The sequence below is a fragment of the Mesorhizobium sp. NZP2077 genome (assembly GCF_013170805.1).
Classification (GTDB): Bacteria; Pseudomonadota; Alphaproteobacteria; order Rhizobiales; family Rhizobiaceae; genus Mesorhizobium.
The window spans coordinates 6644705-6702375 of sequence record NZ_CP051293.1 but is presented as its reverse complement, the minus strand read 5'-3'; the positions used below and the strand labels follow the sequence as shown (position 1 = coordinate 6702375).

Genomic DNA, 57671 nt, shown 5'->3' with positions numbered 1-57671 from the left:
AGCACAAAATTACCCTTGAAAGCATAATCCTTCTCTGGTCGCGCTCGTGAATAAGGGCATAATCCCCCTCGAAAAGCGAGAGAGATCCGCAGGCGAGGAGCGGACAGGGAGGTTGGCAGGCCGGAATCCGGCTTGTCGCGCACACATGTCGCGGCATGTGGCTGCAACACGCCCTTGTCATTCCTGGCCTGTCATTAAAATGAGATGAGGTGCGGCTGATGAGTTTCAAAATCGCTATCATCGGTGCGGGCAGCGTCGGATTCACCAAGAAACTGTTCACTGACATCCTGTGTGTGCCCGAATTTAGGGATGTCGAATTCGCGCTGACCGACCTCAGCGAGCATAATCTCGGAATGATCAAGGCGATCCTCGACAGGATCGTCGAGGCCAACGGATTGCCGACAAAAGTGACGGCGACAACCGATCGCCGCAAGGCGATCGAGGGCGCGCGCTATGTCATCAGCTGCGTGCGGGTCGGTGGTCTCGAAGCCTATGCCGACGACATCCGCATTCCGCTGAAATATGGCATCGACCAATGCGTCGGCGATACGATCTGCGCCGGCGGCATCCTCTATGGCCAGCGCAACATCCCGGTGATCCTCGACTTCTGCAAGGATATACGCGAGGTCGCTGACACGGGCGCCAAATTCCTCAACTATGCCAACCCGATGGCCATGAACACCTGGGCGGCGGTCGAGTATGGCAAGGTCGACACGGTCGGCCTCTGCCACGGCGTCCAGCATGGCGCCGAGCAGATCGCCGAGGTGCTGGGCGCGAAGTCCAGGCACGAACTCGACTATGTCTGTTCCGGCATCAACCACCAGACCTGGTTCATCGATTTGCGCCTGAACGGCCGCAAGATCGGCAAGGACGAGCTGATTGCCGCCTTCGAGGCGCATCCGGTCTATTCGCAGCAGGAGAAGCTGCGCATCGATGTCTTGAAACGCTTTGGCGTCTATTCGACCGAGAGCAACGGCCATCTCTCCGAATATCTGCCCTGGTACCGCAAGCGGCCCGACGAGATCACGCGCTGGATCGACATGTCGGACTGGATCCATGGTGAGACCGGCGGCTACCTCCGCTACTCCACCGAAACCCGCAACTGGTTCGAGACCGAGTATCCGCAATTTCTCGAAGCGGCGTCGAAGCCGATCGATCCGGCAAAGCGCTCCAACGAACATGCCAGCCACATCCTCGAGGCGCTGGAGACCAACCGCGTCTATCGCGGCCACTTCAACGTCAGGAATGACGGCGTGATCACCAATCTGCCGCAGGACGCCATCATCGAGTCGCCTGGCTTCGTCGACCGTTTCGGCATCAACATGGCCGCCGGCATTACGCTGCCGGAAGCCTGCGCGGCCACCTGCATCGCCTCGATCAACGTTCAGCGCATGTCGGTTCATGCCGCGATATCAGGCGACATCGATCTCTTGAAGCTCGCCGTGCTGCATGACCCGCTGGTCGGCGCGGTGTCGACGCCGGAGGAAGTCTGGCAGATGGTCGACGAAATGGTCGTCGCCCAGGCCGCCTGGCTGCCGCAATACGCGCATGCGGTTCCGGCCGCCAAGGAGCGGCTGTCGAAATCCGTGGTCAAGACCCGCGAATGGGCCGGTGCCGCGCGGCGAAACGTGCGCTCGATCGAGGAATTGCGCGCCGAAAAAGCCGCGCTGAAGCAGACCGGCTGAAACCCGGGCGCAGCGGCGGATCCACGGGAGGCAGGTCCACCGCAGCAGGCGTCCAGGCAGAAGACGAGCAGCAAACAACTGAACACGAGGGAGGAGTTAATGAGGAACCTACGCAGCTTTGGCATTGCCACCGGACTGGCGCTGAGCGTCTCCGTTGTGGCACTCAACGCTTTCGCTTCCGAACCGACGGTGCCGCCGACACCGGCGACATTTCCGGCCGAGGGCAAGATCAAGTACGTGGCGCGCGACTCCATCCTGGAGTTCAAGGCGCTGCCGGAATATCACGAGCCCGACTGGGTCACCGAGAAATACGTCAAGACCGGCAAGCTGCCGCCGGTGAAGGACAGGCTGCCGAAGGAGCCGCTGGTCTTCAAGACCGCCAACATGCCTGACGGCATCGGTGTCTATGGCGATACGTTGCGCCATGTCATCGGCGGGCGGCCGGAAGGCTGGAATTATGGCGCTGGCCAGACTCAAGGCTGGGGCGGCATCGATATCGGCCTCTCCGAGTGCCTGACGCGCACGGCGCCGCTGTTCCAGGTCGAAGCCAAGGACACCGAGCCGCTGCCGAACCTTGCCAAGAGCTGGGACTGGTCGAAGGACGGCCACAAGCTCACCATGCATCTGGTCGAGGGCGCCAAATGGTCCGATGGCGTGGCCTTCAACGCCGACGATGTCATGTTCTACTGGGATGACGAGGTCGTCGATCCGAACGTCTCACCGCTCAACGGCGCCACACAGGAAACCTTCGGCGTCGGCACGACGCTGAAGAAGATCGACGACTACACCGTCGAGTGGACCTTCAAGGACGCCTTCCCGAAACAGTACCTCTACGCCATGGCCTACGGCACCTTCTGCCCCGGCCCCGCGCACATATTGAAGCCGCAGCATCCGAAATATTCGAAGAACACCTACGACCAGTTCAAGAACGCCTTCCCGCCGGAATACATGAACATGCCGGTGATGGGCGCCTGGGTGCCGGTCGAGTATCGCGCGGACGACATCATCGTCATGCGCCGCAACCCCTACTATTGGAAGGTCGACGAGAAGGGCAACCAGCTGCCCTACCTCAACGAGCTGCAGTACAAGCTGTCGACCTGGGCCGACCGCGACGTCCAGGCGGTCGCCGGCTCGGCCGACTTCTCCAACCTCGAGCAGCCGGAAAACTTCGTCGCCTCGCTGAAGCGTGCGGCGGAGGCGAATGCGCCGGCACGGCTCGCCTTCGGCCCGCGCCTTATCGGCTACAATCTGCGCCTGAACTATTCCGCCAATGGTTGGGGCAACCCCGACGAGCGCAGCCAGGCGGTCCGCGAGCTGAACCGCAACGAGGACTTCCGCAAGGCCGTCACCATGGCGCTCGACCGCAAGGCGCTGGGCGACTCCCTGGTCAAGGGGCCGTTCACGGCTATCTATCCCGGCGGCTTCTCCTCGGGCACCAGCTTCTATGACCGCAAGTCGACCGTCTACTACCCCTTCGACCTCGCGGGCGCCAAGGCCGAACTCGGCAAGGCCGGCCTCAAGGATACGGACGGCGATGGTTTCGTGAACTTCCCGGCCGGCACCGCCGGCGGCAAGAACGTCGAGATCGTCATGCTGGTCAACAACGACTACGGCACCGACAAGAGCCTCGCCGAAGGCGTGGTCGCGCAAATGGAAAAGCTCGGGCTTCGGGTCGTGCTCAACGGTCTCAACGGCACCCAGCGCGATGCCTCGCAATATTCCGGCCGTTTCGACTGGCTGATCCGGCGCAACGACCAGGAACTGACCTCGGTCGTGCAGAACACCGAACAGCTCGCGCCCGTCGGCCCGAAGACCAGCTGGAACCACCGCGCGCCGGAAAGCGGCGAGGTCGACCTGATGCCTTTCGAAAAAGACCTCGTCGACATCGTCAACAAGTTCGTCGCGTCGGAGGACAACGACAAGCGCGCCAGCCTGATGAAAGAGTTCCAGAAGATCTCGACGGAACATGTCTACAATGTCGGCCTGACCGAATATCCCGGCGCGCTGATCGTCAACAAGCGCTTCTCGAACATTCCGCAGGGCACGCCGATCTTCATGTTCAACTGGGCCGAGGATTCGATCATCCGTGAACGCGTCTTCGTCGCGGCCGACAAGCAGGCGAAATACGAACTGTTCCCGCAGGAGCTGCCAGGCAAGCCTGGAGACAAGGGTCCGATGTAAGTTTACCTCCCCTGACCAAGAGAGACCCGGGGGGGCGGGGGGGGGGGGGGGGGGCCCCCCCCCCCCCCCCCCCCGCCCCCCCGGCGCGGCCCGGGACAGGCCAACCCTTCGAACGTCCCTCAATGGGAGCGTCCGGCGACATGAGGAAGCGGACCGTCCATGCTGCGATTCTTGGCTATGCGCATAGCGTCGGCAATCCCGGTCCTCGCAATCCTGAGCCTCGTCACCTTCGCCATCATCCAGGCGCCACCCGGCGATTATGCCGACTACATCCGCTCGCAGCTGATCAACCAGGGCGGCGCGTCCTTCGCCCAGGCCGATGCGCAGGCGCAGGCCTACCGCGTCGAACACGGCCTCGATAAGCCTCTGCCCGTCCAGTATCTCAACTGGATCGGCGGCATGATCACCCGCGGCGATTTCGGTTACAGCCTCTACTACAACAAGCCGGTAGCCGACGTGGTCGGCGAGCGCCTGCCGCGCACGCTCATCCTGGCGCTGGTCTGCCATATCCTCGCCTCGGTGCTCGGCATCACCTTCGGCATATGGGCGGCGACCCGGCAATACACCTGGATCGACACGACGCTGTCGGCCATTTCCTTCCTCGGCATGACGGTGCCGCGCTTCTTGATGGCGCTGATCATCGTCTATCTCCTGGTCTTCCAATTCAACGTGTCGGAGATCGGCTCATTCTTTTCGCCGCAATATGGCGGCGCGCCGTGGTCGTGGGCGAAGTTCGTCGACCTGGTCAAGCATGTCTGGCCGGTGGTGGCGATCGCCACGTTCGGCGGCCTCGCCTACAATATGCGCGTCATGCGCGGCAATCTGCTTGATACGCTCAACGCCCAATATGTCGAGACGGCGAGAGCCAAGGGCCTCACCGGCAGCGCCGTCGTCATGCGCCATGCCGTGCCCAATGCGCTGCACCCGCTGGTCATGTATCAGGGCGTGGTGCTGCCCTATATGCTCACCGGCGAGATCGAGACGGCGATCATCTTCGCGCTGCCGACCGTCGGCCCGGCGATCGTCGGCTCGATGGCGGTCGGCGACGTCTATGTCACCGCCACCTTCATGATGGTGCTGTCGGCGACGTTGATCGTCGGCAACATCATCGCCGACATGCTGCTCGTCCTGCTCGACCCACGCATTCGCCAGTACGGAGAGAGCTAGATGCTGGCGCGCGATCCATCACCGCCACCCTTGCCGGCCGAAGGCCCCATCGTGTCCAAACCGGCGCGCGGCAACGAGAGCTACATCGCGCTTGTCTGGCGCCGGCTGAAACGCTCCTGGACCGGCATGGCCGGGCTCTGGCTCGTCGTGCTGCTGCTGGTGATGGCCGTGTTCGCCGAGTTCCTGGCGCCGATGGACCCGAAGGCGACCGATGTCGGCTTCGCGCCGCCGCAGCTGCCGTCCTTCCACGACAAGGACGGCAACTTCGTCGCGCGGCCGCGGGTCTATGCACTGTCTGATTCGGCGGACCTCGATCCGGTCACCTTCCAGCCCATCGTCGGCCCCGACTACGACCATCCAAGGTTGCTTGGCTTCTTTGTCGAAGGCGCGCCCTACAAGCTCTTCGGGCTGATCCCGGCCGACCGGCATTTCTTCGCCTCGACAGACGGCCAGCCGGTGCATTTCCTCGGCACTGACAAGTTCGGCCGCGATGTGCTGTCGCGCGCCATCCATGGCTCGCGCGTGTCGCTGATGATCGCGCTGACGGTGGTCTTCATCATCACCGTCATCGGCACCACCGTCGGCATGGTCTCCGGCTATTTCGGCGGCAGGTTCGACGTCTGGATGCAGCGCTTCGTCGAACTGGTGCTCGCCTTCCCGCAACTGCCGCTCTATCTGGCGCTGACGACGCTGATCCCGGTCACCGCGCCGACAAATGTCTTCCTCGCCTTCGTCATCATCGTCATGTCGGCCCTGGGTTGGGCGCAGATGTCGCGTGAGGTTCGCGGCAAGACGCTGGCGCTGGCGCGCATCGAATATGTGCGCGCCGCCATGGCGGTCGGTGCCACCGACCGGCGTATCATCCTGCAGCATATCTTGCCCAATGTGATGAGCCATGTGATCGTCGCCGTGACGCTGGCGATCCCGACGGTGGTGCTGCTTGAATCCTTCCTCGGGTTCCTTGGCTTTGCGGTCAAGCCGCCGCTGATCTCGTGGGGGCTGATGCTGCAAGACACCGCGAACTATTCCGTCATCGGCACCTATCCCTGGATTCTGTCGCCGGTTGGTTTCGTGCTCGCCACCGTCTTTGCCTTCAACGCGCTGGGCGACGGCCTGCGCGACGCCGTCGACCCCTATTGAGGTGGCAGGATGACCGTCGTACTCGCCGAATCCTTCGCCCCCGCCGTTCGTCATGACCACGACGGACGTCAGGACCAACCCATCATCGATGCCCGCAACATCGAGGTCGCCTTCAAGGTCGAGCATGGCGTGGTCGAAGCGGTCAAGGACATCTCGTTCCAGCTCTATCGCGGCGAGACGATCGCGATCGTCGGCGAGTCTGGCTCGGGCAAGTCGGTGACGGCGCGCGCCGTCATGGGGCTCTTGTCCAGGCGAGCCACCATGTCGCCGAGATCGAGCATCTGTTATGACGGCCAGAACATCCTGAAATTCCCTGAGAGCGAGCGGCGCAAGCTGCGCGGCAACCGTATCTCGATGATCTTCCAGGAGCCGATGAGTTCGCTCAACCCGATCTATACGGTCGGCAGTCAGATCGTCGAGGCGATCAGGGTGCACCGCAAGGTGAGCCGCAAAGCGGCCTGGGCACGAGCGATCGAGCTGCTGCGGCACGTGCAGATCCCCGAGCCCGAGGCGCGGCTCAAGCAATACCCGCACCAGCTCTCGGGCGGTCAGCGCCAGCGCGTGATGATCGCCATGGCGCTCGCCAACAATCCCGATGTCTTGATCGCCGACGAGCCCACCACCGCGCTCGACGTCACCGTCCAGGCGCAGATCCTCAACCTTATCCGCAACCTTCAGAAAGAGCTGCGGATGGCGGTGATCCTGATCACCCACGACCTCACCGTGGTGCGCAAATTCTCCGACTACGTCTATGTCATGCAGCATGGCGAGATGTGCGAGCACAACGTCACCGAGAGGCTGTTCGCCGATCCGCAGCATCCCTACACGCAGCGGCTGCTTGCCTCCGAGCCGCGCGGCCGGCCGCAGCCACTGCCGGAGGGGAGCGGCACCATTCTTGAAGCGAATGGCGTGCGCGTCTGCTTCATGCTGCGCCATGGCAGCTTCCTGAAGCCGGACTGGCGCGAGCTGGTCGCGGTCGACGATCTCGGCCTCAAACTTTGCCGCCACGAGACGCTGGGGCTGGTCGGCGAGTCCGGTTCCGGCAAGACCACCTTCGGCCAGGCGCTGCTGAGATTGACCGACGCCAAGCGCGGCGAGATCCGTTTCGACGGCAAGCCGATCCACGGCCTGTCACGCAACGAGATGCGGCCGTTTCGCTCGCGCATGCAGATTGTCTTCCAGGACCCGTTCTCATCGCTCAACCCGCGCATGACGATCGGCCAGATCATCGAGGAAGGGCTGATCGTCAACAGCATCGGCGCGACGCGGGCCGAGCGGGTCGATCGGGTGCGCGAGGCGCTGGTCAGCGCCGGCATGCCGGGCGACATCCTTTCGCGGTTTCCGCACGAATTCTCCGGTGGCCAGCGCCAGCGCGTTGCCATTGCCCGCGCCATCGCGTTGGAGCCCGAGTTCATCCTGCTCGACGAGCCGACATCGGCGCTCGACCTTTCCGTTCAGGCGCAGATCATCGACCTCTTACGCAAGCTGCAAGACGAGCGCGGCCTGAGCTACCTCTTCATCTCGCATGACCTCAAGGTGGTGCGCGCGCTGTGCCACCGCGTCATCGTCATGCAGAACGGCAAGATCGTCGAGCAGGGCCCCGTCGACGAGGTCCTCACCAATCCCAAGACCGCCTACACCGAACGGCTCGTCAGGGCCGCTTTCGACGTGGCCTGAACATATGCCGGAGACCAGCATGGCAAGACATCCCAGGATCACTTTCATCGGCGCCGGCTCGACCGTGTTCATGAAGAACATCGTCGGCGATGTGCTGCAGCGGCCAGCCCTTTCGGGCGCGACGATCGCGCTGATGGACATCAACCCGCAGCGCCTCGAAGAGAGCGCCATCGTCGTCAACAAGCTGATCGCGACGCTCGGCGTCAAGGCAAAGGCCGAGACCTATTCCGACCAGCGCAAGGCGCTCGCCGGCGCCGACTTCGTCGTCGTCGCCTTCCAGATCGGCGGCTACGAGCCCTGCACGGTCACCGATTTCGAGGTACCGAAGAAGTATGGCCTGCGCCAGACCATCGCCGACACGCTCGGCGTCGGCGGCATCATGCGTGGCCTCAGAACCGTGCCGCATCTGTGGAAGATCTGCGAGGACATGCTCGTCGTCTGCCCCGAGGCTATCATGCTGCAATACGTCAACCCGATGGCGATCAACACCTGGGCGATATCGGAGAAATATCCTGAGATCAGGCAGGTCGGCCTCTGCCATTCGGTGCAGGGAACGGCGATGGAACTGGCGCACGATCTCGACCTTCCCTACGACGAGATCCGCTATCGCTCGGCCGGCATCAACCACATGGCCTTTTATCTGAAATTCGAACATCGCCAGCCCGACGGTTCCTACCGCGACCTCTATCCCGACCTCGTGCGCGCCTATCGCGAAGGCCGCGCGCCAAAACCCGGCTGGAATCCGCGCTGCCCCAACAAGGTGCGCTACGAGATGCTGACAAGGCTCGGCTATTTCGTCACCGAAAGCTCGGAGCATTTCGCCGAATATACGCCCTATTTCATCAAGGAAGGCCGCCCAGACCTGATCGAGAAATACGGCATTCCGCTCGACGAATATCCCAAGCGCTGCATCGAACAGATCGAGCGCTGGAAAGACCAGGCACAGGCCTATCGTTCGGCCCAGCGCATCGAGGTCGAGGAGTCCAGGGAGTATGCCTCCTCGATCATGAATTCGGTCTGGACGGGCGAACCCTCGGTGATCTACGGCAATGTCCGCAACAATGGCTGCATCACCTCGCTGCCCCGCGATTGCGCCGCCGAAGTGCCGTGCCTTATCGATGCCTCCGGTATCCAGCCGACCTATATAGGCGACCTGCCGCCACAACTGACAGCGCTGATCCGCACCAACATCAACGTCCAGGAACTGACGGTGCGGGCGTTGATGACGGAAAACCGCGAGCACATCTACCACGCGGCGATGATGGATCCGCACACGGCGGCAGAGCTCGATCTCGACCAGATCTGGTCGCTGGTTGACGAGCTTCTTGCCGCACATGGCGACTGGCTGCCGGCCTGGGCGCGGACGAGCCGCAAGACCCACGCGGCCTGACGAATGCATGTCGCCCAAGTGGTCCCGGTTTTGGGACAACGACATGCATAAAAATGAAGTCGGCCTTATTTCGGCTCGTCGGTGTCAGGTCCTTCCTCGTCGTCACGAGCCTTGATGACATAGGCGCCCTTCAGCCAGCGGTTGAGGTCGATGTCCTTGCAGCGCGTCGAGCAGAACGGAAAGGTGTCGCGCGCCGAGGCCTTGCCGCATTCGGGACAGGGGCGCTTTGGGCGCAGCGGCGTGACTTTGGAGTCTGAATTCATGGCCGTGCGGTCAGCCAACTCTGATGGATCTTGAAACCTTCGCCGGATAGCAGCGCCACCGTCTCATAGAGCGGCAGGCCGACGATGTTGGTATAGGAGCCGACCAGCTTGACGACAAAGGCACCAGCGAGGCCCTGGACGGCATAGCCGCCGGCCTTGCCGCGCCATTCGCCCGAGGCGACATAGGCATCGATTTCCTCGCGGGGCAGCCGCTTGAAACGCACCCGTGTCTCGACCAGCCGCTGGCGCAATTTGCCGCCAGGCGTGATCAGGCAGATGCCGGAATAGACCCGGTGCGAACGGCCGGACAGCAGCCCGAGGCAGTTGGCGGCGTCGTCCAGTGTCTCGGCCTTGGGCAGGATGCGCCGCCCGACAGCAACCACCGTGTCGGCGGCCAGCACGAAGCTCGGTGCATAGTTCGTCTCGGTCTTCAGCGACGCGAACGCCTTCTCGGCCTTTTCCTTCGACAGCCGTTTGGCCAGCGAGCGCGGATGCTCGGCACGCAGCGGCGTTTCGTCGATATCGGCTGGCAGGATACGGTCCGGCTCTATGCCGGCCTGCTGCAAGAGTTCGATGCGGCGCGGCGAACCGGAGGCAAGCACCAGCTTCTGCAAAATGCTCATCGCGGACCAGTCAAGCCTTGATCTTACTTGAAGCGGTAGGTGATGCGGCCCTTGGTCAGGTCGTATGGCGTCATCTCGACCAGAACCTTGTCGCCGGTCAGCACACGGATGCGGTTCTTGCGCATGCGGCCGGCCGTATGGGCGATGATCTCGTGTTCGTTTTCGAGCTTCACCCGGAACATCGCGTTCGGCAACAATTCCGTCACGACACCCGGAAACTCGAGGACTTCTTCCTTCGGCATTCGATACCTTTGCTTGGATTGCAGTTCCAGCGCCTAGAGCATGATGCCGAAAAGTGTGAAGCGGTTTTCGGACGACATCATGCTCTACTTCTTTGATTTAGAGGCGGATTCAGATTTCAGGTCGAAGAGACCTGAAATCATCCGACTCTAGCCGGAATTTCGGCGGAACCTATATGATAATCGTCCGCTTGTGAACACGCTTAATCCGTCGCGTTTTTTGCCTCAGGAAGCAAAAAACGTCGGCTTATGCGCAACTTCAGCCGTTCGCGTACGTCGCGGTAGCTGGCCATGATCTGGTCGCGCGTGCCGCTGGCGCCGGTCGGGTCCTGTGTCGGCCAGTATTCGACCTCGACGGCAAGCGACCGGGTGAGTTCCAGCGCGGCGTGGTGCGCTTCAGGCGCCAGCGTGACGATCAGGTCGAAATAGTCATCCTCGAGATCGTCCAGCGTCCTTGGATGACGTTCGCCAAGCGACAGGCCATCCTCGGCCAGCACGGCATCGACGAACGGGTCGCGCTCGCCGGCGCGCACGCCGGCCGAGGCGACGAAGATGGTGGCGGGCAGCATCCGGCGTGCCAGCTGCTCCGCCATTGGCGAGCGTACGGCGTTCATGCCGCACAGGAACAGGACCGATCGGGGCGGGGGTGCCAGGACTAGCCCCGCCAGTGCAGCACGCAGACCAGCGTGAACAGCCGTCGCGCCGTGTCGAAGTCGATGTCGATCTTGCCGGAGAGCCGGTCCATCAGCGTCTGCGACCCTTCATTGTGCAAACCGCGCCGGCCCATATCGATGGCCTCGATATGGCTCGGCGTCGAGGAGCGAATGGCGTCGTAATAGCTTTCGCAGATCATGTAGTAATCCTTGACGATGCGCCTGAGCGGCGTCAGCGACAGGATGTGGGTGACCACAGCGGTGCCATCCTCGCGCGCCACGGCGAAGACCAGGCGCTGCTCGGCCAGCGACAGTTTCAGCCGGTAGGGACCGGCGCCGCTGTCGTTGACGGGCTGAAAACGGTTCTCCTCGATCAGGTCGAAGATCGCCACCGCCCGCTCATGCTCGACATCGGGCGTCGAACGGCCGATCGATTCATCGAGTTCGACATCGATCAGCTTTGCGCGGGTTTGATCGGAGCCCGTCATCTCGGCCTACATGTTCAGCCGTATTGCGACGGAGCGGCCATGCGCGTCGAGCCCTTCCGCCTTGGCGAGCGCGATCGCCGCCGGCGCCAACATGCGCAACTGCTCCGGCCCGAGTTTCAGCACCGAGGTGCGCTTGACGAAGTCGAGCACCGACAGGCCCGACGAGAAGCGCGCCGAGCGTGCCGTCGGCAGCACGTGGTTGGAGCCGCCGACATAGTCGCCGATGGCTTCCGGCGTGTGGCGGCCGAGGAAGACGGCGCCGGCATTGCGCATCCGTGCCAGGAAGCCCTCGGCATCATCGATGGCCAGCTCGACATGCTCGGCGGCGATGCGGTCGACCAGCGGCAGCGCGGCATCGATGGTCGGGACCAGGATCACCGCGCCGAAATCACGCCAGCTCGCCGCGGCCGTCTCGCCGCGCGGCAGGCTCTGCAGCTGGCGCTCGACCGCCTGTTCGACGGCTTTGCCGAAGTCCGGATCGTCGGTGACAAGGATCGACTGCGCCGACACATCGTGTTCGGCCTGGGCGAGCAGGTCGGCCGCGATCCAGTCCGGATCATTGTTGCCGTCGGCCACCACTAGCACTTCCGAGGGTCCGGCGATCATGTCGATGCCGACCGTGCCGAACACCTGGCGCTTGGCCGCCGCGACATAGGCATTGCCGGGGCCGACGACCTTGGCCACTGGCTTTATCGTTTCGGTGCCATAGGCAAGGGCTGCGATCGCCTGGGCGCCGCCGACGCGGTAAATCTCGGACACACCTGATATGTCGGCCGCCACCAGCACCAGCGGATTGATCATGCCGCCAGGAGCCGGCACGACCATGACGATGCGTTCGACGCCGGCCACCCGGGCGGGCACGGCGTTCATCAACACCGAACTCGGGTAGCTCGCCGTGCCGCCCGGCACGTAAAGCCCGACCGCCTCGATCGCCGTCCAGCGCCAGCCAAGCTCGACGCCGGCGGCATCCGTATAACGATCGTCCTTCGGCCGCTGCCGCTCATGGTGGGAGCGGATACGATCGCGCGCGAATTCGAGCGCTTCGATCGCCTTTGGGTCGGCGGCCTCATAGGCCTTGGCAATGTCGTCCTTCGAAACGGCAATGCCGAGGCTGGTCAAATCGGCATGGTCGAATTTCCTGGTGTAGTCGATCAGCGCCGCATCGCCCTCGGCGCGTACCCGCGCGATGATCGCGCGCGCGGCGGCGTCGACGTCCTCGGACACTTCCCGCTTGGTCAAAAGGAAGGCAGCGAAGCGCTGCTCGAAATCGGCGTCGGTCTGGGCAAGCGTGATGGCCATCGGACACTCAAGCCTTGTGGACGGGACGCGACGTGGCTTCCCACGCGCCGCCTATGTCGGCAAGGCGGGCCTCGATGCATTCGACATCGAGCATGATGGTGCCGCCGCCCGAAAAGATCAGCTCGACGATGCCGGCCGGCTTGCTGATCTCGATGAAGCTGATCGCCAGCAGGGACAGCACCTCGGCAGGCTTGTTGCGGGCAATGCCGTTGGTCTTGGCGCCGAGCACGCGGTCGAAATGCAGCACGGCCTGCCGCCGCTCATTATGCTGGCGAAACAGGCCCGACTTCGCCTCCCAGACGAAACGGTTCATGGTCAGCACGAAACGCTTGGCCGCAGGCAGGTATTCGAGATCGCTGACTTTCAGGACAGCGTCCTGGACATGAGCCGAAACGATGCTCAGATCCTGGTCGTCGAGCGCGATAAGCTTGAGGGCCATGCGGAATTTGCACCTAAGGTTGGTTTCAGCCTTCTGTTAGGCGGTCTTACCGGCCGGTGCAACCGCGACACGACTTCCGCCCGAGGCAATTGCCTCGGGTTTGCGGTATTGGCAGGGGGAGGAAGGCAATGCAATACGGAGCACTCTCCGTCCGAAGTTGCCGCCGTCCGATCGTCAGGCCGAAATTCGCTCGATCACCGCGCCGCAGTTGGACAGCTTTTCTTCCAGCCGCTCGAAGCCGCGGTCGAGATGGTAGACGCGGTTGACCGTGGTCTCGCCTTCGGCGGCGAGGCCGGCGATGACCAGCGAGACGGAAGCGCGAAGATCGGTGGCCATGACCGGCGCACCTTTCAGCTTCGCCACGCCGTCGACGATCGCCGTCTGGCCCGAAAGCGTGATGTGGGCGCCGAGCCGGGCCAGTTCCTGGACGTGCATGAAGCGGTTTTCGAAGATCGTTTCGGTGATGCGCGACTTGCCCTTGGCCATGGTCATCAGGCCCATGAATTGCGCCTGCAGATCGGTCGGGAAGGCCGGAAAGGGCGCGGTCGTTACGTCGACCGGCGAAATGCCGGCGCCGTTGCGCTTCACGCGGATGCCGGAATTGGTCTGCGTGATCTCCGCACCCGTCTGCGAAATGACGTCCAGTGCGGTCTGCAGCAGCTCCGGACGGGCGCCTTCGAGCACGACGTCGCCGCCGGTCATGGCGACCGCCATGGCATAGGTGCCGGTCTCGATGCGGTCAGGAATGACGCGCACGCGCGCGCCTGATAGCGATTCCACGCCATCGATGGTGATGGTTGGCGTGCCGGCGCCGGAAATCCTGGCACCCATGGCGTTGAGGCATTCGGCAAGGTTGACGATTTCGGGTTCGCAGGCGGCGTTTTCCAGCACCGTCTCGCCCTTGGCCAGCGAGGCCGCCATCATCAGCACATGGGTGGCGCCGACCGACACTTTCGGGAAGACGTAGCGGTTGCCGACCAGGCGGCCATTGCGGGTCTTGGCGATGACATAGCCGGTGTCGACGTCGATGTCGGCGCCCAGTACCTGCAGGCCTTCGAGGAACAGGTCGACCGGGCGCGTGCCGATGGCACAGCCGCCGGGCAGCGACACCTTGGCCTCGCCCATGCGGGCCAGCAGCGGCCCGATGACCCAGAACGAGGCCCGCATCTTCGACACCAGCTCGTAAGGCGCCGTCGTATCGACAATGTTGCGGGCGGAGAAATTGATGGTGCGCGAATAGCCCTCATTCTGCTTCTCGCGGCGGCCATTGACCGAATAATCGACGCCGTGATTGCCCAGGATGCGGATCAGCTGCTCGACATCGGCCAGATGTGGCACATTTTCCAGCGTCAGCGTGTCGTCGGTCAAAAGCGAGGCGATCATAAGCGGCAAAGCGGCGTTTTTGGCGCCCGAAATCGGAATGCTTCCGGAGAGCTTGTTGCCCCCGACAATTCTGATGCGATCCATAGAAGAACGTCCCTCTCGGCCAAAAAGGCCGGTTCAATCGTTTGAGTATCGGCCCGTCTAGACCATTGGCCGAACTGGTTCAAGAAATAGGATTTCGCCCACCCCGGTCCAAGAGTGGCCGATTTGAGTTAATCTTTTTGTATTTCCTTTGCCGAGCCGAGCCCATCGGGCCGCTGGTCGGCTTCCCCTGTGCGGCGCGAGCGCGACTGCGCCTTGCGCTTCTGCAGATTGGCGCGCAACTGCTCGGCGAGCCGGTCCTTGCGGTCCGTACCGCCCTTTTTCGCTGAAATTGTCTTGTCGCTCATCGTCCCGTCCCGGCTGGCGACCGGCCAACTGCCATTCAGGGATAGCCAACATTGTGGCGTCGCCATGTCATTGGAAGCCATCCGGCAAAGGCTTTCACAGAAGCGTTGTTCTTGGCCTTGCGCTTACCGGTTCGATATGGCAGAAGCCCCGCCATCGGCGGCTGCGGTAGCTCAGTGGTAGAGCACTCCCTTGGTAAGGGAGAGGTCGAGAGTTCAATCCTCTCTCGCAGCACCAGTTTCCCCATATTTTTCAATGACGTGAAAGTTGACCACTCCCTTTTCCCCAAGGGTCGAATGGTGAACATTCCCCGCGTTTTCCCCAACTATTCGGGGAAAATCGGGGGAGAACGTTCATGGACCGTTCTGGGCAATTCTTCCCGAAGCCAGTGCGAAACGCTGCGACCGGACCGTTCCCGACGAGTGAAATCAATTCCAGAAGGCAGTTGGTCTCCATGACTGGCAACCCGAACGTGATAGCTCTCAAAAAGCTGGTCGCGTCCAGCATCGCCAAAGACCCCTACGACTTTGATGGCTTCCCGTGGTGCAGCATGTCGCACCGCGAACGCGGCGAGGCGCTGGGCGTTCACGAAAAGACCATCCGCAGGCTGATCAAGCAGGCGCCGTTCGCCTTCGACACCACGCGTAACGTAACTCTGGTTCGCATCGCGGAGCCGGGGGAGAAACCAACACCGCGCATATACGCCAAGAAAATGGCTGCGTTCGTTCGCCGATATCTGGCGAAGCACGTCCCCGAACAGCGCACCAAGCTTCGGGCCGAAAAGAAAGCGCTCACAGATGCTCTGGACGCCCCCGCCGACCTTGCGATGTTGAACAAGGCCCTAAGCCTGTCTCTCAGCCCCGACGAGCTTCACGACCTGCCGGATGATGAGAAGTTGGAGAAGGCCGAGGCCAGATTGGTCAAAGTCGTCAAATGGGCTTCCAATCTGCGCGAACGCGAAACCAGTCGCGATTTCGGCTGTCTAATCGGACTGGCGAAGGTATGGCCGGATGGCGCGCAGGTGGAGATTTTGGAAGTCATCTTCGACAATTGGACGGCATTCATGACCGGGGTTAAGTATCAACAGCACTTGGACCGTGAAGCGAACCGAAAGCTCAAAGAGGTAGACCCAACAGCGAAATTGAACCAGGTCCGGGCGCTGTTCTTCGACTATCCTCACATTCCGACCATACGAAGATACTGGAGGGTCGCGCTGGACGCTGTCACCACCCACTATCAGACGACGAAGAAGCACCCGCCAGCGGGCTTCAAAGCCCTCAATCCCGGCTTGTGGAAGCACCTAAAATGAGGCCGGGAGGCGGAGTGTCCGTCTCTTTTTTCTCCAGTATATAGAATTGTTAAATAGGTAAAATAACTCAATACATATTATACAGGGGACTAGAAAAAGAAACGGACATATGTAGTGATCTAAGTTCCCGTCTCGCCAAGGCTAACGGGAACTATCATCACCCGATCACAAACCAGATTTCGGGAAGAAGGTCGCTATGCTCCCTGCCTCCCCGTTGGGTCGGCCTTCCTCACCCCATAGCCCCTAGGTTTCACCCACCGCTCGGGGGATGTAGCCAGAGACATTGTGATGGCCCGATAGTGGTTCGGGGGACATGTTCACGAAAGCACGTTTGACCTCCCCGCAGAAAGCAGCAACCTCAAACAGGGGAAGGTAATTCATGTCGTCGGAGGAAATCGAACCGCCTATGTCCCCGCGCGCACAATGCGGGCAGGGACGCGAGGGACATCCCTTAGATGAAGGCCGCCCTCCCAAAGGCGACGTTTCCGGTTATGCGAAATCAATTTCACATAACGATCCGATCAGCCGCATGGTCATCTGGCTCGCTGAAAAAGCTGCGCTCGAAGACCATCTAGTTTGGGAGGCCGAACAAAGGCGCTGCCGAGCTGCTCCCGACCAGCGCGATTGATTGGCCCGAACTGTGTAGGGCGTCAATGTCGAGCAGCCTTTCCATTATCTTCACGCTCACGATTTGCCCTTGCAGAATGTATATGCAATTCCACCGCAGCACCGCCTTCGCTAGGATTAGTCGGGATCGGATTAGAAGGACGGCAAGCCACTCTCTGGCGACGATTAACCCATCAAGCAGCGAAGCGAAAAAAGCTAAAAAACAGTTCGCAAGTTCTGGCCTTGCTCACCACGCTTGCATGCGGGGCCAAGGTTCTGGCCTCCCCGAAACGTGGGAGACCAGACAATGCAGTTCCAACCTCTATTCGAGGCCACCGACCCGATCTTCAAAGAGCTGGCGTCTGACCATCAAACACCTGCTGCCGAGCCGCTTCTTGTTTCACCGTGGGTGGCAATGAGCGCCATGCAAAAGAATATCCGGCGCGGTCAAATCGAGCTTGCCTTGAGTGCCGCCGCCGCCCTCCTGCGCAACTATCCGGCGAAGCTCTGGTCAAGGCTTGCGGGCATTGCGTTCGAAGACATCGGTCTGGCCGATCTCGATTGCGTCGCCCTCGTCATGGCGGCGACGACGGGGAAGAAGTTTCGCGAGCAGTTCGGCCACGAATGGAGGATCGCCAGTCTGGTGGTCACCCGCATGTGCGCCGCTCCGAAATGCCGAGGGACCGATGATCTCTTCATCGCGATCAGCCATCACCACGAGCTTGAAGCCCTACGGGGCGATCTAGCGCGCGAAACGCTCACGGAGCATCTTTCCCGCGTCGAAGGTCGCGCCGCGCTTCTGGGTGCCTCTCTGGCGGCGCTACACGTCAGCAGAGTTCGATGGATAGGACAGGTCGAAGGTCAGAGAGCCGATCCGAAGGAATTGTTCGCGGCGATGCGTGTCGCGGGGGTCGGGCACCGGATCGTGGACCTTGGCGAGCAGGGGTTTCGAAGGACGCGCGAGGCGCTCCCGATCCTGTTGCCGCTCGTCAGTCAGGCGCTGCCTCTGGGGACCCTCACAGTGAAGGATGATGAGTTTCCGCCGGTCGTGATCGGGCACAACAGGCTGCCGACCTATTGCCTCGATGCCTTTTCATGGGAGGGCAAGGCGGCCCTCGCCCGCTTCCTAAAGCGTGACACAGCCACGGGCCGTTGGCTCCGCAAACATGCCCCTACCGAGCGCCGCCTGTCCATTCTGGCGGGCGGGTTGTTCCGGGTCGAAGGCGGCCTTGTTCGCCAGCGCGTCGAGTGGCCTTGCGCAATGACACTGCGGTGGTTGGCCGACAGCGGCTTCCACAATCTCAAATTGTCGGACCCCGCCGCCTTCCTCGCCATGATACGCGCCGATCTACCTAAGCTGGACGAGGTTCGCCATGATGTTCGTTGAGCACCACACCAACGCCGGGAGCTTGGTTCCTGTCCGCGCAAATCACAAAGCGCTGCCGGGCATCCTTTCGGTAAACGTGCAGCGGCTTGTTTCCAACTCCCTCGCCGATAACAGTAAGCGCGCATACGCTATGGACATCGCCCATTTCGAGGGCACCGGCAGAAAGCTCCCCGCAACCCCGGCGACCATTGCGGAGTATCTCGCCGAGGGCACGGCGACCTATGCGGTAGCGACCCTCCAGCGGCGTCTGGCTTCAATCAGCAAGGCCCATCGCGCCATTGGGGCGGACGATCCCACCAAGAGCGAGCTTGTCTGTGCAGCCCTCCGTGGTGTGCGCCGAACTCTCGGCGTTAAGCAGCGGCAGGCAAAGGCACTACTCCGCGATGACCTCTTCGCCGTGCTTGACCGGCTTGGAGACCGGACGAAGGATGTCAGGGACTGCGCCCTGCTGTTGCTGGGTTGGGCATGTGCAATGAGACGCAGCGAGTTGGTGGCGCTGGACGTGAGCGATGTTGAGTTGACGAGCCAAGGCGCGCTGGTGACGGTGAGAAGGTCGAAGACGGATCAAGAGGGTGCCGGGCGCGAAATCGCTGTTCCGTTCGGTAGGACCCGTCATTGCCCCATCGCGGCTCTTAAACGCTGGCTTGAGGTCGCGGGGATCATGGAAGGCGCGATCTGGCGTGGAATGGATAAGCATGGGAACATCCTGCCCGAACGCCTGTCTGGCGAGGCCGTGAGCGACGTCGTGAAGGTCCGCGTCAGCGATGCCGGTTATGATCCGAGCGCGTTCTCAGCTCACTCCCTGCGCAGTGGTTTCGCAACCTCCGCAGCGATGGCGGGCGCGACAAGCTATAAGATCAGGCAGGTGACGGGGCACCGCAGCGAAGCAGGGCTTGCCCCCTATCTGCGGGCCGTCGATTTGTTCGATGACACGGCTGCGGCTCGGGTTCTCTGAGCGGGCCGTCAACCGGGATAACTTCAATTAACTAGAGCTAGAGCGAGACGGGAAGATGTGTATCGTGGCGGATTTTGAAAGCCTCAGCTGCTGCTTTCGTCAAAGCTGGAGCCAGTAGCTGGAGAATGCCGGAAGAAATGTCTTTGACGGCGGCAGCTACAGCCGCCCGTCGCAGGCCGCTTAGGTTGAAGCCTGCCGCTCGTACCAGTGACCCGTCATCTGCTACGCGGCGAGCGAAGGCTTGAGCGCCGCCAAATTCTGAAGTAATGAAGAATGGTGGAGACGGCCTTTAAGTCGTCTGGGAGCCGACTATCGGCGACTGTATGGGTGCTGGCGATGGTCAGCATCTACCGCTGATATACTGCGGAGTGGCGCTCTTAAGGGTGCTGTCTCGTGCGAGGGTTTATCCCTTCCGAATGAGGGGCGATCTCTTACGGGGTTGCTGCACGTCCGCTTCATCTCGATGAAGCAAAGGATGTGCAATATGAGCAAATCGAACAAACTGGCAAAACTCAAAATCCTGCGCGCCAACAAGCAAAATTGGCGATGCTTCTACTGTGACTATCTGATGTGGCAGGGGGACCCGACACGCTTCGCAGCGCGCTATAGTCTTCCGGGCGGGTTTCTCAACCGCTTCCAATGCACTGCCGAACACATGCAACCCCGAGAGAATGGCGGCGAAGATAGACATGAGAACATCGTAGCGGCGTGCAAATTCTGTAATCAGACAAGGCATCGAATGAGTGAGGTGCTAACCCCAGCCGCCTACCGGCAGCACGTCCGGAAGCGCGTGAGAGCCGGTGGGTGGCATCCTCGTCAGTTTCGTCATTTGTTGAAAGAGGCACGGCATCTTCCCAGACCGAAGCGAAAGGCACGGCGTGGATGATCAGTGTGCGGACATAAGAGTTCGAGCGTAACCGCTGTTCTCAGGCCACGGCCTTGAGTGGCGCGGTGGCATAGGCCCAGGGCAGCAGGTCGTCGAGCTGGCTTTGCGGATGGCCTGCGACGATGCGGGTGATGACGTCGGCAAGGTAGGCGTACGGGTCGACGCCGTTGAGTTTCGCGGTTTCTACGAGCGAGGCGATGGTCGCCCAGTGCTCGCCACCGCCGTCGGAACCGGCGAAGAGCGCATTCTTCCGATTGAGGGCGATTGGCCTGATCGAGCGTTCGACGACGTTGGAGTCGATCTCGACGCGGCCGTCGTCGAGGAAGCGACCAAGTCCGGCCCAGCGCGAGAGCGGGTAGCGGATTGCTTCAGCGAGCTTGCTCTTCTGGCTGACCAGGGCGAGCTTCTCGCGCAGCCATGGCTGGAGGGTATCGATGATGGGGCGGCTTCTCTCCTGGCGCGCGGTGCGCCGCTCTTCGGGCGAGCGTCCCCGTATCTCGTTCTCGATCTTGTAGAGCTCGGCGATGCGCTGGAGCGCCTCCGTGGCGATCGGCGCGGGCCCGGACTGGGCCAGTTCGTAGAAGCGTCGACGGACATGCGCCCAGCAGAACGCCAGGCTCACGGCATTGCGCTCGGCCAACGCCCGGTATCCAGCGTAGCCGTCGACTTGCAGGACCCCGACGAAGCCGTGAAGGTGCCGCAGTGGCTGTTCGGCCTTGCGGTCGGGTGCATAGAGATAGGCGACGCCGGGTGGATCGATCCCGCCCCAGGGGCGATCGTCGCGAGCATAAGCGAACAGCTGGCCCGTCTTGGTGCGGCCGCGCCCGGGATCGAGCACCGGCGCCGTGGTCTCGTCGGCGAAGAGCTTCCCGGACGCCTTCAGCCGCTCGAACAACCGCTCGTGGATGGGGCGGAGCAGGAAAGCCGCCTTGCCGACCCAATCGGCAAGCGTCGAGCGATCCAGGTTCACGCCTTGGCGGGCGTAGATTTGCGCCTGGCGATACAGGGGAAGATGGTCGGCGTACTTGGAGACCAGCACATGGGCGACGGTCGCCTCAGTCGGGATGCCGCCCTCGACAAGCCGTGGCGGAGCCGGTGCCTGCACCACGACCTCCTCGCAGCTCCGGCAGGCGTATTTCGGTCGGCGCGTGACGATGACGCGGAATTGGGCCGGCACGATGTCGAGGCGCTCGGAGCGATCCTCGCCCATGACATGCAGCATTCCCTTGCAGCACGGGCAGATCTTGTCGGGAATGTCGATGATCTGCTCGATACGCGGCAGATGCGCGGGCAGTGATCCACGGTTGGCGCGGCGCTTCCTGGCGCGAGCCTCGCGCTTGGCAGTATCGGCGGTGTCCTCCGCGGCGAAGCCTTCAGCCTCGATCTGCTCGGCCTCTTCCAGGCCCAGCAGCAGCTGGTCGACCGGCAGGCTCTCTGCCCTGCGGCCGAAGCGGTGGCGCTGCAGTTCCTTGATGATCTGGCGCAGCCGCTCGTTCTCGGCGCGCTCCGCCGCGAGCATCGCCTGAAGCGCGATCGGATCGTTGGTCTGAGGCTCGGCCGGGTTGCTCACAAGGCCGATTCAATCATGCATTCCAATGCTTTGCCAGCGCCTCTAGCCTCCCATGGAATCAACTTGCCGCGACCGGCGCGCGCGTCTCGCGGGCGTCATGCACGCGCCGCCAATCCAACCCTTCCAGGAGCGCCTGCAATTGCGCCGCCGACAACCTCACCACGCCATCGGTGATGGCAGGCCAGCAGAACTTCCCGTCCTCCAGACGCTTCGCCAGCAGGCACACGCCGGTGCCGTCGAAGTACACCAGCTTGACCCGGTCAGCGCGCTTGGCCCTGAAGACGTAGACCGCGCCAGAGAACGGATCGGCGCCCATCGTCTCGCGCACCAGCGCCGCCAGGCCCTCGGCCCCCTTGCGGAAGTCCACCGGCTTCGTCGCGACCATCACCTTGACCACACCCGTCGGCCCGATCACGACGGCGCCTTCAGCGCACGGATCACCGCAGCCACCGTCCTGGCGTCGGCGCCACGACCGACCCGCATGGCGACGCCGTCAATCTCCAGCTCTATCACGCCGGTTTCTCGCGCGGCCTTCCGCCTCCGTGTCGATCTCGCGCGCTTCCCCGCCGGTTCGGGCTCCTGTGCCGCGACCACCGCTGGAACAAACAACGGCTCCGGTGCCGGCGCATTCGCCAACGGCACCCGCGCGGACCGGCGCCAGGCGAACAGCTGCTGCGGGGACAATGCATGTCGCCGAGCCACCGCGCTCACGGTCTCGCCAGCATCGTAGCTTTCCGCCACGATCCGCGCTTTCTCCTCCGGCAACCATTCGCGCCGCCGTCCAGAACCCGTGAATATCTCAAGCCGTCGAACCGGCTCCTCGTCCCTGGACTTAAGCGTAAGCTCTGAAATCGTCATGTGTCGAAGCCCTCAAAGGCTCCGAGCATCGTCGCTCACGACAACGCGCGAAAGGTGCCAACGGGACAGCGCTTACGTTCGAGCGGGGTTCGCCTTCTTTCTGCTGGCGGATTTTTGAAGCTTCAGCGATGCGCTCGCTAAGGGAGTGCCGGGTAGTCAGGGCATGCAGTGGATTTTGTCTTTGGCAACTCGGCCTCCGAGTTCCCGCAGGTCTTCGTCAGGTCCACCTCCGATTTATGAAATCAAATCCCGGCGCTTGGCGACGTGGCAGACCTCGTCCCGGCGTGTCTTAGGCTGGCAGGCTCTGATGATGGGCCGCCGTAGCTATCTCATTTAGCAACGTCCTGAGTTGCGCAATCGAAAGCCAAGGTTTGCGGCGATGGAGCATGCGATGGCAGTTTGCGCAGACCAATGCGAGGTCGCTCAAAGCCGTCTTGTCGCCCTCACGTAGCGTATGGAGCGGTCGAACGTGATGCACCTCGATGAAGCCGTCACCATGCGCGCCATACCGGTCCGCGAAGGAAAGGTCGCAAGCTTCGCAACGAAGCTCGTGGGTCTGGTCCAGCGCCTTCCGCTTGCGAGCCTCCACCAGCTTCCTGTTTCGTTCCCGTCGTTGGTGCAGGACAGTCAGCAGCCGGCCTTCTTCGGCTTCCTCTATGTAGTCGAGGTCGGCCTGACCCGTCCGGTCCGCCCCTGCCTCAATGGCGGCTCGAATAGCGCTTGCGACGGCGCGCAATCGGTCGGGAGCTTGAGAGAACTCGTTCCACACAAGCTCCTCCTCTCGTCCACCATGGCTCAGACCGGATTTGCCCACGGCAGCGAATGCGGGATCGAAACGGCGGAAGTTCATCACCTTCATGTAGATGCCGTTTGAGTTCCGGAACTCTGTGTCCCCCGAAACACCGAGGATCGCGGCCAGCTTGCTTAGCTCTTCCGACAGCTTAGCGATCTTGCTGCTGGTCTTGCCCGGCGGAGAGGTTGGGTTCTCCATATAGAGGTCGAGCGCTAGGATCAGCTCATCGCGCGTCCAAGTCGGATTGCGTGGCGTCGCTTCGGTGGAGCGCATGTCGAAACCGAGATTGCGGAGCACATGTGCAACCGTGCTCTCGCCGCCTGAAAAATCCTCAGAGCGCAATGGCACCGGCTTTCCGGGAAGATAGCCATACGCGGCACCCGCAATCGCCTTCGAGTGGTACTCTCGCTCTCCAACGACCAGAAAGTACTTACGCGCCTTGCCAAACCGATACTTGGCTAAGAAGCGCTCAGCACCCACCCGGTCATATTCAGCAAGCGCTAATTCGACGGCGGAACGCGTCAAGTCGGCTAGTGCCATATTTCTCCCTCACTAGCTTTTGAACTTCGGTTCACTTGATCAGACCGCGGGCATGTCAAACTTCAGGCGAACAGCGGCGTGCGCTCCACTCTGAGCTAAACGCCGTTGTCCCGCTTGCTTAGCCCGTAGGCTTTCCGAAATGATCCTAATCATCGCCTCTCAACTTCTTGACATGGGTGTCGCTGGCACTCGTTGCATCGATCAATGATAGGCCGCCGCTCGCGCCCAAACGACGCTCGATGTTCTTGAGCGCTTCTGCGATCTCGCGAATGGCGGGCTTTGTCGCTATACCGCGCAGTCCGGCAAATTGGGCGATGTCCAGTTTGTGCGATGAGATTTTCCGCTGCCCCGAGAGATTGTAGCATGTCACCGCAACATCGAATGGTTTGAGCCTTTGCCCGCCTGACTTCGCGTCCGAGCCGTATAAGACGTAGCCAACTCCAAAGAGCGCGGCAATCTTTTCACCCTGAGGCAGTACGCCGATTGGCGCTCTTTCAGCATCATTCGTCAAGGCCACCTGATGAGCCGCGAAATCAGCTTCATCGCCAATCAGCTTGTATTCCACCCGCAATGCAGGCCCCTGTCCTATATTGGCCAAATTGAAGATTATTCCTCCGTTTCCGTCCGGGTGCGTGGACAAGAACGGCACCACCTCTGGATCGGTCCCAGCCTTTCGTAGGCGACGGTTCTCAGCTGCTAAGAGTGCTGTCAGGACCACAATTGCTAAAGTGAAAATTGTGTAGACAACCGAAGAGATCGCGGAAATCGCAGCGCTAGTGTCTGCCGTTAAGAATGGTTCAGACATTCCAGATGGCTCCTTTACCTGCACTATGGGCGCGAAGTTGGTGGACAGCTAGTTGAGCCGCATACAAACGGTCCGGCCAAGCCCTCAGAGATCAGTGCCTCGCCCACGCCCCAACCATTGGCCCGCAGGATAGCGCAGGTTCGCGCGCAGTTGCATGCGGCACGAGCCATCCTCTAACCAGCGCAAGTGAGGGCTTCTCAGCACAAATCCACCCAGTGGCATTCGAAGCTTTCGGTATCGCTTGCCTGTGCTGGGTCGGGGTGCAAGACAAGACAGTCGATCCTGAAATGTCTGCTCAGTTCACGTTGAATGTCGCAGAACTGGACCCACCTAGCAGTGCGGCGACCAACCGCCCACTTGGCCCAAAACTGCAACGGGGCAACTATGAAATTGCGCGTGGCAGTAAGAGCGTGCGTGCATCGCCCTTTGGCCATTGCCTCACCGCTGATAGCTTCAAGATTGTCGCGAACCACAGCCGCGTAGGCAAGCAATTCCAGAAGTGCAACGACCGGGCTCTCGTTGCTCCGCCCAACCTTCAATTCGACAAGCCCGAAGCTCCCTTCGCAAATTCCGACGAGATCGATCTTTCCAATTCCAGCATCCGAGCGTGCGGCCTTCAGGGGAAATTGATAGTCAATGAGCTGTAGCAGGTTCCCGTCAGGTAGGCGCAGCTTCCCCTGCTGGTAGAGCCGTCTCGCGAGCCACTCTTCCGCCCGGTTTGATGTATCCTGAGTTCGGTCGGTGCTAGAGTGAGAAACAAAATATGGCCGCTTTCGGAAAGGACCGCGTTGCACATCGTAGGCGCTTTTAAGCTGTGACGCGCTAAGGCTTGCAGCCATGTCACTCGATTGTCGCGCTAGGCGAAGGTGATCTAGCAACGTCGAAGGGGTTTCTTCTGCATCGGTCATAGGGCGTTCACCGTGGATAATGTTTGCGATGATAGCATGACATCCCCGTCCCGCAGGCTTGGCGGATTTTGAAGCCTCAACCGTTGCCCTCGTCAAAGCCATGGCGGGTAGCTGGGGAATTTTTTTGATTTTGTCCTTTGGCACCGGCAGCTACAGCCCCCGATTTGCTAATACTCGCAGAGGCAGCCTTCTGCTGGGCTTCTGAAATCAATTTCACCAATAGCTTCTCGCACTAGCGCCGCCCTAGCAGTAGGGTGCCTGTGAGATACTTTTCTAAGCAAGAAACGCGGCTTTTCCCCGCTTCGCCCTGAAGACTGTGGGAGACTTAAAGAGCCGCTATCTTTTTCTTGAAAGTTGGTCATGTTGTCGCGGTGGGCGGTTGACCGGGGATGGGGTGGCGTGAAAATCAAGAGTAGACGTGAGGCATCGTTTCTCGCGAGGTATTCGCCTGCCGAGGGCTACCTGTTGCGACCAGTTCGTGCGGTGGGTAAGCCGGGCCTCCTCGACGGCGTAACGGCCAACGGCGAAGCAGTTATCATCCGAGAATGGCCACGTTTAGCCAAGCAAGACGATCATGATCTAGTTGAGATTTGGCGTAACGAGCTGCGTCTTCTGCACAGGGTATCGGGCTTTCCGGGAGCTGAGCAGACAATCGCCCGCCTTATCGATGCCGGGCAAGATGCCAAAGGCTTCTATATTGTTATACTCGCCGGCGAGAAGCGCCCGTTGGCTGTATTTCTCGATGAACGCCGGACGTCATCGTGGGTTCGGCACACGTCGTCGCCAGCAAATCGCAAGCGTCTTTGGGAAAATCTGCGGCGAATAGCCAAGGGTCTCGACATCCTACACAGCCAAGGTTTGATCCATTGCAACCTTGATACATGGTCGGTCTTGACCGCTGGTTCGGATGAGCCGGACTTTCAGCTAACCGGCTTTGAGTGGTCCATGCGTATTGCAGGCACCCCAAAGACCCTAAAGTCGCAGCAGAAGAAAGCAAAGGACGACAGTCGCTACTCGTTTCTTGGGGACTGGGCCGCTTTTGCATCGCTATCAGCGACACTTCTTCGCGTCAGCGACGAGAGGCTCAAAAATCCCAAAATCGCTGCACACGAGGTTTCCGACGCGGTGAATGCCGACGAAGTGACCCTCTTGCGTTCTCTTCTAATTCCCTCAACGCTTCGGCGCACTGATGGCAATTTTGTAGATCGAGAAATTGAGAAAATTGTCATTACGCTCGCTGGTCATGAGGCTGCGGACAATGCGCAATTTCAACTTGTATTAGGGGTTGGTCCCAACTCTGACATCTCAGAAGCCATTCGAGAGGCGAGCGACCTCAGTATTGAACTGACAGATTTGAATGGTCAGCTGGGCTTCGTCAGCAATGACCTAACTGACAGCCCGCGTCTAATTGTTTCTGGCGAAAATCATCGGCCTATGTATTTCCTTCGTGGGCAGCAATTAGTCTACCGCTTGACGCCCTACGCAGTCCAAAATTCGCCCAAAGCAACTTGGGAGTTCGCAAAATGTGAAAAAGCGACTTTAGCTTCAGATTGGGGTGGAAACGTGGTGGAGACGTTCCCGCTAGTCCGAAATGCGTTATCCCTGATGACATTTGGCGACGCGGCAAAGCGCGCGCCAAGATTGCGCGGACGCGTACCTTTCTGGAGCACAATTTTCGATGGTGCGGAAATTGCGAAGGCACCAAGAGTTAGGCGCGAAGAGCGTCTGTACCGGGCACTTTCAACGCTGCACGCATTGGAACTTGTGATCGCCTCCACAGGTGTGTTCCCAATTACTGTTATGCGCCGGCTCGACGGTTTTAGCGAGGGTGCAGATGTAAGGGTAGAGCTTAAGGTCAGGCCCGACCCCGACCGTGACGCACTTAGCCTGTCACTGGGATTACGGAACTATCGAGAAAGGCTCCGCGATCTCCTTGAACGCGACAACGTGGCCGAGGATGAAGGCTGGGTTTTGACAGATGCCAAGAAAATCGGGAGGCGATCCGCGACAGACGTAACTTTGCAGTTCGACGAATTTGTCGAACGCGCGGGAGAGCACGTCTTCGTCTTTCGAGTGCTTGGCAATCGGCCCCTTAGTCTGGGAGACGGATTGCTGGTACCGGGGGACTTTCGGGGCCTACTTGCCCAGTTTAGCCGGAAGGCTCACGCGCTCATTGGTCTGAGGGAACATTCTGAGCTTTTGCGAATGCTGTCGGACCCCCGGTCTCGGCTTGTTGACAGTCACGAGCTTGTTGATCAAGACGAAATTTTCGCCGATCTCGACAATGCCAAACAGAAAGCCCTCAGCGAAATAACGTCAGTGCTGCCGGTCTACTTCGTTCAAGGGCCTCCGGGCGTTGGAAAGACGTTTCTGGTAAGCGAGCTGGTAAGGCGCTCGTTCAAAGATGAACCTTCATCCCGCATACTATTGAGTGCTCAAAGTCATCATACCGTTGATCACCTTATGGACGAATTGCTGAAGGGTCATACAGAAAGTGATCAACTAGACCTATTGGCAGTTCGCTGTCGTGCGCGTGACGATAGCGACACAATTAGCGCCTTTGACGTTCAGAAGCAGGCGGACAAACTGGGAGAACAATTCGCACTGAGCGACTTGGCGAAGGGATGTTCAGATCACCTACGGGACAGAATTAGTCAACTTAGTGCAGCCGTCGAACAGAGACGGGCAGCGGCAAGCGTGCTGGATCGAAGAGCCCTATCGGGTCTAGTTATGCGATCAGCCAACCTTGTGTTCGCCACCACAAATTCCCGCGATCTCGAGAGGCTATTTGATGAACGAGGTCAATTCGACTGGTCAATCGTAGAGGAAGCAGGAAAGGCCACCGGCAGCGAATTATTGATGCCGCTCCTCCTCTCACATCGCCGCTTGCTCATTGGTGATCACAACCAGCTGCCGCCTTTTGGCTCCGACCAGATAGCCCGTTTGCTCGAAAATCCGGGCAAGATCAGAGATGTACTGATGGTAGGGCTGGAGCATATTGATCACGCGCTTAAGGAATTCATTGGCGACGACTTGCTCCAGCTAATCGAGCGCGAAGACGCCGAATATGAGATGTCCCAGCTGTGCAGTGATACCAATAATGCGCTCTACTATTTTAAAACTTCTGTGGATACGGAACTAGAAAGACAAAAAAACCCTCGCTCGGCTGGATCGAGTATTGCTGGAGTTTTAAATGTACAGCACCGAATGCACCCACAGATTGCCAACGTTGTTTCGGAGTGTTTTTACAAAGGTGAGATCGACAGTTCCGATAAGGCCGTCAAAACTTTCCTAGCCGGACCGGGTGTGCTCAGCGACCGCGCAAGCACTGTTCTTGGTAGGGCGGCAGTCACCGTCATTGACATGCCTTATCAGCAGGCAACCGTGAACAAGCGAGATACGGAGCGACTACCCCGCTACACTAATGCCGATGAGGCCGATGCAATTCGTCGGATAGCAGCAACCTTGCAGCCCCACGAGAAGTGCAAAGATAAGCCGAGCCTAGCCATCATCTCACCCTATGCTCGGCAAGTGGAGACGCTACGGCAAACAATCCGCGCCGATGTCAATGCGTCAATGGCACTGTCAGCTTTTGACCCAGTGGCAAGAGGAGGTGAGTTCTTTAGCACCGTAGATGCGTTTCAAGGAAATGAGGCAGACATCATAATCGTCTCTCTTGTGAGGAATAATCATCATTCTACGCCTGTTCGCGCGCTGGGGTTTGTCGGTAACGCTCAACGTATGAACGTTCTTCTCAGTAGAGCGAAATGGCGACTTTTCATTGTCACCAGCTTGGATTTCCTGAGAGCCGTATCGTCGCCGATTGGAAAGGCGCTGCCGGAAGACATGGCTTTCTTGACCAAGTTTTTGGGAATTGTGCAAGACTACCAAAAGCAAGACGCTGACGTGTTGCTGCCTTATCAAACTCTTATCTCTCGGGCAAAACAATGAGCGTCGTTGTTGGAATTCCTATCTTAAAAGACGCCCGTCGCTTCCATTTCGAAAAGGGGCGTCGGTGGTCGGTATTTGAACATGCGATACTGGAAGCCCTCGTAAAGCGGAACTACACAATCGACCAACTTCATATTGAGAGCGCCTTGCCAAGGCGAGTGATCGTCGAAATCCTGATCCGGCTTATGCGCTCGGGATGGGTAGAAATTCGCAACCGCCAATCATCTATCGAATTCCAGTCAACTCCTATTGGCGCTGTGACAGCCACACTTTTGGAATTGCCGCCTGTCACTGAACCCAGCAAAAGGTTCATAGGCTTCGCGATTGAGTTGGTGTCGGGTTGCATTTTCTATTCGCGCGATTTGACGATTATAAAGGACGGTGACTGGGAGCGCGTTACGAGCGGGCGGCCCTCGATCCAGATTACTGCACCACAGCCTGATCGATATGGCGCATTAAACATAAGAAGACTGTCTGAGGTGCTATTGGACGACGACGAGGAGCTCATTCGCGTTGATTTGAATGAATGGAAACCCGCCAAGCGGCTTGCGCTTGTCACTGTGGTCGGGAAGAAGATCGAAGGGTTGGGAAGCGAAATTTCGGAGGAGCTCCAAAAGTCCGTTACGGATGCTGCGATCAAGGCGATTGGAAAGCGGGGCCATACTCAAGGTCTATCCCTTCCAGTCAGCAGGGGTACTATATTTCGCTCCTCAGAGTACGAAACTCGACCGATCCAGTTTCGAGCCGACGATATCATAATGAGCGGGCCCGATCATTCGGCTTTGCTCAATGAGGCTGCTCGCGTCTCCAAGCATCGTATTGTTATCCATTCCACCTTCGTTGACTACGAGAAAGCTGTCGCCGTTCTGGACACGTTGAAGCCGGCGCTCAATCGAAACACACACCTAGACATATTGTGGGGCCAATCCTTTGAGAAGGATGGGCTGAACAAAACCCGGCAGGCAGCAACTAAGCTACACGAACTGATTGTGCGTGATGGACTTGAGGACCGAGTTCGGGTCCACTTGGACAGCACAAGGTCACATTCGAAAATTCTATTCTTTGATCGTGGAGAGCCTGATAATTTCAACGTTATTGTCGGCTCCTGCAATTGGCTGAGCACGTCATTCGAGAGCGTTGAAGCATCTATCAGGCTTCGTTCAAATCGCATCCTGTCAGACATCTGCTTTGAACTTGCGGAACTGGCCAAGCCGCAAGATGGACAAATCACCGATTTCTGCGCCGAGTTTATTCGCCTCGGTCGCAGTTTGGGCCGTAAGGAGGAAGCGTCGTCTAACGCTACCGCGAAAATCATCCTCGGCCACGAGCACGGCCATTACGTGCTGAGAGCGAGAGACGAGGCACAAAAATCAATTCTCATGCTAAGCCATCGGCTCGGCGGTGCGGCAAAGCCCAATTTGATACCTCTTGCTGTTGCAGCAAGATCGCGCAACCTGTCGCCTGAGGTCTATTTTGGTAGGTTTAACGATGACGTGGATGCGCAGCTTGCAAATGACGGAATTTTTGAGTTTCGGGAAGCAGGAGTGATTATCAGGGCAATCCAGAAGCCGCGTGTGCACGCTAAGGTGTTATGCTGGGATGATCGTGAACTGCTTATAACGAGTAACAATTGGCTCTCGGCTGACACGAGTACCGGGACGCCACATCGAGAACTCGGGATACTCATATCGAGCACATCCGCTGCAAGGCATTTTCGAGATAGGTTTGAGGCTCAGACGAAATACGCCTGACCGCCCTCGTTCTCGTATGCCCCGGCTGAGCCACATAGACTACAGATAAGCAGCTCTTTCGACCAGATACACGTGTCCGGATGCGAGGAGCGTCCGGCCGGAACGGCCAATGGTCATGCTTCCTTGGATGTGTAAGTCAATTCGGGTTTGCGCATGGTATAGTCTTGCGTCTTCGCCTCCGAAATGCCGGCAAGCCTTGTTTCCCTTGGTTGGACCAACCGCGCACTGATATTGTAGCGGGGATACGTGCCGATGATGTCGGGGTGCATATGTGCCGCGACCTCAACATCCGACTGCGAGACGTAGCGCCCGCCCCATTTTTGAATGATGTGTTTCAGTGGCCGCGTCTGCTGAACAATGCCCTTGGTCTTCGTTTGAGCGTCCAACCATTCGTAGGCGATGCGGATACAATCGTCGTGTTCGTGACGATGGTCACGTTCGATGTAGGGTGTAAACAGCTTAGCCTTGGCGATTTGTGCCGAAGTGAGCATTACCGTCCCCATGATCTGGCGGACGCTCAATGTAAGTCCGCGTGCTTCTCGTGGTCAAGAAAATGAGCGGCTACTTTCACCATTTAGTCGAGCGTCGCAGGATTTCATCGTTCGCATGCCGCCGCAATGAGGCGACGGCTACTGAGTTTTGAACTGACCGCGAGGATCGTCGCGGGCGTCGGGGACCAGTTCATAGCTCTCCAGATTTGCCATATTCAGAAAATACTTCGACTTTCGTCGTGGCGCTCCCCGAAGCCAATCAGCTAGTTCTGATTGCGTGACCTTCAGCCAATCTGGAAATTCGTCAGGGCCGCCGAACTGTCCTTCGATCAAACCGACCAAAGCGCTGATGTAGACGACACGACCAACGGCGGGAAACTCGTAAATCTCAATCCCCCGACTGCCTTGAAGGCGATCTTCAATCAGCCGGTTCGCGATTTTCAAAACGATATTATCCTCCGGGTATCGCTCATCAACGAGAAGCCAATTTACAATCTCCTGCCTTCGGTCGTTGTCGGTTGAACCGTGGAAGGCACCAAGCCCCATGTTGCAGATGGTACAACACGGGACCAGTTTGCACTGTCCAAACCTCTCCCGGATTGCCTTCTTGGTGACCAATCCGCCGTCCGCGAACCTGTGAAGCACGTAGACCGGGGGTTGGTGATCAAACTTCCCGTCATTCGGCATCCCGCAGTAGATGCACTGTTCGCCAGCGATGGTTTCATACGCACGCTCGAAACGCAGTTCAGCTTGGCGTCGGTTGTACCGTTGCTTTACCCGGCCCATAGGACCCATCCAACTCAGAGCGTTGAGACCCAGCGCCATCCAATGGTATGAATGGGACACGATCAAGTTGTAAGGCAAAAAAGGAAACAGTTCCTTGGGTCGCTCCGCCTAGGTCGATAATCCACGAAGCCGATACGAACACGAGGAAGTCCCGATGGGCGTCAGGATCGTAGTGGCGGTAACAGATAGCGACTGGTTCACTCAGTTGTGCCGACAGCCCGATCTCGCCGAGGTCAACTTTTGGTCTCCCTCGCCAAAGTCCTTCCGCGCGTTGCAGCCCGGCGAGTTGTTCTTATTCAAGCTCCACGCCCCCATAAACATGATTGTTGGCGGTGGCGTCTATGCCTCATCGACGATCATGCCTTTGTCGCTTGCATGGGAAGCGTTCGGGATCGCCAACGGCGTTACGAGCCTTACAGAGATGCGGTCTCGCATCCTGCGTTATCGCAAAGTCGATCCGGCGACGGCAGGCCCGATAGAAATAGGATGCCGCATCCTCGCACAGCCCTTCTTTCTCCCAGAAAGTCAGTGGTTTTCTCCGCCAGCATCGTGGTCACCCAACATCGTCAGCCTTCGTGGCTATGATACCTCGGAACCAGAAGGGAAAGCGCTGTGGGAGGCCGCACAGGCCGCTATGGCCCTTTCGGTTGATCCACATTCGCTTGCGGAGGAGCAAGCCCGCTACGGCGAGCCAACTTTGATCCGCCCGCGTCTTGGCCAAGGGGCGTTCCGGCTGGTAGTAACAGACCTATATGGCCGACGCTGCGCGATTACCAAGGAGCGCACCCTACCGGCCTTGGAGGCTGCCCATATACGGCCATACGCGGACGGCGGAGAGCATTCCCCGAGCAACGGCATCCTTATGCGGCGGGATATCCACAGCCTCTTTGACCAAGGCTACGTTACCGTCACGCCCGAGCACCGCTTTGAGGTCAGCCGCCGCATCCGAGAAGAGTTCGAGAACGGACGGCATTACTATGAACTTCATGGATCGGAGATAGCACTGCCGAGAGATCACGTCGCGCTCCCTGAAAAATCTGCCCTTCGATGGCACAATGAGAGCCGGTATCTGGGCTGATGGCTTGGCATCTGATGAAACCCGACGATATCCCCGATGAAAATCTGCTCTACATCGTAGGCCAAGCCGACAAAGAGCTGTTCGAAACTGGAATGGACATCAAGCGCCGCCTTTGGGAAGTACCAAGGCTGGTAATGAAACGCTTCGGCTATCTCACTTATACGATAGGCGGTCCGGGCAGGCCAAAAATTCTCGAGCGGATCGACAGAGCGTTTGCGTCTATCTACCGCAAACAAGACCTCGCGGTCGGCGGACATATTGGCGTGTTTATGTACCGAGACATCTTCGCCCGGATTGCAGTTCCGCACGTCTTTGGAACTGTGAGCATAAACCCGTTTGAGTGTATCGATTTGACGCCCGTCCAACTCCGCATCATTCAATCCGAGCCTGAGGAGATGGAGTTACTTATTGATCAATTCTCGGACGTTGCCGACATTCAGTATGGAACGCAGGAAATCAAAAGCCCCTTCGCGAAGATCGAACTCGTTTCCCGTTACATTGGGCTGGCGAGGCTTCATCTCCACGCCGCGTCAGCCATCCTGACCGGAGGCTATGACTACAGAGGAGCCGTCCAAAGTTCCTTGCTCGCAAATGAACTTGCCTTGAAAGCTGGCGCAGCGGCGAATGGGCTGAGTGAGGGCCAAATCAAAAAGATGTTCAACCACGATGCGAGCAGCGCGGCCCGGCTCATCGCTGCGCATTGGTCATCATTCGATCTTGATCGCGTGCTGCGAGTGATTGCGACGCAGCCCCAATACGTTCTCAATCGATATGCCGCCACCCAGCCCCAAAGAAGGGACGTAGGACACCTTGTCATGGGAGTGCAATTCATCGTCAGTGAAGTTGTTCGCCACCTGTCGGACCGGGATTTCCGGAAAGACATTCGACCACCCTTTGCGCGCCGATATCCCGCTTAGAGGGGCCTTCAACCTTTGTTTCGTAGCGCCGCCTCAACCACGCCGTTTATCCATTGAAGGTCACTTTCGGACAGAGCAGCCAGACGAGTTGTCAACTCTAACAGCGGGCCGCGACGCAATGCCCCGGAGGGGATTTCTGGGCTGAACAACTCGGCAGGATCGACCTGAAGAGCCGCCGCGATCTTTTCAATCATCGGGAAGCGCGCGCCTGTTGCCCCAACCTCGATCTTGGAGATGGTGTCGATGCTGACACCAGCTCGGTCGGCCAGTTGCTCTTGGGTATGTCCGGCGCGCTTGCGGTGCGTCATTACGAGCCGCCCGAACCGCTTCCGTAGGTCGTCCATGCGCTCCTCCACACCATCAGGTGTAGAGCGGAGGTGGCGGCCACTTTAGAGCCGCTTACTCTCGATTTTTCTACGACTTGCAATCTATTTGCTGAAAGCCGCAAGTCGGCTACTATTTTGTGGCATTTCGGTAATCATCGTCCGGGAACGTTATTCCTCGGCAAGGCGTGGAGAGGGGAGATTTTTCACTATGAAGCAGGGCATTTTTGCATTCACGTTCGCAACGCTAGTGATCGTTTCCACCGCTTACGCCGGGGAGAAAAACCAGTTCGACTTCAAGGGAGTGGTCCTTGGGGAAATCGCAACCCCTGAATTTATCCAGCAGACACTTGGAGCTTCTTGTGGAGCTAATGGCGGCATGCAGGTTTGCAACGGGGGAGTGACCATCGCGCAGGCACCAGCCGCAATCAACCTAGTCATCGGAAAAACTGGCCGCGTCATACGCATCGCGCTTCAATTCAATTCCGGCGAATACGCTGATGTGGAAGAAGCATTGACGGGCAAGTTTGGTGTGCCGAGGGTCCACCGATCTACAGTCCAGAATGGCATTGGAGCACAGTTTGATCAGATCGAGAGCTATTGGGGAGATGACGAAGCGTCGGTGGTGCTCCATCGATATGCGGGGACAGTGCGCCAGAGCCTCGTCTACTTTTCCACTGCAGAAGACGCAGCTATGAAAAGAGCAAATGCTGCCGCAAATCAGGGCGACCTCTGACATCGCATATTCGAGCTCAAGCTGACATCAGCAACGTCCAATGTCTTATGGTCGCATCGCCGCTGCATGAAATGAAATTGATTTCAATGGCCAGGAAACCCAAACTGTCTGAGCCGCTCAGCCTTTTGTGCGTTTGTCGCTTTTTGTTCCCGACAACTCCCAAACCCTATCGTTCAGTTCGCTGGCCAGGTCCTCAAGGTCGTGAATACGCTTTTCGTGGTCATGAAGCTGGTGCTCAACCGGCTCCCGTTCGCCCACGCTTAAGAAGCTCTTTTCGAGCCTAGAGACGATCTCGCCATTCATGGTTCGATTGTTTCGCTTTGCCGCCTCCTCGATTTGTCGTCTGAGGGCTGCTGAAATGCGAAGTTTCATGTCGGGGGCTGTTTTGGTCATGGGTAATCAATACCCCAGAGTGGGTTTGACTTAAAGGGTCAGCTGTCATACCCTCTGTGGGGTATAGTTACCCCATGGCGAGGAACTGAGTGTGAAAATGCACGATATGAAAATCCGGGTGTCTGTCGATTTGAAGGAATGGCTCGTACTTCGGGCAGAGCGCAACGGGAGATCGATGACTTCCGAACTCATCCAAATTCTGAAAGCCGTGAGGCAGACCGGGGAGGGACGGCCCGAAGAACGCCTGAACTATAGGGAGTAGCCGTAGTGGCGAGGGTGAAGAAGATGCCCAAAGACAAAGCTGCGTTTGACTACCCGGAGCTCTATGCGTCAATTTTTTACGGAAAATGGACCAGCGAGAGCACGATCAGGCGTCGCGCCGTGCAGCGCGGCTACCTCATTCGAAAATCACGCCGCGTGAACCTGACACCGTTCGATCAGGGCGGGTACATGCTCATCGAAATAGGGACCGATACCATCGTAGTTGGACCTCGGTTTGACGCCAATATCCTCGACATTTTAGTCCACCTTCGGGACGCGAGCGACTATGGGGCAGCTTAACATCGTCGTACGTGGCCCGAAGTTCAGAACGGCCAAGCAATTGGTCGCGGACGGGACGTTTCCGGTCTCTCAGGCGACCCTTCTCAAACTGGCAAAGGAACACGGCATCGGCAAGAAAATGGGCCGTACAATCGTGTTCTCCGTGGATGATGCAACCAAACTCTATGAGGCAATGCCGTGCCCATCAAACTCGTCCGACGCCCCAAATCACCAAACTGGATCATGCGCGGCTCCTTCCGGGGACAGAGCATTGAAGAAACTACAGGCACTCCTGACAGGCAAGCCGCCGAAGCCATCCGGGTCAAAAGGGAAGACGAACTCCTGACGGAGAGTATCTACGGCAAAAAAGCGACCGTCACCTTTGCAGTCGCCGCGCTCGACTATCTGGAACATGGCGGCGGGGAAGCCCGGTTCCTTAGACCGCTTGTCGATCACTTCCGCACAACCATGCTTCGGGATATCGAACAGCATGCCTTAGATGTTGCCGCGAAGAAGCTCTATCCGAAGGCGGGACCGGCCACGCTCAACCGGCAAGTCTACACGCCAATGGCGGCTATTCTTCGACATGCCGCCCGAAAAGGATGGTGCGCTGTTCCCACCTTGGCGCGTCCGAAGCAGCCGAAAGGTAAGCTGCGGTGGATGACGCCCGCCGAAGCCGACCGGCTCATTGACGCATGCGCGCCCCACCTTCGCCCGCTAGTTGTCTTTATGATCTACACGGGCGCACGGGCGGGCGAAGCCCTATGGCTAGATTGGTCCAATGTCGATCTAGACAAGCTACAGGTGACTTTCTCAAAGACGAAGAACGGGGTACCGCGTAGCGTCCCTCTGCATCCCCGCGTTATAATGGAATTGTCGAAATCCAGTCCCCGCAAGGGGCCGGTCTTTCTAACCCACAAGGACGTGCCGTACGGACGCCCCGACCCCGCCAAGGAGGCGGACACGTCCGCAGGCACACGCATTGGCGGTGCCTTCTTCGGAGCGTGCAAGCGAGCCGGTCTTGGTTGGACGCTCCCCGGCAAGGACGGGAAGCCGGTCTTCAAAACGGATATCACTCCCCACATATGCCGCCACACATGGGCCTCATGGCACTACCAGGAGAACCGGGATTTAGAGAGGCTACAACAGCTTGGTGGATGGAAAATCCTCGCAATGGCGATGCGCTACGCTCATACCAACGTGGAAAAGCACGCCGATAGCATCAACGCACTGCCTTGGGGAAAATCCGGGGACAAGACAAGCGAGAAATCGAAAAAGGTCGCATAATGAATAGTTTATCAGCAAGCTGCCACTCCCTTGGTAAGGGAGAGGTCGAGAGTTCAATCCTCTCTCGCAGCACCAGCCTGTCCCATTGATTGGGCACGACTATCTGACTTTCTTGGTCTTTTTGCCACCTGTCTGGTGCACAGGGGGTGGTGTATGCTGCGTGCGTTTGATACTCGCGCCCTTCTGCGTCTCCCGCAAGGCGAATGAGCCCGACAGCTGCCCCTGCCACGCCTCGAATTGATAGGGTTGTGAAGTTTTCCTTCCCCGTTTTTGCGAAACTTCCGAAAGGAGGCAAGATGGTCGATGCCGAAGCACTGATGCAATCGCACGGCGGCCCTCGTCGAGGAGCTGGAGCGCTTCTCCGGCATCACCAGGCGCCAGGCAGCTTTTTTCGCCTTGGACTAGAACAATAAGGCGTCATCGGCCTTCAACACGGCGCGCAAACTGGAGCTCGGCATTGACGAAGCCAAGTGGTGGCGGGAAAGAACCTCGCCCCACGCACGTCCAGGCTGGCCGCGAGAAGATCCGCTATAAGATTTCGACCGGCTGGTACGACCCGGCCGTCAAGCGCTACATCAGGCTTGGCGAGGAGCCCGCTGCCGATGCGTCGGTAAGCCAGTCATCAAGGGGTTCTCCTAGTTCCGGAAGGGCGGCGCGCCTTAGGCCTGCAACCGGCCCTATGCATAGTTGTCGTTGGCGTCGGCGGCCTTTGCCAGGGCTTCCTCGCCCCATTGGTTGAGGCTCTTGCCGGCCAACTCGGCAGCTATGGCGATCGCAGTATGAACCCGAGGGTCAACACGCAGCATCAGATTGCCGGAATAGGGCTTCTGAGGCTCTTTGCCGACCTTCTTGCAGGTCTCCACATAGTCGTCCACAGCTTCATGGAAGGCTGCCTTTAGATCGGCAACGGTGTCAGCGTGAAAGCCAACCACATCGCGGATGCCGGCGATCTTGCCGGTGAAGATTTCATCTTCGGCATCGAACTCGATCCGTGCGGCGTATCCCTTATAAGCCAAGACTTTCATGGCTTTACTCCTATTTGCGAGAGGAAGTCTCTGGCGTCCTTGACCTGGTAGCGCTTTGCCTCCTTTGCCGGATGAGGGCGGTGGAAGCTGGCGATATGGTCTTTGAAGGCAAACCGGACGCGTGAGCCGTTGCCCTCGATAACGGTGCATCCGACAGCAATCAGAAGGCTCTCAATATCGTCCCAGGCGACGGTGCCCTAAACCGGGTTGGCAAACACCGCTGCCAAGGTCTTTTTCTGCTTGCTGTTCATGCATGCAACATATGCAAGCATCTCCAACGTGCAAGCAGAAAACGCATGCATGGCCAGTTGAAACATAGGTTGGAAAACGAATGCCTGCCACCTATCCCAAAGTAGCATCCCAACGCCGCGCGATGTACGCAGGGGCCGAGGGTCGGGGCGTGCTCGGCATCCCAAAGCCCATCGGCGAAGAGTTTGTCGGCATGGACAGCGCGGGTCAGGCAGCCTCGCTGATGCTGGTTGCGCCCGATGGTGATGTCCACAGTGTTCCTCGTCGATCGACACCAGCTGGCCTGGCCATTGGTGCCGGCCTGGTGGCAAGTCGGATGCTCCCCTTTTTCCAAGAAGCAATTGACCGGCTTGGGGAAGTGGGGGGACGAGAAGCAATCCTTGTTTGCGTTAAGTCCGCCCGCCAACCGCACGCTCTCAGACCTGGGAAGTCACTGGATGGAGTATCGACTGGTCGTTCGCGTCGCCGGCTGGAGCTCCGGCCGTCAACTGTTTAGATGCGTCAGTTCAAACCCGGCTTCATCCTGCGCGTCGGACAGGTGCTGTTCGGCGGACCGGAACATGTCCGAGAACTCCATCTCGTTCTCCAGCATGACACCGCCGACCTTGATGCTTAGGACATCTTCGGTTCCTTTTGGCGCGAAATAGACTTGTGCGATACGTGTGCGGATACGTTCGCCGATTTCCTCAGCCTCCGCTTCGGTCGCGCCCGCGAGGAAAACCCCGAACATCGAGGCGCCGATGCGTCCGATCAGGTCCTCCTCGCGCACCGACGACTGGATGGTCGAGACGATGAGCCGCAAGGCCTCGTCGCCCCATTCAAGGCCAAAGCGCATGTTGATGGACCGAAGGTGTTCCGGATGAATGACCAGGAAGGCCCCGGAGCGTGGTCCTGGCCCTGATCGCCTGGCTGCCCGTCGTTCGATCATCGACGTGAAGACCGGCCCGTTCAGGCACCCCGTCAAGCTGTCATATGTCCCGGACCTGTTGAGTTCCTGCTGGTAACGGCGGATTTCGGCCCGATTCCAGCCGATCAGCGCGAAAAGCGGCAAGCCGATGATCACCGGCAGCAGCCCCGCGCTGATCATGCTGCGGGCGAACGGCGTCAGCGCGTCGCTGAACAGGAGCAGGTAGTTGAGGCCAAGGGAAAGGCCGAGGCTCCCCGCGGTTCCCAGCAATGTCAGCCACGCGATGCGCTTCCAGGGCTGGGCAGTGGTGGTCGCCATTGGTCTTGTCATGGGCCAATCTCCTGTCAGATCGGCTGGTATAAGGCCTGCTTGCCGTAATTTCAGTTTCGCTGACCTGTACAATTTGATGAAAAGGCGGAGTGTCGTCTCCGACATGCCTCGGGGCGAGGCCGGCTTGCCGGCGACTTTGCCTATCGCGGCGGCCCGAAGACACCCATCCCGGCACTCCTGGCAATTGCTTCCGCCTTGCTATAGATGCCGCCTGGCAGCGCCATGGCCCAGCCATTGGCGACGAGCCAGGCGCCGACATCCTGCTTGCCCAGCCGGCACGGTGCGGCGATGGCGAAGCGCTCGACATCCGGCGGCAGAAAACAGGTCAGCGCGCGCCCTCGCAGCCAGGCATTGAAGGCTGCGCGGGCCCGCTGGCCGCAGGGCCAGGCCTCGTCGCGAAACGAACAGGTCTGGTCCACGTCGATGTCCTGAGCCCCGCTGATGACCACCTTCCACCCCATCGACTCGAACGTCGCCGACGACGTTGCAATCGGACGGTAGAGCAGGGTTTCGCGCCAGTCTTTCGGCATGGGTGTCCGTGGGCGGACGGCGAGGCCGAGTTCTCCGAGCGGCGGCCGGGCTTCGACCCGCTCGATTTCCGATGCATCAACCGGCGGCGGGGCGATAAGGCTCTCGGCAATCCGCCGTGCCGGTCCCCGAGATTGTCCGTCGGCGATGGCCGCGTCCGCCGGGGCCTCTTGCCTGTCGGCAATTTCCAGGGACGGCGCAGGGACGGGCCGGTCGAGAGAAAGCGAGGCCTTGGCCTGCATGATCAGGACAATTCCGACCACGAACTCGAGGCTCCCGATCGCGAGGCGGGCATGCCAGCCCATCAGGCGAGCGCAGCGTTCGAGCAAGATCCCGCCGGCAGCCGGTCAGAAACCCGACGTCGATTTGGCAACCAGTTTGAGCGCACCCTTTTGAATCCGATAGAATGGCATCGATCTTTGGCTGGAGCCGTCAGCGCGAAAACGGAACAAACCTGTCGATCCGCGAAACCCGTTCGGGTTTTCGAGCACCTGTTTGCTGAAGCCATCAGGTCCGACCGCGCTGGCAATCCCTGCCGTCAGGGCAACCATATCATAGGCGTAGGCCACATTGACGTCGGCCGGGTAGTTGTATGCCGTCCTGAAGCGGTCGGCGATCGGTCCGGTTTCGCTTGGATCGAGCGTGGCGATGTATGCCCCCTCGAACAGCGGGTCCATAGGGTGCTCCAGCCATCGGTCCGTTCCGACGACTGAGATTGCCTTTCCCGGAATGCCCTTTGATTTGAGGGCGGCAAGGACAGGCGCGGGACTGTCATCGCCGCTGGCAACGATGACCGCATCGGGAGCGTCCACGAGTGAGCCCATCTGGTCGACCGCCTTGGCGCCACCGTCGCCGGCCGAGTACGGCACAGTGACCGCGAGCGTCGCGCCATAGATGCTGAGGCCGTTTGCCACCCGTTTCTCCACGGCGCTGGCGTTCGAGCCTTCCGCGACAAGCAATACGAACTTCTTGCCGCCTTTCGCGGCGAGCCCCGCGGCGCCCGCCGCGGCGCTGTCGGCTTCGCTGAGGCGCACGGCGTAAACACCGGCGCCGCCGGCGAAATTGTCGGCAAGCGCCAGAACCGGTGGCCGCTTTGAGCCGGACAGCGTGGCAATATGCTGGGCCGCCGCCAGTTCGGTCGGGCCGATGACGACTTTCGACCCCGTCGTTATGGCCTGCACCGCCAGTTTGCCGGCCTGTGCGTTGTCGCCTTTCGTGTCCTCTACCGTCAGCGTCAGCAATCCATTGCCGATATCCGTCATCGCCAGTTTGGCGCCGTCGAGCATCTTCCTGCCGTTTTCCCCCGACGTCCCTGTGGCGGACAAGGGCAGCAATATCGTGATTTTGGTCGAACCGGTGCCGAGCGACTGGCTCGCCTGGGCCGGACCGGCACCAGCGGCGGCATTCTGGACGGCGGGCGCTGCAATCGCGGCCGGATCGAGCACGTCGGAAACGCCGCTTCTCGACTGGCAGCCCGACAATACCATGGCAAGCGCCAGGGCGATTGCCCATGTCTGCGGACCGCGGCCCTGCCGGCCTGCTTCCATGATGCTCCACCCCGTCTGCCGCCGGGTATTTCCCGGTCTGGTCTTCAAGTCAAGTTACGGCGGACTAGCCACGCCGTCTTCCTGTTCTTTGATGCATGTTTAGCCGTCGAAAAGCCGGGCTTTCGCGCCATGATTGGTCTGGCCTGCCCGGCGGTGCGATAGTCGGCGCATTTCATCTATCGTGGCCCGGGCACGAAGATGCGGCGCACGCAAACGGCAAAGGCCCAGGCAGCCGGCGCCGGCCTGCGCGGCTAACAGATCAAGGCTGAGCAAGGCGATCGTTGCAGCGATCGCCGACAAAATTGATTCGTCTGATACCATGATGGCCAACAGGCGCGGCCCATCCGCTCAGTGCATGTACTCGACCATGCGGTCGTGGAAACACTCGCACTTGTTGAGCGTGTCTTCGTCTTTGTAATTCGTCTTCAGGTAGCCATAGGCCATGCCGCAGGCGACCTTGGCTTCCGATGCCCAGACGAAGGCAGGCCGGGATGAATTGATCCACTCCGAGCTCTTGGCGACGGCGACGGACTCGTCCATCAGCTTGACCACCTGCTCCTTGAGATCGACGATATTGTCGTTCAGCACCAGGTTGGACGTGCCGACGGTGCGGCAATAGTCGCCTACCGGTTCCCCTATGATGTCGGCGGCAAAGCCCGTAGATCCAGCCAGCAGCAGCGCCGCGGCCGAAGCCAGCAATCTTGCACAACGCTTCATTTAAGTCCCTCTCCATTCCCCAATTTATGGTTCACTAATATATAGCATGGTTGTACAACTGCGCGCTACGTTGCTGACCACCAGTTTGCACCCCCGGTGCATCGATCAAAATCGTCAAGCCACAGTTTCGGTATGAGTCGGCAGGTTGTGATCGTAAAGAATGGTAATCGCAGAACCGCTACCAACTCCCGTCAGCGATGCCACTTCGACCATGCTGCCGCCAGCGGCAGTGCCGTTATTGTCAACCATCACGTGAGCGGCGCCGCTTGAGAAAGTGACGTCGATCGAAGCACCTGCCTGAGCATCAGTGGTCGGTGCGTTGCCGCCAAGGGAGCGGAGCAGATCCGAAAGGTCGATAACGTCGTGGCCCGGTGTATAATCCGCGATGATATCGACCATGGCGACCGCTGCAAGTTTGGACGGGTCGATCACGAAGGTATCGTTGCCGCCGGCGCCGGTCATGGTGTTTAGCCCTGCGCCGCCATAGAGAATGTCACTTCCTGCTCCGCCGATCAACGTATCGTTGCCGCCACCGCCCCACAGTGCACTCCCGGTATTGTTGGCGGTCAACGTATCCGCGAAGTTCGAGCCGATGGCGTTCTCGAAGTTGCTGATGTGGTCGCCCAGTGCGCCTGCTCCGCCCACAAGCTGGGTTAGCAGGTTGATCGTGACCGAGTTTAACGCGTTGCTGTAGTCGACTGTATCGCCCGGGCCGGTGCCACCGTTGAGGGTGTCGGCTCCGGAACTCGCGGCAATGACTTCTGCTGTCGCATCGGTGCCTGTCCCCAGATAGCCGGACCCGGGTTGGGTTCCGACCAGGGACACGGACAAGTTGTCCGAACTGGTGAATTTGTCGCCGTCAGCGTCGGTAATGGTCGGGGTGAAGTTCAGCGCTGTGCTACTGACCACGGCATGCGCATTGAAGGTTACTCCAGTCAGGTCGAGCTTGGAGTCGTCCCCTGCGGCGAGTGCGGCATTCTGCACGGTGACTTCGGTGAAGCTACCGAACGAGCCGGTCGTGGTGCCGCCTACGCCCCAGTGAGCAGCATCGACAAGCAGCGGCGTACCGTCAGCCTGAGTAATGGTTTCGGTGCCGATGACAGCATGAGCGGCATCATACAACGTGACAATGAGGCGCTCCGTTGTGCCGTTGCCGCCCTTGCCGATACCGATGCCCACCGCGGTCTGGGTGGTGCCGAAGGTGAAGGCGATTACTTCACCGGTATCGAGGTTGCCGTTGTTGATGCCGAAGCCTTGGGCGTTGGCGTGCGTTGAGTTCGTGGATGGGCTGATGCCGCTATCGATCAGCAGATCAAATCCGCTAGTTGGGATCGCCCCGGTTTGGAAACTCCCGGTCGTCCCGTTGATGATGAAATAATCACCGACGCCGGATTTGAACTGGGTGAGATCGAAGGTCTCGATCGATTGCAGGCTGTTAGACACCAGATGGAAGTCGTAGGTGCCGCTGGCATTCATCGAGAGTGTGAAAAACTCGTTCGCGCCGCTGGCATTTTGAGCGTCGGTCGGATTGGCATAGGCGAACATCTCCGCCACCTGAGCCGACGGGTCGTAATGCACATACTCGTAGAAGGTATAAGGGGTAGTGCCGCCGGCGACGGTGACGGAATAAATCTCCTCACCCGTCTGCGTGTGGGTCGCCGTGTCGGTCACGGTATAGGTCAGGCCGGCCGGCGCTGTTCCCATCGCGATGCCGATTGCCGAGGTAAAGCTTGGCCCATCCGCTCCGAAGGTCGGCTGCCAGGTGCCGTGTACGTCAGTATTGTTGACGTTCGGCATAATCGCGTCCTGGATGCCCGTCACCACCGGGCCGTCATCGTGGATGGTGATCTGCGCGCCCAGGTCGATGCTCGCCTTGGCCGTGTCGCCGTCATTGTCGGTCACCGTCGCGGTCACCGACACCAGGCCGGCACCCAGCGGGGTCCCCTCGCTGGTGTCACCCAGGGTCGCCGTCGCCTCATGCACACCGCGCAGCTCGGTCATCGTCACCACGCCGGCGGCGTCAACCGTCAGCGTGAAGACGGTGTGGCCAAGGCCATCCTTGCCGTCGACTTCGCCCGCCCCGTTCTGCACCAGCGTCACCGGCGTGCCGGTGAGCGAGTCGACCAGGGTGGTCGTGGAATTGTTGATGGTCAGCGAATAGGCGGTCGAGCCGGACTGGCCGTCCGCACCCGGCGTCACCGCGAAGTTCGCCGCAAAGTTGCCCGACGAGACGTTCGAACCCACCGCGCCAGTGCCAGAGCCGATCACCGGAATGAAGCTCTCGTCGACACTCAGCGTCGGCGCCGAGCCGGTCGCCGTCACCACCGGGCCGTCATCGTGGATGGTGATCTGCGCGCCCAGGTCGATGCTCGCCTTGGCCGTGTCGCCGTCATTGTCGGTCACCGTCGCGGTCACCGACACCAGGCCGGCACCCAGCGGGGTCCCCTCGCTGGTGTCACCCAGGGTCGCCGTCGCCTCATGCACACCGCGCAGCTCGGTCATCGTCACCACGCCGGCGGCGTCAACCGTCAGCGTGAAGACGGTGTGGCCAAGGCCATCCTTGCCGTCGACTTCGCCCGCCCCGTTCTGCACCAGCGTCACCGGCGTGCCGGTGAGCGAGTCGACCAGGGTGGTCGTGGAATTGTTGATGGTCAGCGAATAGGCGGTCGAGCCGGACTGGCCGTCCGCACCCGGCGTCACCGCGAAGTTCACCGCAAAGTTGCCCGACGAGACGTTCGAACCCACCGCGCCAGTGCCAGAGCCGATCACCGGAATGAAGCTCTCGTCGACACTCAGCGTCGGCGCCGAGCCGGTCGCCGTCACCACCGGGCCGTCATCGTGGATGGTGATCTGCGCGCCCAGGTCGATGCTCGCCTTGGCCGTGTCGCCGTCATTGTCGGTCACCGTCGCGGTCACCGACACCAGGCCGGCACCCAGCGGGGTCCCCTCGCTGGTGTCACCCAGGGTCGCCGTCGCCTCATGCACACCGCGCAGCTCGGTCATCGTCACCACGCCGGCGGCGTCAACCGTCAGCGTGAAGACGGTGTGGCCAAGGCCATCCTTGCCGTCGACTTCGCCCGCCCCGTTCTGCACCAGCGTCACCGGCGTGCCGGTGAGCGAGTCGACCAGGGTGGTCGTGGAATTGTTGATGGTCAGCGAATAGGCGGTCGAGCCGGACTGGCCGTCCGCACCCGGCGTCACCGCGAAGTTCACCGCAAAGTTGCCCGACGAGACGTTCGAACCCACCGCGCCAGTGCCAGAGCCGATCACCGGAATGAAGCTCTCGTCGACACTCAGCGTCGGCGCCGAGCCGGTCGCCGTCACCACCGGGCCGTCATCGTGGATGGTGATCTGCGCGCCCAGGTCGATGCTCGCCTTGGCCGTGTCGCCGTCATTGTCGGTCACCGTCGCGGTCACCGACACCAGGCCGGCACCCAGCGGGGTCCCCTCGCTGGTGTCACCCAGGGTCGCCGTCGCCTCATGCACACCGCGCAGCTCGGTCATCGTCACCACGCCGGCGGCGTCAACCGTCAGCGTGAAGACGGTGTGGCCAAGGCCATCCTTGCCGTCGACTTCGCCCGCCCCGTTCTGCACCAGCGTCACCGGCGTGCCGGTGAGCGAGTCGACCAGGGTGGTCGTGGAATTGTTGATGGTCAGCGAATAGGCGGTCGAGCCGGACTGGCCGTCCGCACCCGGCGTCACCGCGAAGTTCACCGCAAAGTTGCCCGACGAGACGTTCGAACCCACCGCGCCAGTGCCAGAGCCGATCACCGGAATGAAGCTCTCGTCGACACTCAGCGTCGGCGCCGAGCCGGTCGCCGTCACCACCGGGCCGTCATCGTGGATGGTGATCTGCGCGCCCAGGTCGATGCTCGCCTTGGCCGTGTCGCCGTCATTGTCGGTCACCGTCGCGGTCACCGACACCAGGCCGGCACCCAGCGGGGTCCCCTCGCTGGTGTCACCCAGGGTCGCCGTCGCCTCATGCACACCGCGCAGCTCGGTCATCGTCACCACGCCGGCGGCGTCAACCGTCAGCGTGAAGACGGTGTGGCCAAGGCCATCCTTGCCGTCGACTTCGCCCGCCCCGTTCTGCACCAGCGTCACCGGCGTGCCGGTGAGCGAGTCGACCAGGGTGGTCGTGGAATTGTTGATGGTCAGCGAATAGGCGGTCGAGCCGGACTGGCCGTCCGCACCCGGCGTCACCGCGAAGTTCACCGCAAAGTTGCCCGACGAGACGTTCGAACCCACCGCGCCAGTGCCAGAGCCGATCACCGGAATGAAGCTCTCGTCGACACTCAGCGTCGGCGCCGAGCCGGTCGCCGTCACCACCGGGCCGTCATCGTGGATGGTGATCTGCGCGCCCAGGTCGATGCTCGCCTTGGCCGTGTCGCCGTCATTGTCGGTCACCGTCGCGGTCACCGACACCAGGCCGGCACCCAGCGGGGTCCCCTCGCTGGTGTCACCCAGGGTCGCCGTCGCCTCATGCACACCGCGCAGCTCGGTCATCGTCACCACGCCGGCGGCGTCAACCGTCAGCGTGAAGACGGTGTGGCCAAGGCCATCCTTGCCGTCGACTTCGCCCGCCCCGTTCTGCACCAGCGTCACCGGCGTGCCGGTGAGCGAGTCGACCAGGGTGGTCGTGGAATTGTTGATGGTCAGCGAATAGGCGGTCGAGCCGGACTGGCCGTCCGCACCCGGCGTCACCGCGAAGTTCACCGCAAAGTTGCCCGACGAGACGTTCGAACCCACCGCGCCAGTGCCAGAGCCGATCACCGGAATGAAGCTCTCGTCGACACTCAGCGTCGGCGCCGAGCCGGTCGCCGTCACCACCGGGCCGTCATCGTGGATGGTGATCTGCGCGCCCAGGTCGATGCTCGCCTTGGCCGTGTCGCCGTCATTGTCGGTCACCGTCGCGGTCACCGACACCAGGCCGGCACCCAGCGGGGTCCCCTCGCTGGTGTCACCCAGGGTCGCCGTCGCCTCATGCACACCGCGCAGCTCGGTCATCGTCACCACGCCGGCGGCGTCAACCGTCAGCGTGAAGACGGTGTGGCCAAGGCCATCCTTGCCGTCGACTTCGCCCGCCCCGTTCTGCACCAGCGTCACCGGCGTGCCGGTGAGCGAGTCGACCAGGGTGGTCGTGGAATTGTTGATGGTCAGCGAATAGGCGGTCGAGCCGGACTGGCCGTCCGCACCCGGCGTCACCGCGAAGTTCACCGCAAAGTTGCCCGACGAGACGTTCGAACCCACCGCGCCAGTGCCAGAGCCGATCACCGGAATGAAGCTCTCGTCGACACTCAGCGTCGGCGCCGAGCCGGTCGCCGTCACCACCGGGCCGTCATCGTGGATGGTGATCTGCGCGCCCAGGTCGATGCTCGCCTTGGCCGTGTCGCCGTCATTGTCGGTCACCGTCGCGGTCACCGACACCAGGCCGGCACCCAGCGGGGTCCCCTCGCTGGTGTCACCCAGGGTCGCCGTCGCCTCATGCACACCGCGCAGCTCGGTCATCGTCACCACGCCGGCGGCGTCAACCGTCAGCGTGAAGACGGTGTGGCCAAGGCCATCCTTGCCGTCGACTTCGCCCGCCCCGTTCTGCACCAGCGTCACCGGCGTGCCGGTGAGCGAGTCGACCAGGGTGGTCGTGGAATTGTTGATGGTCAGCGAATAGGCGGTCGAGCCGGACTGGCCGTCCGCACCCGGCGTCACCGCGAAGTTCACCGCAAAGTTGCCCGACGAGACGTTCGAACCCACCGCGCCAGTGCCAGAGCCGATCACCGGAATGAAGCTCTCGTCGACACTCAGCGTCGGCGCCGAGCCGGTCGCCGTCACCACCGGGCCGTCATCGTGGATGGTGATCTGCGCGCCCAGGTCGATGCTCGCCTTGGCCGTGTCGCCGTCATTGTCGGTCACCGTCGCGGTCACCGACACCAGGCCGGCACCCAGCGGGGTCCCCTCGCTGGTGTCACCCAGGGTCGCCGTCGCCTCATGCACACCGCGCAGCTCGGTCATCGTCACCACGCCGGCGGCGTCAACCGTCAGCGTGAAGACGGTGTGGCCAAGGCCATCCTTGCCGTCGACTTCGCCCGCCCCGTTCTGCACCAGCGTCACCGGCGTGCCGGTGAGCGAGTCGACCAGGGTGGTCGTGGAATTGTTGATGGTCAGCGAATAGGCGGTCGAGCCGGACTGGCCGTCCGCACCCGGCGTCACCGCGAAGTTCACCGCAAAGTTGCCCGACGAGACGTTCGAACCCACCGCGCCAGTGCCAGAGCCGATCACCGGAATGAAGCTCTCGTCGACACTCAGCGTCGGCGCCGAGCCGGTCGCCGTCACCACCGGGCCGTCATCGTGGATGGTGATCTGCGCGCCCAGGTCGATGCTCGCCTTGGCCGTGTCGCCGTCATTGTCGGTCACCGTCGCGGTCACCGACACCAGGCCGGCACCCAGCGGGGTCCCCTCGCTGGTGTCACCCAGGGTCGCCGTCGCCTCATGCACACCGCGCAGCTCGGTCATCGTCACCACGCCGGCGGCGTCAACCGTCAGCGTGAAGACGGTGTGGCCAAGGCCATCCTTGCCGTCGACTTCGCCCGCCCCGTTCTGCACCAGCGTCACCGGCGTGCCGGTGAGCGAGTCGACCAGGGTGGTCGTGGAATTGTTGATGGTCAGCGAATAGGCGGTCGAGCCGGACTGGCCGTCCGCACCCGGCGTCACCGCGAAGTTCACCGCAAAGTTGCCCGACGAGACGTTCGAACCCACCGCGCCAGTGCCAGAGCCGATCACCGGAATGAAGCTCTCGTCGACACTCAGCGTCGGCGCCGAGCCGGTCGCCGTCACCACCGGGCCGTCATCGTGGATGGTGATCTGCGCGCCCAGGTCGATGCTCGCCTTGGCCGTGTCGCCGTCATTGTCGGTCACCGTCGCGGTCACCGACACCAGGCCGGCACCCAGCGGGGTCCCCTCGCTGGTGTCACCCAGGGTCGCCGTCGCCTCATGCACACCGCGCAGCTCGGTCATCGTCACCACGCCGGCGGCGTCAACCGTCAGCGTGAAGACGGTGTGGCCAAGGCCATCCTTGCCGTCGACTTCGCCCGCCCCGTTCTGCACCAGCGTCACCGGCGTGCCGGTGAGCGAGTCGACCAGGGTGGTCGTGGAATTGTTGATGGTCAGCGAATAGGCGGTCGAGCCGGACTGGCCGTCCGCACCCGGCGTCACCGCGAAGTTCACCGCAAAGTTGCCCGACGAGACGTTCGAACCCACCGCGCCAGTGCCAGAGCCGATCACCGGAATGAAGCTCTCGTCGACACTCAGCGTCGGCGCCGAGCCGGTCGCCGTCACCACCGGGCCGTCATCGTGGATGGTGATCTGCGCGCCCAGGTCGATGCTCGCCTTGGCCGTGTCGCCGTCATTGTCGGTCACCGTCGCGGTCACCGACACCAGGCCGGCACCCAGCGGGGTCCCCTCGCTGGTGTCACCCAGGGTCGCCGTCGCCTCATGCACACCGCGCAGCTCGGTCATCGTCACCACGCCGGCGGCGTCAACCGTCAGCGTGAAGACGGTGTGGCCAAGGCCATCCTTGCCGTCGACTTCGCCCGCCCCGTTCTGCACCAGCGTCACCGGCGTGCCGGTGAGCGAGTCGACCAGGGTGGTCGTGGAATTGTTGATGGTCAGCGAATAGGCGGTCGAGCCGGACTGGCCGTCCGCACCCGGCGTCACCGCGAAGTTCGCCGCAAAGTTGCCCGACGAGACGTTCGAACCCACCGCGCCAGTGCCAGAGCCGATCACCGGAATGAAGCTCTCGTCGACACTCAGCGTCGGCGCCGAGCCGGTCGCCGTCACCACCGGGCCGTCATCGTGGATGGTGATCTGCGCGCCCAGGTCGATGCTCGCCTTGGCCGTGTCGCCGTCATTGTCGGTCACCGTCGCGGTCACCGACACCAGGCCGGCACCCAGCGGGATCCCCTCGCTGGTGTCCGGGGTCTCGCCCGAGCCTTCATGCACCGCGCGGAAGTCGCTCAGCGTCACCACGCCGGTCGTCGTGTTCGCTGCCAGCGTGAACACTAGGTCGCCGCCAAGCGCCGTGCGGCCCTCGACCACGCCGGAGGCATTCAACGACAGCAGCACGTGCTGGCCGCTCGCCGAGTCGATCAGCCCGGAGTCCACATTGGGCGCGCTGACCGCCAGTGAATAGGCGACCGTCGCCCCGTCCGCGCCCTGTACCGCAGTGAAGGCGCCGTGGAAGTCGCCCGTCACCACAGTCAGCGCCGCATCCGGCGTCGTGCCGTTTGACAGGTTGCTCTCGTCCACCGACAGCGCCGGCTGCTCGAACTGCTGGTTCACCGTGATCGTCGGGCCATCGTCATGGAACGTGGCGCTGCCGCCGATGTCAACCGAGGCACTGGCCGTGTGGCCGCCGGGATCCGTTGCCGTCGCCGTCAACGTCACGAGGCCTGACACCAGGTTGATGCCTTCCGAGACGTCGCCGGGCTCGCCCGAGCCCTGATGAACCGCGCGGTCCTGGGTCAGCGTCACGTCGCCGGTGGCGGTGTTGACGCTCAGCGTGAATACTAGGAAGGACGGATCGCCGTTGTGGCCGGCCACATACCCAGAGACCGTGTTGCCGCTCTGTGTCAACACCACCGCTGTGTCGGTCGCGCTGTCAATCAGGTTCGACGTTTCGCCCTGCGAGGTTACGCTCAGTCCATAACTGATGGTGGGTGTGCCGCTGCCGGGCGCCACCGTGAATATGTCGGCAAAACTGAGCGTATCGGTGGTCGAACCAGCGGGGCCAGTCTGCGAGCCGTCCGGCAAGTAGCTTTCGTCCACATTCAACGTCGGCGGAGCACCTGTCAACGAGATCGTTGAATCCTTTACAAGCCCCGCAAATAGTTCGCGATGATCCGGCTGGCCGAACGCCAGATCCGTCGGCGGCAACAGTGCCGAAAGGCCGAATCCGTCGCCGATACCGCCGGGAGGAACCGAGAAGTCTCCGCCCGCACTCGACGTCGAGCCGCCTGGGCCTGCCGATATGGAACCGTCGGCGCCGAAAGCAACGTCGACATGGCTAGCCTCGAGCGCGGCAATCAGGGCAACGCGCGGCACCTCGACGTCGCCGATGATAAAGGTCGGCACGTTCAAGGCGCCGTCCTTGATGACTATCACCGAACCGTCGGCCTGTTCGAGCACGAGGTTGTGGCCGTCGACCTTGATGTTATCGATCGAGACATTGGCGGGAAGCTTCACCACATGGTTGGCGTCGGCCACATATTCGTGCTGCGTCGCTGCCGCCGGCGCTTTCGCCTCTGCGGGGGCTTCCGGCTTGACGGGCGCGCCGCTGCCGACATCGACGGGAACCGGTTCTGCTGCCGCCGGGGCGGCCTTTTGTGCCGGGGCTGCCTCGGCAACCTGGATCTGCGCCTGCGACGGCAGGCCGGCGTGTTCAGAGTGCTCGTCCCAAGAATGAGAGACGGTGTCCAAATCGTTACTGTTTGTCATGGCCAAACCCCTTCGGCATTTCCCGGAAAGAGACAGTGGCAACCTCTACTTTGCAACTATCATGCAATCCATTTCATATATTCTGGTATGCTGGCTTCGGCATTTTTTACGCGTGGTAAATTCAAACCATATAACCGGATATACGTGGGCAGACATGCGATCCATCTGAGGGGGGTGGCTCTGGCTGCTTGGTAAACAGAAGTATAAATTCGTATAAAATTTTAATTAAAACGGGAGGGATAAAGTACAGGGAATTTATCTACCTTTCTTTCCAGTAATTTGAGGCAGAATTGGTAGCGTCCACAGTCAAAGGTGGGCGTTATGACAAAAGAAAAATCAGTCCAGGGGACAATCGGACTCAAAGCGCTGCTGCTGATGGTCGGCATCATGAGCCCGCCGCAGCCGTCCTCCGCGAGCAATTTCCCGGCGCGTGTCGATCCTGTAGATGCGCTGCTGGCGAACGTCGAAACGCCTTCCACCCTCGGTGGCATTTCGCTCGTGCGGCCGCAGCCCTGGAAGCCCGTCCCGGCCTACAGAATCGGCATGGTTTTCACCAGCTATGGTCCCGCCGCCGTAGATCAGGAAAACGAGTCTTCGGCCGCGCAGGGCAATACCGGGATCGATCCCATCCAGACGGCGGCGATCGTTCCCGGCGTGTTCGGATCGGTCGCGCTGTCCATGCATAATTTTCCGGTTTCGGCACGTTGGGCGCCGGTCTACAGGGCGATCGTCGACTGTTCCACCGGCAGTGCGTGCGACGGCAAGAACAGCCTCTTTGTCGCGATCGTCAATGCTGCCAGGGACAAGCGGTTTATCGACAAGCTGTCCTTCATCAACTCAAGCATAAACCACGCGATCGCCTATAAGAAGGACAGCGTGGTTTACGGCAAGCTCGACTACTGGGCCAAGCCCACTGAAATTCTCGAGCATCGGGCGGGTGACTGCGAGGATTTCGCCATTCTCAAGATGGCGGCGCTGCTGCGTGCCGGCATTCCGGCGCAAAGCATGTCGCTCGTCGTCCTGCAGGACCGCAAGCGCGGTTTCTTTCATGCCGTGCTGTCGGTCAGCACCGGCAGCGGTGTGTTCATCCTGGACAGCCTGAGCAACGTGGTCTCGCGCGACAGTGATCTCCCCGACTACGTACCATTGTACTCGTTCAGCACCGACCGCGCGTGGATCCACGGCACCAGGCCCGGCGCGGCGCAAGTTGCCGACATCAAAGGCGGTCTTGCCACCGTCGCGCCCGGCGAGGGCTTGCAGCCGTAGCGCTCCCAAGACAAGCGAGGGAGCCGGTTCGGGAGGACCCAGCCGTTCCGAAGCGCGTCGCGTCGAAACGGATCCATGCCGGGCGCTTCAGGTCTTGGTTTTATGCTTTTTGGGCGACATGCGTTAGCCGCCGAAAACGAAGGCCATCAGCAGCTCCGGCTCGATCACCGGCGCTCGCACCGCGTTCAATTGCCCCCGGTAGCGGCGGTCGCCTGCGCCGATGACGAAACCGGTGGCGACCGGCGTTTCGCCATTGGCGTCGAGCCGCGCGAATATGTCAGCGACATTAAGGTCCAGAGCAAGCTTCAGGTCGTGGCGCGCGTCTTCGTTCGGCGCCACCGGCAATTGCCGCCTGACCAGTTGCTGGAACGGCGCGTTGAAGGTCAGGATCTTCTTCGACGATGAAAGCGCGAAAGCCGGTGACGGACAGGCGACCAGAATGGCGTTGATCGTCTTGATCGACGCAAGCCTTCGCAAGGTCTGGTTCTCGTCGGCCAATCCGCGCATGCAGGCCACCCGGATTGCCGACGTCAGGTTTCCTGTGTTGGCATGGCTCTCGGCGATCTCTTCGATCAGCATGCCGATCGTGCATTTGCGGTTCTCGGCCATCTGCTTCAGCGAGGTCCAGAATGCCCGCTCCAAACGAATGCCGCGTCGCGTGCCGCCACGTGCCACAACCCTGAATTCCAGCCCGAAATCCTCTGTCGCCATGGGCGGCAGCAGCCGGTCGCGATCGGCATGAGGAGAGACGGCGCTATCGCTCACTCATCGCCTCCTCACGTGCTTTGTTGATCGGCTTGAGCAGATAGGTGAGGATGGTCTTGCGCCCGGTCTTGATATCGACCGAACAGATCATGCCGGGGATGATCGAATAGGTCTTGCCATCCCGCGTCAGCGTCGACCTGTCGGTCGCGACGCGCACCTGATAATAGGGCTCACCCGTCTTCTGGTCGACCAGGCTGTCGGCGGTGATGTTGGAGACCTTGCCCTCGATGCCGCCGAAGATCGAGAAATCATAGGCGGTTATCTTGATCAGCGCGTCCTGGTTCGGCCGAATGAAGGCAACATCTCGTGGTGAAACCCGCGCTTCGACCAGCAGCGTCTCGGAAGTCGGAACGATGCCGGCCACGACCGCGCCGGGCTGCACGAAGGCGCCGACCGTGTTGATATCAAGCGTGTTGACGATCCCGTCGACAGGCGAGCGGATATCCGTTCGCGCCACCTTGTCGGTGGCGCCGCGTATGGTCTCGTCGACGACCGAAAGATCGGCCAGCGCCTGCGTCAGATCGCCGAGCGCCTCCTGTTGCAACTGCAGGCCGAGTTCGTCGACCTGAAGCCGGGCCTCGGTGATGGCCGACTTGGCTTTCTTGATGGTTTCTCCAGCGAGCGTCAGCTGACCGTTGAGCTCCGTCTGCTCGCGCTCGACGCGGAGCTGCTCGGTTCGCGCCATCAGGCCCTTCTTGACCATCGATTCAACCAGAGTTGCCTCCTGGTCACTGACGGCCAGATTCTTCGTCAGGCGATCGGCATTGGCGGTCGCTTCGTCCAGTTCCTTCTCACGCTGATCGAGGCGCGACTTGAGAACCGACAGCTTGACCTGGAAGTTGTCGCGGCGTGCGCCGAGCAACTTCTGCTCGTTGTCGCAGATCTCCGGCGCCACCTTCTGGATTTCGGATGGGCACGGAAATGAGCCTTCGAGATTGCCGGCCTGTTCAAATTTGAGCCGCGCGATGCGCGTCTGCAGAGCCCGCGCCTTGGCCTGCTGCTCGCCAAGACTGGAGGTGTTGAACGTATTGTCAAGGCGGATGATGAGGTCGTTCTTCTTGACGACCTGCCCGATCGTCACGGCAATTTCCTGAACGACGCCCGGCTCGCTGGCCTGGATGATCTGGGTCTTCGAGGCGGGTATGATCTTGCCGTCGCCGCGTGCTATTTCATCCACCTCGGCATAGGAAGCCCAGGCGACAGATGACACAAAGAGTGCACCTATTATGAACAAGGACGCCGACGCGAAGAGCGGCGGCCGGTCTTCCCTTGCAAGCATGTCCTACGGCCCCAACGCATTGAATACGTTCAATAAGTTCTGTTTTTCAGGCATTTGTTTTCTGCAGCGCCTGTATCACTTGATCCTTTGGTCCATCGGCAACGATCCTGCCTTGCTCGATGACGATAAGACGGTCGGCCAACTCAAGCATGCTGAAGCGGTGCGTCGAAACGATTAGCGTCGTGTTCCGGTCGAAAGCCACTTTGAGCTGCTTGATCAGCTGGCGCTCTGAAGCCAGATCCATCGACCCCGACGGCTCGTCCAGGAAGACGATTTTCGGTTTGGTCAGCAGCAGCCGGGCAATCGCCATGGTCTGCCGCTGGCCGCCCGAGAGATTGGTGCCGCGCTCGCCGACATTCATGTCGTAGCCACGCGGATGGCGAGAGACGAAATCGTCGACGCCGGCAGCCTTGGCCGCTTCGACGATCTGCTCATCGGTCGCCTCCGGACATGCCATCAGGAGGTTTTCCTTGATGGTGCCCGAAAACAGGTCGTTGGCTTGCGCAACGATCCCGACCGCGGCGCGAACCTCCGATGGGTGGTATTGGCGGATGTCGATCCCGTCCAGCAGCAACTCGCCTGATGTCGGCAGGAAGAGCCTGCCGATCAGCCGACCCATCGTTGTCTTTCCCGAGCCTATGCGGCCGATGATGCCGATCCGCTCACCTGGCTTCACCGAGAAATTCAGGCCGGTCAGGACCTCGTTCTCGGAGCCCGGATAGACGAAGCCGACATTCCGGAACGCCATGGCGCCGTTGCGAATGGGCCGGTTGACGAAACCCACCGTATCCGGGCGATCCTCCGGTTGCGCCATGATCGAGTTCACCATGCGCAAGGAAAGCATGGCCTGGCGAAGTCTGGACAAGGTGATGGCGATCTGGCCGAGCGGGGCCACCGCCCGGCTGGCCAGCATCACGGTGCCGATGATGGCTCCGGTGGAGACGTGTCCTTCCGAGAAGGCGTAGGCGCCGGCCACGATCAGGGCAACGGTGACCAACTGCTGGATGGCCTGCGTTATATTGCTGGCGGCCGCCGAGAGCTGCTTGATTTTCTCGGACGTGTTGGACGCGTTCTTGGAATGCTCTCCCCATTTTCGCAACAGATACGCCTCGGCCCGCAGCGACTTGATCGTCTCCAGTGTGGAGATGGATTCGACCAGCAGGGACTGTCGTTGAGAGGCTTCGTTCATCGAAGCGGCGACGCGCTTCCCGATGCGCCGCTGCGTGATCAGTCCGACGATCACGGAGGCGACGAAGGCTAATGCCGGTATGATGACCAGCCAGCCGCCTATCGCATAGATGACCAGGAGAAAAATGAACACGAAGGCCGTGTCGATGAACACGCTGATGGTGTTCGACGTGAAGAATTCGCGCACGAATTCATATTGCGTCACCCGATTTGCGTATTCGCCCGTCGAGCCGGGCCGTGCCGACAGGGATGAGTTCAGCACTTTCTCAAACAGCAAATATGAAATGCGCAGGTCGGCCTTGCGCCCGGCATAGTCGATGAGGGACGCCCTGGCGGTCTTCAAAAGCAGGTCGAACAGGATGACCGCGCCGATGCCGATCGACAGCACCCAGAGCGTCGATATTGCCTTGTTCGGCAAGATCCTGTCGTAGACGTTCATGGTGAAGATCGGCGAGGCGATGGCCAGCATGTTGATGAATATTGCCGACAGGATAACC

The 57671-nt window shown here is 60.6% G+C and carries 49 protein-coding genes, 2 tRNA genes and 1 pseudogene (2 of these 52 running past the window's edge); 20 read left to right on the top strand and 32 right to left on the bottom strand.

The features are described 5' to 3' along the window. Positions 1-5: the 5' end (the start) of an AraC family transcriptional regulator gene (locus HGP13_RS33025; RefSeq protein WP_246707207.1), read on the bottom strand. It extends 904 nt beyond the left edge of the window; 5 of the gene's 909 nt are visible here — the first part of the coding sequence; it begins with the start codon at positions 3-5; its stop codon lies beyond the left edge, outside the window. A 213-nt stretch (positions 6-218) separates the two neighbouring features. Between HGP13_RS33025 and HGP13_RS33020 the strand changes: the two genes are divergently transcribed. The 6 genes from HGP13_RS33020 (at position 219) to HGP13_RS32995 (ending at position 9240) form a co-directional block, all read left to right on the top strand. Beyond that, on the top strand, positions 219-1685 hold the full coding sequence (locus tag HGP13_RS33020; protein WP_172233988.1) for an alpha-glucosidase/alpha-galactosidase: 1467 nt from the start codon (positions 219-221) through the stop codon (positions 1683-1685). A gap of 99 nt (positions 1686-1784) precedes the next feature. Beyond that, positions 1785-3866: an ABC transporter substrate-binding protein gene (locus tag HGP13_RS33015; protein ID WP_172233986.1), complete on the top strand. Its 2082-nt coding sequence runs from the start codon at positions 1785-1787 to the stop codon at positions 3864-3866. Positions 3867-4025: 159 nt separating this feature from the next. Continuing rightward, positions 4026-5033: an ABC transporter permease gene (locus tag HGP13_RS33010; RefSeq protein WP_172233984.1), complete on the top strand. Its 1008-nt coding sequence runs from the start codon at positions 4026-4028 to the stop codon at positions 5031-5033. Next, positions 5034-6173 (top strand): ABC transporter permease, encoded by a 1140-nt coding sequence (locus HGP13_RS33005; protein WP_172233982.1) that lies wholly within the window; start codon positions 5034-5036, stop codon positions 6171-6173. 9 nt (positions 6174-6182) lie between these two features. Then, positions 6183-7850 (top strand): ABC transporter ATP-binding protein, encoded by a 1668-nt coding sequence (locus HGP13_RS33000; RefSeq protein WP_172233980.1) that lies wholly within the window; start codon positions 6183-6185, stop codon positions 7848-7850. A 19-nt stretch (positions 7851-7869) separates the two neighbouring features. Continuing rightward, the gene (locus tag HGP13_RS32995) at positions 7870-9240 is read left to right on the top strand and encodes an alpha-glucosidase/alpha-galactosidase (protein WP_172233978.1); all 1371 of its coding nucleotides are present in this window, start codon (positions 7870-7872) and stop codon (positions 9238-9240) included. 65 nt (positions 9241-9305) lie between these two features. Here the strand turns inward: HGP13_RS32995 and yacG are convergent, their stop codons facing one another. The 9 genes from yacG to HGP13_RS32950 form a co-directional block, all read right to left on the bottom strand. Then, positions 9306-9503 carry a DNA gyrase inhibitor YacG gene (yacG, locus tag HGP13_RS32990; RefSeq protein ID WP_172233976.1) on the bottom strand — a complete coding sequence of 66 codons (198 nt, stop codon included), beginning with the start codon at positions 9501-9503 and terminating at the stop codon, positions 9306-9308. Continuing rightward, positions 9500-10126, bottom strand: a complete 627-nt coding sequence (locus HGP13_RS32985) for a Maf-like protein (RefSeq protein ID WP_172233974.1) — start codon at positions 10124-10126, stop codon at positions 9500-9502. The genes yacG and HGP13_RS32985 overlap by 4 nt, the downstream gene beginning before the upstream one ends. A gap of 23 nt (positions 10127-10149) precedes the next feature. Then, positions 10150-10368: a translation initiation factor IF-1 gene (infA, locus tag HGP13_RS32980; protein WP_006200926.1), complete on the bottom strand. Its 219-nt coding sequence runs from the start codon at positions 10366-10368 to the stop codon at positions 10150-10152. A gap of 200 nt (positions 10369-10568) precedes the next feature. Next, complete coding sequence (locus tag HGP13_RS32975; protein WP_172234961.1) at positions 10569-11033, bottom strand: low molecular weight phosphatase family protein; 465 nt, start codon at positions 11031-11033, stop codon at positions 10569-10571. Continuing rightward, entirely contained in the window at positions 11021-11506 is a 486-nt protein-coding gene (locus HGP13_RS32970) for a UPF0262 family protein (protein ID WP_172233972.1), read from the bottom strand. Before HGP13_RS32970 ends, HGP13_RS32975 begins: the two co-directional genes overlap by 13 nt. 6 nt (positions 11507-11512) lie before the next feature. Then, complete coding sequence (hisD, locus tag HGP13_RS32965; RefSeq protein ID WP_172233970.1) at positions 11513-12805, bottom strand: histidinol dehydrogenase; 1293 nt, start codon at positions 12803-12805, stop codon at positions 11513-11515. Positions 12806-12812: 7 nt separating this feature from the next. Beyond that, on the bottom strand, positions 12813-13244 hold the full coding sequence (locus HGP13_RS32960; RefSeq protein ID WP_095198254.1) for a DUF2948 family protein: 432 nt from the start codon (positions 13242-13244) through the stop codon (positions 12813-12815). A 174-nt stretch (positions 13245-13418) separates the two neighbouring features. Next, positions 13419-14711 (bottom strand): UDP-N-acetylglucosamine 1-carboxyvinyltransferase, encoded by a 1293-nt coding sequence (gene murA / locus HGP13_RS32955; protein ID WP_172233968.1) that lies wholly within the window; start codon positions 14709-14711, stop codon positions 13419-13421. A gap of 128 nt (positions 14712-14839) precedes the next feature. Beyond that, positions 14840-15016: a hypothetical protein gene (locus tag HGP13_RS32950; RefSeq protein ID WP_172233966.1), complete on the bottom strand. Its 177-nt coding sequence runs from the start codon at positions 15014-15016 to the stop codon at positions 14840-14842. Positions 15017-15176: 160 nt separating this feature from the next. Between HGP13_RS32950 and HGP13_RS32945 the strand changes: the two genes are divergently transcribed. The 5 genes from HGP13_RS32945 (at position 15177) to HGP13_RS32925 (ending at position 19271) form a co-directional block, all read left to right on the top strand. Next, positions 15177-15251, top strand: a tRNA-Thr gene (locus HGP13_RS32945). 118 nt (positions 15252-15369) lie between these two features. Then, positions 15370-16323 (top strand): hypothetical protein, encoded by a 954-nt coding sequence (locus tag HGP13_RS32940; protein ID WP_172233964.1) that lies wholly within the window; start codon positions 15370-15372, stop codon positions 16321-16323. A 379-nt stretch (positions 16324-16702) separates the two neighbouring features. Continuing rightward, a complete protein-coding gene (locus tag HGP13_RS32935) occupies positions 16703-16951 on the top strand; it encodes a hypothetical protein (RefSeq protein WP_172233962.1) in 249 nt (82 codons plus the stop codon). Between the two features lie 285 nt (positions 16952-17236). After that, positions 17237-18316 carry a hypothetical protein gene (locus HGP13_RS32930; RefSeq protein WP_172233960.1) on the top strand — a complete coding sequence of 360 codons (1080 nt, stop codon included), beginning with the start codon at positions 17237-17239 and terminating at the stop codon, positions 18314-18316. Then, complete coding sequence (locus HGP13_RS32925) at positions 18303-19271, top strand: site-specific integrase (protein WP_172233958.1); 969 nt, start codon at positions 18303-18305, stop codon at positions 19269-19271. The genes HGP13_RS32930 and HGP13_RS32925 overlap by 14 nt, the downstream gene beginning before the upstream one ends. Before the next feature lie 926 nt (positions 19272-20197). Here the strand turns inward: HGP13_RS32925 and HGP13_RS32915 are convergent. The 7 genes and pseudogenes from HGP13_RS32915 to HGP13_RS32890 all read right to left on the bottom strand — a co-directional run bounded on the left by HGP13_RS32915 (position 20198) and on the right by HGP13_RS32890 (position 25775). Further along, a complete protein-coding gene (locus HGP13_RS32915; RefSeq protein WP_172234673.1) occupies positions 20198-21676 on the bottom strand; it encodes an IS66 family transposase in 1479 nt (492 codons plus the stop codon). 109 nt (positions 21677-21785) lie between these two features. After that, positions 21786-22142, bottom strand: a complete 357-nt coding sequence (gene tnpB, locus HGP13_RS32910; RefSeq protein WP_023772705.1) for an IS66 family insertion sequence element accessory protein TnpB — start codon at positions 22140-22142, stop codon at positions 21786-21788. Continuing rightward, positions 22139-22585 carry a transposase gene (locus HGP13_RS38680; RefSeq protein ID WP_172225057.1) on the bottom strand — a complete coding sequence of 149 codons (447 nt, stop codon included), beginning with the start codon at positions 22583-22585 and terminating at the stop codon, positions 22139-22141. The genes tnpB and HGP13_RS38680 overlap by 4 nt, the downstream gene beginning before the upstream one ends. Before the next feature lie 289 nt (positions 22586-22874). Continuing rightward, positions 22875-23918 (bottom strand): HNH endonuclease, encoded by a 1044-nt coding sequence (locus tag HGP13_RS32900; RefSeq protein ID WP_210266338.1) that lies wholly within the window; start codon positions 23916-23918, stop codon positions 22875-22877. A gap of 145 nt (positions 23919-24063) precedes the next feature. Beyond that, positions 24064-24723 (bottom strand): hypothetical protein, encoded by a 660-nt coding sequence (locus HGP13_RS32895; RefSeq protein WP_172233945.1) that lies wholly within the window; start codon positions 24721-24723, stop codon positions 24064-24066. 23 nt (positions 24724-24746) lie between these two features. Further along, a pseudogene (locus tag HGP13_RS38205) lies at positions 24747-24842 on the bottom strand (thermonuclease family protein); the annotation flags it as partial. 78 nt (positions 24843-24920) lie between these two features. Beyond that, the gene (locus tag HGP13_RS32890) at positions 24921-25775 is read right to left on the bottom strand and encodes a hypothetical protein (protein ID WP_210267818.1); all 855 of its coding nucleotides are present in this window, start codon (positions 25773-25775) and stop codon (positions 24921-24923) included. 255 nt (positions 25776-26030) lie between these two features. Here HGP13_RS32890 and HGP13_RS32880 point away from each other — a divergent pair, with 255 nt between their 5' ends. Together HGP13_RS32880 and HGP13_RS32875 are read left to right on the top strand one after the other, a co-directional pair. After that, positions 26031-29582: an AAA domain-containing protein gene (locus tag HGP13_RS32880; protein ID WP_172233941.1), complete on the top strand. Its 3552-nt coding sequence runs from the start codon at positions 26031-26033 to the stop codon at positions 29580-29582. Continuing rightward, positions 29579-31333 carry a phospholipase D-like domain-containing protein gene (locus HGP13_RS32875; RefSeq protein ID WP_172233939.1) on the top strand — a complete coding sequence of 585 codons (1755 nt, stop codon included), beginning with the start codon at positions 29579-29581 and terminating at the stop codon, positions 31331-31333. Before HGP13_RS32880 ends, HGP13_RS32875 begins: the two co-directional genes overlap by 4 nt. Positions 31334-31446: 113 nt before the next feature. On the opposite strand, the gene HGP13_RS32870 is transcribed toward HGP13_RS32875, so the two are convergent. Together HGP13_RS32870 and HGP13_RS32865 are read right to left on the bottom strand one after the other, a co-directional pair. Beyond that, positions 31447-31854, bottom strand: a complete 408-nt coding sequence (locus HGP13_RS32870) for a hypothetical protein (RefSeq protein ID WP_210266337.1) — start codon at positions 31852-31854, stop codon at positions 31447-31449. Between the two features lie 108 nt (positions 31855-31962). Next, positions 31963-32610, bottom strand: coding sequence for a hypothetical protein (locus HGP13_RS32865; protein WP_172233937.1), 648 nt, complete (start codon positions 32608-32610; stop codon positions 31963-31965). Positions 32611-32764: 154 nt separating this feature from the next. Here HGP13_RS32865 and HGP13_RS32860 point away from each other — a divergent pair, with 154 nt between their 5' ends. Together HGP13_RS32860 and HGP13_RS32855 are read left to right on the top strand one after the other, a co-directional pair. Next, positions 32765-33688 carry an HNH endonuclease gene (locus tag HGP13_RS32860; RefSeq protein ID WP_172233935.1) on the top strand — a complete coding sequence of 308 codons (924 nt, stop codon included), beginning with the start codon at positions 32765-32767 and terminating at the stop codon, positions 33686-33688. Between the two features lie 14 nt (positions 33689-33702). Next, complete coding sequence (locus tag HGP13_RS32855; protein ID WP_172233933.1) at positions 33703-34605, top strand: hypothetical protein; 903 nt, start codon at positions 33703-33705, stop codon at positions 34603-34605. 8 nt (positions 34606-34613) lie between these two features. Here HGP13_RS32855 and HGP13_RS32850 read toward each other — a convergent pair whose 3' ends face one another. Beyond that, positions 34614-34949, bottom strand: a complete 336-nt coding sequence (locus HGP13_RS32850; protein WP_172233931.1) for a helix-turn-helix transcriptional regulator — start codon at positions 34947-34949, stop codon at positions 34614-34616. Positions 34950-35139: 190 nt separating this feature from the next. On the opposite strand from HGP13_RS32850, the gene HGP13_RS32845 reads away from it, so the two are divergent. Then, positions 35140-35664, top strand: a complete 525-nt coding sequence (locus tag HGP13_RS32845) for a hypothetical protein (RefSeq protein WP_172233929.1) — start codon at positions 35140-35142, stop codon at positions 35662-35664. A gap of 117 nt (positions 35665-35781) precedes the next feature. On the opposite strand, the gene HGP13_RS32840 is transcribed toward HGP13_RS32845, so the two are convergent. Beyond that, on the bottom strand, positions 35782-36057 hold the full coding sequence (locus HGP13_RS32840) for an Arc family DNA-binding protein (protein WP_172233927.1): 276 nt from the start codon (positions 36055-36057) through the stop codon (positions 35782-35784). A gap of 285 nt (positions 36058-36342) precedes the next feature. Between HGP13_RS32840 and HGP13_RS32830 the strand changes: the two genes are divergently transcribed. From HGP13_RS32830 to HGP13_RS32820, 3 genes are all read left to right on the top strand, one after another. Next, positions 36343-36618 (top strand): hypothetical protein, encoded by a 276-nt coding sequence (locus tag HGP13_RS32830; protein ID WP_172233923.1) that lies wholly within the window; start codon positions 36343-36345, stop codon positions 36616-36618. Positions 36619-36795: 177 nt separating this feature from the next. Then, positions 36796-37884: a site-specific integrase gene (locus HGP13_RS32825; protein WP_172233921.1), complete on the top strand. Its 1089-nt coding sequence runs from the start codon at positions 36796-36798 to the stop codon at positions 37882-37884. 3 nt (positions 37885-37887) lie between these two features. Beyond that, a tRNA-OTHER gene (locus tag HGP13_RS32820) sits at positions 37888-37959 on the top strand. 602 nt (positions 37960-38561) lie between these two features. Here the strand turns inward: HGP13_RS32820 and HGP13_RS32815 are convergent. From HGP13_RS32815 to HGP13_RS32780, 8 genes are all read right to left on the bottom strand, one after another. Next, the gene (locus HGP13_RS32815) at positions 38562-38909 is read right to left on the bottom strand and encodes a type II toxin-antitoxin system HicB family antitoxin (RefSeq protein ID WP_172233919.1); all 348 of its coding nucleotides are present in this window, start codon (positions 38907-38909) and stop codon (positions 38562-38564) included. Further along, on the bottom strand, positions 38906-39085 hold the full coding sequence (locus HGP13_RS38200; RefSeq protein WP_281411009.1) for a type II toxin-antitoxin system HicA family toxin: 180 nt from the start codon (positions 39083-39085) through the stop codon (positions 38906-38908). The genes HGP13_RS32815 and HGP13_RS38200 overlap by 4 nt, the downstream gene beginning before the upstream one ends. Before the next feature lie 557 nt (positions 39086-39642). Then, complete coding sequence (locus HGP13_RS32805) at positions 39643-40395, bottom strand: GGDEF domain-containing protein (protein ID WP_246707205.1); 753 nt, start codon at positions 40393-40395, stop codon at positions 39643-39645. A gap of 140 nt (positions 40396-40535) precedes the next feature. Beyond that, entirely contained in the window at positions 40536-41252 is a 717-nt protein-coding gene (locus tag HGP13_RS32800; RefSeq protein ID WP_246707204.1) for a thermonuclease family protein, read from the bottom strand. Between the two features lie 18 nt (positions 41253-41270). After that, positions 41271-42470, bottom strand: coding sequence for an ABC transporter substrate-binding protein (locus HGP13_RS32795; protein ID WP_172233917.1), 1200 nt, complete (start codon positions 42468-42470; stop codon positions 41271-41273). 99 nt (positions 42471-42569) lie between these two features. Then, entirely contained in the window at positions 42570-42800 is a 231-nt protein-coding gene (locus HGP13_RS32790; protein WP_172233915.1) for a hypothetical protein, read from the bottom strand. A gap of 18 nt (positions 42801-42818) precedes the next feature. Then, positions 42819-43187, bottom strand: a complete 369-nt coding sequence (locus HGP13_RS32785; protein ID WP_172233913.1) for a hypothetical protein — start codon at positions 43185-43187, stop codon at positions 42819-42821. A gap of 114 nt (positions 43188-43301) precedes the next feature. Next, positions 43302-52676, bottom strand: coding sequence for a DUF5801 repeats-in-toxin domain-containing protein (locus tag HGP13_RS32780; protein WP_172233911.1), 9375 nt, complete (start codon positions 52674-52676; stop codon positions 43302-43304). 321 nt (positions 52677-52997) lie between these two features. Between HGP13_RS32780 and HGP13_RS32775 the strand changes: the two genes are divergently transcribed. Further along, on the top strand, positions 52998-53942 hold the full coding sequence (locus HGP13_RS32775) for a transglutaminase-like cysteine peptidase (protein ID WP_172233909.1): 945 nt from the start codon (positions 52998-53000) through the stop codon (positions 53940-53942). 123 nt (positions 53943-54065) lie between these two features. Here the strand turns inward: HGP13_RS32775 and HGP13_RS32770 are convergent, their stop codons facing one another. The 3 genes in view from HGP13_RS32770 to HGP13_RS32760 are tightly spaced (at most 46 nt apart) and all read right to left on the bottom strand, a layout consistent with a single transcriptional unit that may run on beyond the window. After that, positions 54066-54707, bottom strand: coding sequence for a ribbon-helix-helix domain-containing protein (locus HGP13_RS32770; RefSeq protein ID WP_172233907.1), 642 nt, complete (start codon positions 54705-54707; stop codon positions 54066-54068). Further along, positions 54697-55986 (bottom strand): HlyD family type I secretion periplasmic adaptor subunit, encoded by a 1290-nt coding sequence (locus HGP13_RS32765; protein ID WP_172233905.1) that lies wholly within the window; start codon positions 55984-55986, stop codon positions 54697-54699. The genes HGP13_RS32770 and HGP13_RS32765 overlap by 11 nt, the downstream gene beginning before the upstream one ends. A gap of 46 nt (positions 55987-56032) precedes the next feature. Further along, on the bottom strand, positions 56033-57671 hold the 3' portion of the coding sequence (locus HGP13_RS32760) for a type I secretion system permease/ATPase (protein ID WP_172233903.1). It continues 494 nt past the right edge of the window; the window shows 1639 of its 2133 coding nt (coding positions 495-2133); the start codon falls outside the window, past its right edge; the stop codon is at positions 56033-56035.

Coding starts and splice junctions, on each gene's coding strand:
- HGP13_RS32850 (WP_172233931.1), bottom strand. CDS start 34,949: ATGGACGACCTACGGAAGCGGTTCGGGCGGCTCGTAATGACGCACCGC.
- HGP13_RS38680 (WP_172225057.1), bottom strand. CDS start 22,585: ATGACGATTTCAGAGCTTACGCTTAAGTCCAGGGACGAGGAGCCGGTT.
- HGP13_RS32970 (WP_172233972.1), bottom strand. CDS start 11,506: ATGACGGGCTCCGATCAAACCCGCGCAAAGCTGATCGATGTCGAACTC.
- HGP13_RS32915 (WP_172234673.1), bottom strand. CDS start 21,676: ATGCTCGCGGCGGAGCGCGCCGAGAACGAGCGGCTGCGCCAGATCATC.
- HGP13_RS32950 (WP_172233966.1), bottom strand. CDS start 15,016: ATGAGCGACAAGACAATTTCAGCGAAAAAGGGCGGTACGGACCGCAAG.
- hisD (WP_172233970.1), bottom strand. CDS start 12,805: ATGGCCATCACGCTTGCCCAGACCGACGCCGATTTCGAGCAGCGCTTC.
- HGP13_RS32805 (WP_246707205.1), bottom strand. CDS start 40,395: ATGACAAGACCAATGGCGACCACCACTGCCCAGCCCTGGAAGCGCATC.
- HGP13_RS32935 (WP_172233962.1), top strand. CDS start 16,703: ATGTCGTCGGAGGAAATCGAACCGCCTATGTCCCCGCGCGCACAATGC.
- HGP13_RS32895 (WP_172233945.1), bottom strand. CDS start 24,723: ATGTCTGAACCATTCTTAACGGCAGACACTAGCGCTGCGATTTCCGCG.
- HGP13_RS32960 (WP_095198254.1), bottom strand. CDS start 13,244: ATGGCCCTCAAGCTTATCGCGCTCGACGACCAGGATCTGAGCATCGTT.
- HGP13_RS32765 (WP_172233905.1), bottom strand. CDS start 55,986: ATGCTTGCAAGGGAAGACCGGCCGCCGCTCTTCGCGTCGGCGTCCTTG.
- HGP13_RS33000 (WP_172233980.1), top strand. CDS start 6,183: ATGACCGTCGTACTCGCCGAATCCTTCGCCCCCGCCGTTCGTCATGAC.
- HGP13_RS32985 (WP_172233974.1), bottom strand. CDS start 10,126: ATGAGCATTTTGCAGAAGCTGGTGCTTGCCTCCGGTTCGCCGCGCCGC.
- HGP13_RS32900 (WP_210266338.1), bottom strand. CDS start 23,918: ATGGCACTAGCCGACTTGACGCGTTCCGCCGTCGAATTAGCGCTTGCT.
- HGP13_RS32860 (WP_172233935.1), top strand. CDS start 32,765: ATGGGCGTCAGGATCGTAGTGGCGGTAACAGATAGCGACTGGTTCACT.
- infA (WP_006200926.1), bottom strand. CDS start 10,368: ATGCCGAAGGAAGAAGTCCTCGAGTTTCCGGGTGTCGTGACGGAATTG.
- HGP13_RS33005 (WP_172233982.1), top strand. CDS start 5,034: ATGCTGGCGCGCGATCCATCACCGCCACCCTTGCCGGCCGAAGGCCCC.
- HGP13_RS32775 (WP_172233909.1), top strand. CDS start 52,998: ATGACAAAAGAAAAATCAGTCCAGGGGACAATCGGACTCAAAGCGCTG.
- HGP13_RS32875 (WP_172233939.1), top strand. CDS start 29,579: ATGAGCGTCGTTGTTGGAATTCCTATCTTAAAAGACGCCCGTCGCTTC.
- HGP13_RS32840 (WP_172233927.1), bottom strand. CDS start 36,057: ATGACCAAAACAGCCCCCGACATGAAACTTCGCATTTCAGCAGCCCTC.
- HGP13_RS32845 (WP_172233929.1), top strand. CDS start 35,140: ATGAAGCAGGGCATTTTTGCATTCACGTTCGCAACGCTAGTGATCGTT.
- HGP13_RS32815 (WP_172233919.1), bottom strand. CDS start 38,909: ATGAAAGTCTTGGCTTATAAGGGATACGCCGCACGGATCGAGTTCGAT.
- HGP13_RS32795 (WP_172233917.1), bottom strand. CDS start 42,470: ATGGAAGCAGGCCGGCAGGGCCGCGGTCCGCAGACATGGGCAATCGCC.
- HGP13_RS32925 (WP_172233958.1), top strand. CDS start 18,303: ATGATGTTCGTTGAGCACCACACCAACGCCGGGAGCTTGGTTCCTGTC.
- HGP13_RS32785 (WP_172233913.1), bottom strand. CDS start 43,187: ATGAAGCGTTGTGCAAGATTGCTGGCTTCGGCCGCGGCGCTGCTGCTG.
- HGP13_RS32930 (WP_172233960.1), top strand. CDS start 17,237: ATGCAGTTCCAACCTCTATTCGAGGCCACCGACCCGATCTTCAAAGAG.
- HGP13_RS33020 (WP_172233988.1), top strand. CDS start 219: ATGAGTTTCAAAATCGCTATCATCGGTGCGGGCAGCGTCGGATTCACC.
- HGP13_RS32995 (WP_172233978.1), top strand. CDS start 7,870: ATGGCAAGACATCCCAGGATCACTTTCATCGGCGCCGGCTCGACCGTG.
- HGP13_RS32780 (WP_172233911.1), bottom strand. CDS start 52,676: ATGACAAACAGTAACGATTTGGACACCGTCTCTCATTCTTGGGACGAG.
- HGP13_RS33010 (WP_172233984.1), top strand. CDS start 4,026: ATGCTGCGATTCTTGGCTATGCGCATAGCGTCGGCAATCCCGGTCCTC.
- HGP13_RS32865 (WP_172233937.1), bottom strand. CDS start 32,610: ATGGGCCGGGTAAAGCAACGGTACAACCGACGCCAAGCTGAACTGCGT.
- HGP13_RS32830 (WP_172233923.1), top strand. CDS start 36,343: ATGCCCAAAGACAAAGCTGCGTTTGACTACCCGGAGCTCTATGCGTCA.
- murA (WP_172233968.1), bottom strand. CDS start 14,711: ATGGATCGCATCAGAATTGTCGGGGGCAACAAGCTCTCCGGAAGCATT.
- yacG (WP_172233976.1), bottom strand. CDS start 9,503: ATGAATTCAGACTCCAAAGTCACGCCGCTGCGCCCAAAGCGCCCCTGT.
- HGP13_RS32940 (WP_172233964.1), top strand. CDS start 15,370: ATGGACCGTTCTGGGCAATTCTTCCCGAAGCCAGTGCGAAACGCTGCG.
- HGP13_RS33015 (WP_172233986.1), top strand. CDS start 1,785: ATGAGGAACCTACGCAGCTTTGGCATTGCCACCGGACTGGCGCTGAGC.
- HGP13_RS32855 (WP_172233933.1), top strand. CDS start 33,703: ATGAAACCCGACGATATCCCCGATGAAAATCTGCTCTACATCGTAGGC.